General features: G+C 73.0%; 48 protein-coding genes and 1 pseudogene (2 of these 49 running past the window's edge). 18 read left to right on the top strand and 31 right to left on the bottom strand.

Annotated features, from left to right (window positions below; genetic code table 11):
- Positions 1 to 815: the beginning of a protein kinase domain-containing protein gene (locus ACIQKA_RS16570; RefSeq protein WP_386372433.1), read on the bottom strand. Its footprint begins 823 nt before the window's first position; the window shows 815 of its 1,638 coding nt (coding positions 1-815); the start codon lies at positions 813 to 815; its stop codon lies beyond the left edge, outside the window.
- Positions 816 to 1,078: 263 nt separating this feature from the next.
- Here ACIQKA_RS16570 and ACIQKA_RS16565 point away from each other — a divergent pair, with 263 nt between their 5' ends.
- The gene (locus ACIQKA_RS16565) at positions 1,079 to 2,707 is read left to right on the top strand and encodes a protein kinase domain-containing protein (RefSeq protein ID WP_383151639.1); all 1,629 of its coding nucleotides are present in this window, start codon (positions 1,079 to 1,081) and stop codon (positions 2,705 to 2,707) included.
- 93 nt (positions 2,708 to 2,800) lie between these two features.
- Here ACIQKA_RS16565 and ACIQKA_RS16560 read toward each other — a convergent pair whose 3' ends face one another.
- The 3 genes from ACIQKA_RS16560 to ACIQKA_RS16550 form a co-directional block, all read right to left on the bottom strand.
- The gene (locus ACIQKA_RS16560) at positions 2,801 to 3,796 is read right to left on the bottom strand and encodes a phosphotransferase (protein WP_402541485.1); all 996 of its coding nucleotides are present in this window, start codon (positions 3,794 to 3,796) and stop codon (positions 2,801 to 2,803) included.
- A gap of 180 nt (positions 3,797 to 3,976) precedes the next feature.
- A complete protein-coding gene (locus ACIQKA_RS16555; RefSeq protein WP_383151638.1) occupies positions 3,977 to 4,429 on the bottom strand; it encodes a pyridoxamine 5'-phosphate oxidase family protein in 453 nt (150 codons plus the stop codon).
- A gap of 85 nt (positions 4,430 to 4,514) precedes the next feature.
- Complete coding sequence (locus ACIQKA_RS16550; protein ID WP_383151637.1) at positions 4,515 to 5,174, bottom strand: response regulator; 660 nt, start codon at positions 5,172 to 5,174, stop codon at positions 4,515 to 4,517.
- Positions 5,175 to 5,516: 342 nt separating this feature from the next.
- On the opposite strand from ACIQKA_RS16550, the gene pdhA reads away from it, so the two are divergent.
- The 5 genes from pdhA (at position 5,517) to ACIQKA_RS16525 (ending at position 11,235) form a co-directional block, all read left to right on the top strand.
- A complete protein-coding gene (gene pdhA, locus ACIQKA_RS16545; RefSeq protein WP_383151636.1) occupies positions 5,517 to 6,710 on the top strand; it encodes a pyruvate dehydrogenase (acetyl-transferring) E1 component subunit alpha in 1,194 nt (397 codons plus the stop codon).
- A 2-nt stretch (positions 6,711 to 6,712) separates the two neighbouring features.
- A complete protein-coding gene (locus tag ACIQKA_RS16540) occupies positions 6,713 to 7,693 on the top strand; it encodes an alpha-ketoacid dehydrogenase subunit beta (protein WP_383151635.1) in 981 nt (326 codons plus the stop codon).
- A gap of 31 nt (positions 7,694 to 7,724) precedes the next feature.
- On the top strand, positions 7,725 to 9,119 hold the full coding sequence (locus tag ACIQKA_RS16535; protein ID WP_402541484.1) for a dihydrolipoamide acetyltransferase family protein: 1,395 nt from the start codon (positions 7,725 to 7,727) through the stop codon (positions 9,117 to 9,119).
- Positions 9,120 to 9,280: 161 nt separating this feature from the next.
- Positions 9,281 to 9,922, top strand: a complete 642-nt coding sequence (locus ACIQKA_RS16530; RefSeq protein ID WP_383432746.1) for a GntR family transcriptional regulator — start codon at positions 9,281 to 9,283, stop codon at positions 9,920 to 9,922.
- On the top strand, positions 9,919 to 11,235 hold the full coding sequence (locus ACIQKA_RS16525; protein ID WP_383151633.1) for a nitrate/nitrite transporter: 1,317 nt from the start codon (positions 9,919 to 9,921) through the stop codon (positions 11,233 to 11,235). The genes ACIQKA_RS16530 and ACIQKA_RS16525 overlap by 4 nt, the downstream gene beginning before the upstream one ends.
- Positions 11,236 to 11,247: 12 nt before the next feature.
- Here ACIQKA_RS16525 and ACIQKA_RS16520 read toward each other — a convergent pair whose 3' ends face one another.
- Positions 11,248 to 12,075 (bottom strand): maleylpyruvate isomerase family mycothiol-dependent enzyme, encoded by an 828-nt coding sequence (locus ACIQKA_RS16520; protein WP_383151632.1) that lies wholly within the window; start codon positions 12,073 to 12,075, stop codon positions 11,248 to 11,250.
- A gap of 155 nt (positions 12,076 to 12,230) precedes the next feature.
- Here ACIQKA_RS16520 and ACIQKA_RS16515 point away from each other — a divergent pair, with 155 nt between their 5' ends.
- Entirely contained in the window at positions 12,231 to 13,043 is an 813-nt protein-coding gene (locus ACIQKA_RS16515; RefSeq protein ID WP_402541348.1) for a carbon-nitrogen family hydrolase, read from the top strand.
- 43 nt (positions 13,044 to 13,086) lie between these two features.
- Here the strand turns inward: ACIQKA_RS16515 and ACIQKA_RS16510 are convergent, their stop codons facing one another.
- A complete protein-coding gene (locus tag ACIQKA_RS16510; protein ID WP_402541346.1) occupies positions 13,087 to 14,670 on the bottom strand; it encodes a PLP-dependent aminotransferase family protein in 1,584 nt (527 codons plus the stop codon).
- 84 nt (positions 14,671 to 14,754) lie between these two features.
- On the opposite strand from ACIQKA_RS16510, the gene ACIQKA_RS16505 reads away from it, so the two are divergent.
- On the top strand, positions 14,755 to 15,930 hold the full coding sequence (locus tag ACIQKA_RS16505) for a trans-sulfuration enzyme family protein (RefSeq protein ID WP_402541344.1): 1,176 nt from the start codon (positions 14,755 to 14,757) through the stop codon (positions 15,928 to 15,930).
- Positions 15,931 to 15,937: 7 nt separating this feature from the next.
- Here the strand turns inward: ACIQKA_RS16505 and ACIQKA_RS16500 are convergent, their stop codons facing one another.
- The 3 genes from ACIQKA_RS16500 to ACIQKA_RS16490 are packed head-to-tail and all read right to left on the bottom strand — an operon-like array spanning position 15,938 to position 18,571.
- Positions 15,938 to 16,429 carry an LURP-one-related family protein gene (locus ACIQKA_RS16500; protein ID WP_391094823.1) on the bottom strand — a complete coding sequence of 164 codons (492 nt, stop codon included), beginning with the start codon at positions 16,427 to 16,429 and terminating at the stop codon, positions 15,938 to 15,940.
- Positions 16,430 to 16,460: 31 nt separating this feature from the next.
- Positions 16,461 to 17,210 (bottom strand): hypothetical protein, encoded by a 750-nt coding sequence (locus ACIQKA_RS16495; RefSeq protein ID WP_383151626.1) that lies wholly within the window; start codon positions 17,208 to 17,210, stop codon positions 16,461 to 16,463.
- A 2-nt stretch (positions 17,211 to 17,212) separates the two neighbouring features.
- The gene (locus ACIQKA_RS16490) at positions 17,213 to 18,571 is read right to left on the bottom strand and encodes a hypothetical protein (RefSeq protein ID WP_402541343.1); all 1,359 of its coding nucleotides are present in this window, start codon (positions 18,569 to 18,571) and stop codon (positions 17,213 to 17,215) included.
- A gap of 101 nt (positions 18,572 to 18,672) precedes the next feature.
- Here ACIQKA_RS16490 and ACIQKA_RS16485 point away from each other — a divergent pair, with 101 nt between their 5' ends.
- On the top strand, positions 18,673 to 20,472 hold the full coding sequence (locus ACIQKA_RS16485) for an NHL domain-containing thioredoxin family protein (protein ID WP_383432758.1): 1,800 nt from the start codon (positions 18,673 to 18,675) through the stop codon (positions 20,470 to 20,472).
- Here the strand turns inward: ACIQKA_RS16485 and ACIQKA_RS16480 are convergent.
- The 3 genes from ACIQKA_RS16480 to ACIQKA_RS16470 form a co-directional block, all read right to left on the bottom strand.
- Positions 20,469 to 20,813, bottom strand: coding sequence for a hypothetical protein (locus ACIQKA_RS16480; RefSeq protein WP_402541341.1), 345 nt, complete (start codon positions 20,811 to 20,813; stop codon positions 20,469 to 20,471). The genes ACIQKA_RS16485 and ACIQKA_RS16480 overlap by 4 nt on opposite strands.
- Positions 20,814 to 20,880: 67 nt before the next feature.
- Entirely contained in the window at positions 20,881 to 22,188 is a 1,308-nt protein-coding gene (locus ACIQKA_RS16475) for a M18 family aminopeptidase (RefSeq protein WP_402541339.1), read from the bottom strand.
- A gap of 326 nt (positions 22,189 to 22,514) precedes the next feature.
- Positions 22,515 to 24,344, bottom strand: coding sequence for an acyl-CoA dehydrogenase (locus tag ACIQKA_RS16470; RefSeq protein ID WP_376231768.1), 1,830 nt, complete (start codon positions 24,342 to 24,344; stop codon positions 22,515 to 22,517).
- Between the two features lie 257 nt (positions 24,345 to 24,601).
- Here ACIQKA_RS16470 and ACIQKA_RS16465 point away from each other — a divergent pair, with 257 nt between their 5' ends.
- From ACIQKA_RS16465 to ACIQKA_RS16455, 3 genes are all read left to right on the top strand, one after another.
- Positions 24,602 to 25,102, top strand: coding sequence for an SseB family protein (locus ACIQKA_RS16465; RefSeq protein ID WP_366373317.1), 501 nt, complete (start codon positions 24,602 to 24,604; stop codon positions 25,100 to 25,102).
- Between the two features lie 204 nt (positions 25,103 to 25,306).
- The gene (locus ACIQKA_RS16460; protein WP_402541337.1) at positions 25,307 to 26,269 is read left to right on the top strand and encodes a pirin family protein; all 963 of its coding nucleotides are present in this window, start codon (positions 25,307 to 25,309) and stop codon (positions 26,267 to 26,269) included.
- A 121-nt stretch (positions 26,270 to 26,390) separates the two neighbouring features.
- Positions 26,391 to 27,467 carry an AI-2E family transporter gene (locus ACIQKA_RS16455; RefSeq protein WP_383152717.1) on the top strand — a complete coding sequence of 359 codons (1,077 nt, stop codon included), beginning with the start codon at positions 26,391 to 26,393 and terminating at the stop codon, positions 27,465 to 27,467.
- Positions 27,468 to 27,500: 33 nt separating this feature from the next.
- On the opposite strand, the gene ACIQKA_RS16450 is transcribed toward ACIQKA_RS16455, so the two are convergent.
- Positions 27,501 to 29,681 carry a SpoIIE family protein phosphatase gene (locus tag ACIQKA_RS16450; RefSeq protein WP_383432764.1) on the bottom strand — a complete coding sequence of 727 codons (2,181 nt, stop codon included), beginning with the start codon at positions 29,679 to 29,681 and terminating at the stop codon, positions 27,501 to 27,503.
- A 137-nt stretch (positions 29,682 to 29,818) separates the two neighbouring features.
- On the opposite strand from ACIQKA_RS16450, the gene aspS reads away from it, so the two are divergent.
- Positions 29,819 to 31,636 (top strand): aspartate--tRNA ligase, encoded by a 1,818-nt coding sequence (gene aspS, locus ACIQKA_RS16445; RefSeq protein ID WP_383152715.1) that lies wholly within the window; start codon positions 29,819 to 29,821, stop codon positions 31,634 to 31,636.
- An 81-nt stretch (positions 31,637 to 31,717) separates the two neighbouring features.
- Here the strand turns inward: aspS and ACIQKA_RS16440 are convergent, their stop codons facing one another.
- From ACIQKA_RS16440 to ACIQKA_RS16405, 8 genes and pseudogenes are all read right to left on the bottom strand, one after another.
- Positions 31,718 to 32,161, bottom strand: coding sequence for a hypothetical protein (locus ACIQKA_RS16440; RefSeq protein ID WP_402541335.1), 444 nt, complete (start codon positions 32,159 to 32,161; stop codon positions 31,718 to 31,720).
- A gap of 11 nt (positions 32,162 to 32,172) precedes the next feature.
- Complete coding sequence (locus tag ACIQKA_RS16435) at positions 32,173 to 35,355, bottom strand: RHS repeat-associated core domain-containing protein (RefSeq protein ID WP_402541483.1); 3,183 nt, start codon at positions 35,353 to 35,355, stop codon at positions 32,173 to 32,175.
- Positions 35,356 to 35,442: 87 nt separating this feature from the next.
- Positions 35,443 to 36,732: pseudogene (locus ACIQKA_RS16430) on the bottom strand (putative T7SS-secreted protein); the annotation flags it as partial.
- Positions 36,733 to 36,840: 108 nt separating this feature from the next.
- Positions 36,841 to 37,488 carry a hypothetical protein gene (locus ACIQKA_RS16425; RefSeq protein WP_402541334.1) on the bottom strand — a complete coding sequence of 216 codons (648 nt, stop codon included), beginning with the start codon at positions 37,486 to 37,488 and terminating at the stop codon, positions 36,841 to 36,843.
- Entirely contained in the window at positions 37,485 to 37,916 is a 432-nt protein-coding gene (locus tag ACIQKA_RS16420; protein WP_383432809.1) for an SseB family protein, read from the bottom strand. The genes ACIQKA_RS16425 and ACIQKA_RS16420 overlap by 4 nt, the downstream gene beginning before the upstream one ends.
- Positions 37,917 to 38,300: 384 nt before the next feature.
- Positions 38,301 to 39,185, bottom strand: a complete 885-nt coding sequence (locus ACIQKA_RS16415) for a hypothetical protein (protein WP_390109985.1) — start codon at positions 39,183 to 39,185, stop codon at positions 38,301 to 38,303.
- Between the two features lie 34 nt (positions 39,186 to 39,219).
- Complete coding sequence (locus ACIQKA_RS16410; protein ID WP_402541333.1) at positions 39,220 to 40,068, bottom strand: helix-turn-helix domain-containing protein; 849 nt, start codon at positions 40,066 to 40,068, stop codon at positions 39,220 to 39,222.
- A 296-nt stretch (positions 40,069 to 40,364) separates the two neighbouring features.
- Entirely contained in the window at positions 40,365 to 40,796 is a 432-nt protein-coding gene (locus ACIQKA_RS16405) for an ATP-binding protein (RefSeq protein ID WP_391094814.1), read from the bottom strand.
- A 155-nt stretch (positions 40,797 to 40,951) separates the two neighbouring features.
- Here ACIQKA_RS16405 and ACIQKA_RS16400 point away from each other — a divergent pair, with 155 nt between their 5' ends.
- Together ACIQKA_RS16400 and ACIQKA_RS16395 are read left to right on the top strand one after the other, a co-directional pair.
- A complete protein-coding gene (locus ACIQKA_RS16400; RefSeq protein WP_383432776.1) occupies positions 40,952 to 41,827 on the top strand; it encodes a helix-turn-helix transcriptional regulator in 876 nt (291 codons plus the stop codon).
- A complete protein-coding gene (locus ACIQKA_RS16395) occupies positions 41,824 to 42,030 on the top strand; it encodes a DUF397 domain-containing protein (RefSeq protein ID WP_391094812.1) in 207 nt (68 codons plus the stop codon). Before ACIQKA_RS16400 ends, ACIQKA_RS16395 begins: the two co-directional genes overlap by 4 nt.
- A gap of 162 nt (positions 42,031 to 42,192) precedes the next feature.
- Here ACIQKA_RS16395 and metG read toward each other — a convergent pair whose 3' ends face one another.
- A complete protein-coding gene (metG, locus tag ACIQKA_RS16390) occupies positions 42,193 to 43,800 on the bottom strand; it encodes a methionine--tRNA ligase (RefSeq protein WP_402541332.1) in 1,608 nt (535 codons plus the stop codon).
- Positions 43,801 to 43,888: 88 nt separating this feature from the next.
- Between metG and ACIQKA_RS16385 the strand changes: the two genes are divergently transcribed.
- Complete coding sequence (locus ACIQKA_RS16385; RefSeq protein WP_383152698.1) at positions 43,889 to 44,542, top strand: response regulator transcription factor; 654 nt, start codon at positions 43,889 to 43,891, stop codon at positions 44,540 to 44,542.
- Positions 44,539 to 45,624 carry a sensor histidine kinase gene (locus tag ACIQKA_RS16380; protein ID WP_402541331.1) on the top strand — a complete coding sequence of 362 codons (1,086 nt, stop codon included), beginning with the start codon at positions 44,539 to 44,541 and terminating at the stop codon, positions 45,622 to 45,624. The genes ACIQKA_RS16385 and ACIQKA_RS16380 overlap by 4 nt, the downstream gene beginning before the upstream one ends.
- A gap of 3 nt (positions 45,625 to 45,627) precedes the next feature.
- Here the strand turns inward: ACIQKA_RS16380 and ACIQKA_RS16375 are convergent, their stop codons facing one another.
- Positions 45,628 to 47,451, bottom strand: coding sequence for a VWA domain-containing protein (locus ACIQKA_RS16375; RefSeq protein WP_402541329.1), 1,824 nt, complete (start codon positions 47,449 to 47,451; stop codon positions 45,628 to 45,630).
- Between the two features lie 259 nt (positions 47,452 to 47,710).
- Here ACIQKA_RS16375 and ACIQKA_RS16370 point away from each other — a divergent pair, with 259 nt between their 5' ends.
- Positions 47,711 to 49,768 (top strand): PhoX family protein, encoded by a 2,058-nt coding sequence (locus tag ACIQKA_RS16370; protein WP_383152695.1) that lies wholly within the window; start codon positions 47,711 to 47,713, stop codon positions 49,766 to 49,768.
- Between the two features lie 25 nt (positions 49,769 to 49,793).
- On the opposite strand, the gene ACIQKA_RS16365 is transcribed toward ACIQKA_RS16370, so the two are convergent.
- The 8 genes from ACIQKA_RS16365 to ACIQKA_RS16330 form a co-directional block, all read right to left on the bottom strand.
- Entirely contained in the window at positions 49,794 to 50,801 is a 1,008-nt protein-coding gene (locus ACIQKA_RS16365; RefSeq protein ID WP_390110008.1) for a hypothetical protein, read from the bottom strand.
- 67 nt (positions 50,802 to 50,868) lie between these two features.
- Positions 50,869 to 52,350, bottom strand: a complete 1,482-nt coding sequence (locus tag ACIQKA_RS16360) for an APC family permease (RefSeq protein WP_402541328.1) — start codon at positions 52,348 to 52,350, stop codon at positions 50,869 to 50,871.
- Positions 52,351 to 52,545: 195 nt separating this feature from the next.
- Positions 52,546 to 54,504, bottom strand: coding sequence for an FUSC family protein (locus ACIQKA_RS16355; RefSeq protein ID WP_383152692.1), 1,959 nt, complete (start codon positions 54,502 to 54,504; stop codon positions 52,546 to 52,548).
- 106 nt (positions 54,505 to 54,610) lie between these two features.
- Positions 54,611 to 54,988 carry a nuclear transport factor 2 family protein gene (locus ACIQKA_RS16350; RefSeq protein WP_402541326.1) on the bottom strand — a complete coding sequence of 126 codons (378 nt, stop codon included), beginning with the start codon at positions 54,986 to 54,988 and terminating at the stop codon, positions 54,611 to 54,613.
- Between the two features lie 47 nt (positions 54,989 to 55,035).
- Positions 55,036 to 55,272, bottom strand: a complete 237-nt coding sequence (locus ACIQKA_RS16345; protein WP_125663395.1) for a DUF2630 family protein — start codon at positions 55,270 to 55,272, stop codon at positions 55,036 to 55,038.
- Positions 55,273 to 55,427: 155 nt separating this feature from the next.
- Complete coding sequence (locus ACIQKA_RS16340; RefSeq protein ID WP_383441013.1) at positions 55,428 to 55,856, bottom strand: hypothetical protein; 429 nt, start codon at positions 55,854 to 55,856, stop codon at positions 55,428 to 55,430.
- Positions 55,857 to 55,861: 5 nt separating this feature from the next.
- Positions 55,862 to 56,362 (bottom strand): hypothetical protein, encoded by a 501-nt coding sequence (locus tag ACIQKA_RS16335; RefSeq protein WP_383152688.1) that lies wholly within the window; start codon positions 56,360 to 56,362, stop codon positions 55,862 to 55,864.
- Positions 56,363 to 56,399: 37 nt separating this feature from the next.
- Positions 56,400 to 56,959, bottom strand: the 3' portion of a protein-coding gene (locus ACIQKA_RS16330) for an alpha/beta fold hydrolase (RefSeq protein WP_383432787.1). Its footprint extends 238 nt past the window's final position; the window shows 560 of its 798 coding nt (coding positions 239-798); the start codon falls outside the window, past its right edge; the stop codon is at positions 56,400 to 56,402.

The following is a 56,959-nucleotide window of genomic DNA, read 5'->3' as shown; positions in this document are numbered from 1 at the left end:
GGGTTCTTCCGGAGCGCGCGGGCGACGAGCGCGTCCATCGCCGGCGTCACCGAACGGTTGACGGAGGACGGGGCGACCGGCTCCTCCTGCACGTGCGCGTACGCGATGGCGAGCGGGGAGTCGGCGTCGAAGGGGAGCCGGCCCGTCAGGAGCTGGAAGAGCATGATGCCGACCGAGTACAGGTCGGAGCGGGCGTCCACCGCGCGGCCGAGGGCCTGCTCGGGGGAGAGGTACTGCGGGGTGCCGACGACCATGCCGGTCTGGGTCATCGAGGTGACCCCCGACTGCATGGCCCGCGCGATGCCGAAGTCCATGACCTTGACCACGCCGCGCTTGGTCGTCATCACGTTGCCCGGCTTGATGTCCCGGTGGACCAGGCCCATCTCGTGGCTGACCTCCAGGGCGGCGAGCACGTCCGCCGTGACCTTCAGCGCCTTGTCGGCCGGCATCGCGCCGTACTGCCGCACGTCCGCCGCGAGGACCGAGCCGAGCGGCTGTCCCTCCACGTACTCCATGACGATGTACGGCATGACGGCGCCGTCGAGGGTGTCCTCGCCGGTGTCGAAGACCGAGACGATGTTGGTGTGGGAGAGCTTCGCCACGGCCTGCGCCTCGCGCCGGAACCGCTCGCGGAAGGACTGCTCCCGGCCCAGCTCCGTGTGCAGCGTCTTGATGGCGACCTGCCGGTCGAGGGCGCTGTCGTACGCGAGGTACACCGACGCCATGCCGCCCTCGCCGAGAAGATCGCGCAGCTGGTACCGGCCGCCCGCGACCGAACCGCCCGCGTAGCGGCCCTGTCCGCCGTCCTGGCTCATCTGTGCTCCCCCTACACGCGCGCGTGGCGGCGTCGACATGGATTTCCCGGCCAAGTCTGCCCCAGGCCGGTGACACGTCAAGCCGGGTGCCCGTTACGTGACCCTCCGCACAGGAAGCGTTTCCGAACCGGTGCGGGAAAGCGTCGAATTTGCACAGGTGTACGTGAACGGGATTGGATGGCCGGTCCATCTCGGACCGTGATGTCGTACGGAGCCTGTAGCGTGACGACTGGACACGGCACGACAGACGACGGCGAGGACTGATGGCACCCGAATCCGGAGCAGGTGGCGGTGTGCCGGACGCGTCCGCGGAATCCTGGGGCGTCGGCGGAGTCGTCGGCGACGGCCGCTACCGGCTGACGCACCGTCTGGGACGCGGCGGCATGGCCGAGGTGTTCGCGGCGGAGGACGTACGGCTCGGCCGCACCGTGGCCGTCAAGCTGCTGCGCGCCGACCTCGCGGAGGACCCGGTCTCCAAGGCCCGCTTCACGCGCGAGGCGCAGTCCGTCGCGGGCCTCAACCACCACGCGATCGTCGCCGTGTACGACTCCGGCGAGGACCTGGTGGGCGGCCGCCCCGTGCCGTACATCGTGATGGAGCTGGTCGAGGGCCGCACCATCCGCGACCTGCTGCTGAGCGCCGAGGCGCCCGGCCCCGAGCAGGCCCTGATCATCGTCTCCGGGGTCCTGGAGGCGCTGGCCTACTCGCACCAGCACGGCATCGTGCACCGCGACATCAAGCCGGCGAACGTGATCATCACCCACGGCGGCGCCGTCAAGGTCATGGACTTCGGCATCGCCCGCGCCCTGCACGGCGCGCAGTCGACGATGACCCAGACCGGCATGGTCATGGGCACGCCGCAGTACCTCTCCCCCGAGCAGGCGCTCGGCAAGGCCGTCGACCACCGCTCCGACCTGTACGCGACGGGTTGCCTCCTCTACGAACTCCTCGCGCTGCGGCCCCCCTTCACCGGCGAGACCCCGCTGTCCGTCGTCTACCAGCACGTCCAGGACGTGCCGGTCCCGCCGTCCGACGTGACCGGGTCCGTGCCGCCGGAGCTGGACGGCCTGGTGATGCGCTCGCTCGCGAAGGAGCCGGACGACCGGTTCCAGAGCGCCGAGGAGATGCGCGGGCTCATCCAGTACGCCCTCCAGATGCTCCAGCAGCAGGGCGGCTACACCGGCACGTGGAACACCGGCCCGATCGAGGTGCACGACGGCGGGCGGACCCCGGCCGGCGGCGTGGCCGCGACGGCCGCGATGGGCCACCCGACGCACGGGGAGACCGCGCAGGGCCCGATCCTCCCGCCGATGAACCCCGACGACGGCGGTTACGACGGCGGCACGGGCGGCGGGGGCTACGGCCAGGGCGGCTCGTACGGGTCGCAGGGCGGTGGCGGTGGCCGGGGCAAGATGTGGCTGTTCGCCGCGCTCGCGGTGGTCGCTGTGGTCGCCGGAGTCGCGTTCGCCCTCAGCAAGGCGGGCGGGAACGGCGGCGGCGGCACGGAGAACAAGACGCCGACCGTCAGCACCTCGCCGTCGACGAAGGCCTCGGAGGAGCCCACGCCCTCGGAGGAGCCCTCCCAGGACCGGACGCAGGACCCCGGCACGTCCAGCGGCGGTTCGACGCGGGAGCCGTGGACCGAGCAGCCGACGCGGCAGCCGAACTGGCCCACGGGCAGGCCGACCACCGAGACGCCGACCGAGCCGACCACCACGCCGCCGGTCGACCCCACGGACACGCCCACGAAGACGGGCGAGCCGACGACCCGTCCCACGAGCACGGCGACCTCCGAGCCGACCGACGGCAACCCCTCCGGGGGCGGCGACGGCGGCGGCGACGACGGCGGCACGGGCACGCAGCCGACGGCCACCACCGGCACCTCCGGCTGACGGGGCCGGCGGACCGGCACGGACGGGACCGGCGAGAGCGCCGGGCCCACCTCCACGAGGACCTCCGGGGCCCGGTCGGCGCGGGCGCCGGGCTCACCCCGCGAAGGCCTCCCGCACCACCTCGTACTCGCGGGTCCACCAGACAGCCAGGGCCGACACCGCGGGGAACTGCGCGTCGGCCCGCCGGTCGTGCAGCTGGTAGCGCCAGCGCAGGGTCCAGAAGTCGTTGAGCCGCTCCCACCACACCCGGTGCGCCGCCGCCGCCAGCTCGGCGCCGTCGGCGCCCGTCGCCCGCCGGTACGCGCGCGCGTAGGCCCGCACCTTCCCCAGGGCCAGCTCGCCCCCCGGCCGCACGAAGAAGATGGCGGCGGCCCTGACCGCCTCCTCGGCCCTCGGGCGGAGCCCGAGCCGGTCCCAGTCGACGATCGCGGCGTGCTTCGTGCCCCGGTAGAGCAGGTTCAGCGGGTGGAAGTCGCCGTGCACCCAGCCGGCGGCCGAGGCGGCCGGGGGCCGGTGGTGGGCGTGCTGGGCGAGCAGCCCGCGGCGCTCCCTGAGCCGGTGCTCGGCGAGCGCGTCGAAGCTGTCGCGGGGCCGGTGCGCGCGGACGAGCCGGATCAGCTCGTCGATGGCCCGGAAGGTGTCCTGGGGGTCCGCGCTCGCGCACGCCTCCGCGTCCGTCCCGCCGGGGCCCCCGGGCCCCGGCGGGTCCATCACCCGGTCGAGCGCGGTGTGGACCTGCCCGAGGAGGGTGCCGAGACGGCGGCAGCCGCCGGTGGAGAGCTGGCCGCCGTGCCGGTGGCGCCCCTCGACCCAGGGGTGCAGGGCGTAGCAGTGGCCGCCGACGACGGCGACCGTACGGCCCCGGACGTCGGCGAGCGGCGGGGCGACGGGCAGGCCGAGGGCGTGCAGCCGCTGGGTCGCGCGGTGCTGGCGGGCGACCGTGGCCCGGTCGGCGGTGGCGGCGTCCAGATGCTGCTTGAGGAAGTAGGTGCCGCGGGTGGTGGTGAGGCGGAAACCGCGGTTGAGCAGCCCCTCGGTGACCGGCACGCAGGCCAGCGGCTCCCCGGCATGCCGGTGCCGGCGCAGCAGGACGTCGACGGGCGGGGCGCCGACGGGCCGGACGCCGGCCGGCGCGACGCCCGCGGGCCGGAGCGGCCGGACGCCGACGGGCCGGGGCGGCGGTGCGGCGGCCGGGCGGGCGGGCGGTGGCGGCGCGCCGGTCGGCGGGGAGAGGGTTTCAGATGAGCGCGGCACCCGCCAGATGTTAGATCACGCTACGTGGTGAAGGTGTCGCCGTACGGAACGGGCCGTCGGCAGGGTCTCCGGGGCCTCGCTCGCGTAGTCGAGCGCGTGCACCGTCACGAACTGCGGTTCGATCCGCAGGTAGACCGGGACGAAGGGCTCGCCGTCCACCAGCTCCGGTTCCGGACCGAAGGCCGCGCACTCCTCCCCGGTCGGTTCGACGACCCTCGCGGTGCCGCAGAACTGCACGGACCAGACGTGCTCGGCCCCCGTGCCGAAGTTGTCCGCCCCGTACGCGACGACGCCGCCGTTGCAGGCGCGGTGGTAGCCGAGCCCCTCGTGCATCCGGAGCAGGACCCGGCCGTCCACCACGACGTGGCGGGCGGGGGCGACGAAGGGCAACGCCCGCATGCTCGTCGCCACCCGGCCGCACGACACGCGGTTCAGCAGCTCGATGGCGCGGATCTCGTCGGTGGACATGTCTTCCACTCTCCGTCACCACCGGGTGTCCGAAAAGGGGCCCCCGCCCCCTCGGGGCGGGACGTAGGTCCCGAAGCGGACCGGTTCAGCGCCTCTCGGCCTGCCTCCGCGCCACGTACGCCGCCGCCTGCGAACGCCGCTCCATGCCCAGCTTCGACAGCAGGCTGGAGACGTAGTTCTTGATGGTCTTCTCCGCGAGGTGGAGCCGCTCGCCGATGGCCCGGTTGGTCATGCCCTCGCCGATCAGGTCCAGGATCCTGCGCTCCTGGTCCGTCAGGGCGGCGAGCTTGTCGTCGCCCTTGGGGGTGTTCCCGTCGCGCAGCCGCTCCAGGACCCGGGCGGTCGCCACCGGGTCGAGCAGCGACTTGCCGGCCGCCACGTCCCGCACCGCGTTCAGGAGTTCGTTCCCCCGGATGGCCTTGAGGACGTAGCCCGAGGCCCCGGCCATGATCGCGTCGAAGAGGGCCTCGTCGTCCGCGAACGAGGTCAGCATCAGGCACTTGACGTCCTCGTCCCGGGAACGGACCTCCCGGCACACCTCGACGCCGCTGCCGTCCGGGAGCCGCACGTCGAGCACCGCGACGTCCGGACGGGACGCGGGGATCCTGACCAGCGCGTCCGCCGCCGTGCCGGCCTCGCCGACCACCTCGATGTCGTCCTCCACGGAGAGCAGCTCGTGGACGCCGCGCCGGACGACTTCGTGGTCGTCCAGCAGAAATACCCGGATTTTTCCTTCTTCGCGCACCCGGTCAGTCTCACATATTGGCTCTTCCCGCGCCCGGGGTGCGCGGGATAACGTGCCGCTTGTTCCGGTAGCCCTCCAGGCCGTTGCCGACGCGCTGACCAGCCGCTGTTCCCACTTTTCTCGATTTACTTGGAAATCCAAGCAAAATCGCAGGTCAAGAAGGGTTTCGCGGGAATGCGGCGCTGTGGGTAACGTGCCTATGACAGGGCGCTCGCCGGGGCACTTGTCACGCCCGACCCCGGCCGCGTCGCACCCACCCCGTGCGAAGGGTACGGATAAGGCGGAGAGCCGCACTGGCCTCACCGGCGAACCCGGGGGCCGGACCGACGGAGGAGCACGCACGTGACCGTGGAGAGCACTGCCGCGCGCAAGACGACGCGACGCAGCAGCGGCACCAAGCGCACCGCAAGCGCGAGCCAGAGCACCACCGAGAAGACGAGCACGCGCGCCGCGGCGGGAGCGACGGAGCCCGAGCTCGTCCAACTCCTGACGCCCGCGGGGGAGCGCGTCCAGCACCCCGACTACGACATCGACCTGAGCGCCGAGGAGCTGCGCGGCCTCTACCGCGACATGGTCCTCACCCGTCGCTTCGACTCCGAGGCCACCTCCCTCCAGCGCCAGGGCGAGCTGGGCCTGTGGGCCTCGCTGCTCGGCCAGGAGGCCGCCCAGATCGGTTCGGGCCGCGCCCTGCGGGACGACGACTACGTCTTCCCGACCTACCGCGAGCACGGCGTCGCCTGGTGCCGCGGGGTCGACCCGACGAACCTCCTCGGCATGTTCCGCGGCGTGAACAACGGCGGCTGGGACCCCAACAGCAACAACTTCCACCTGTACACGATCGTCCTCGGCTCGCAGACCCTGCACGCCACCGGCTACGCGATGGGCATCACCAAGGACGGCGCGGACTCCGCCGTGATCGCCTACTTCGGCGACGGCGCCTCCAGCCAGGGCGACGTCAACGAGTCGTTCGTCTTCTCCGCGGTCTACAACGCCCCGGTCGTCTTCTTCTGCCAGAACAACCAGTGGGCCATCTCCGAGCCCATCGAGAAGCAGACCCGCGTCCCGCTCTACCAGCGCGCCCAGGGCTTCGGCTTCCCCGGCGTCCGGGTCGACGGCAACGACGTCCTGGCCTGCCTCGCGGTCACCCGCTCCGCCCTGGAGCGCGCCCGCCGCGGCGAGGGCCCGACGCTCGTCGAGGCGTTCACCTACCGGATGGCCGCCCACACCACCTCCGACGACCCGACCCGCTACCGCCGCGACGCGGAGCGCGAGGAGTGGGAGGCCAAGGACCCGATCCTGCGCCTCAAGGTCTACCTGGAGAACGAGGGCCACGCCGACGCGGCCTTCTTCGAGGAGCTGGAGGCGGAGAGCGAGACCCTCGGCAAGCACGTCCGCGAGGTCGTCCGCGCCATGCCCGTGCCGGAGCACATGGCGATGTTCGACAACGTGTACGCGGACGGGCACGCGCTCGTCGACGAGGAGCGCGCGCAGTTCGCCGCCTACCAGGCGTCCTTCGCGAACGGAGAGGCCGAGTAATCATGGCTGTTCAGAAGCTTCCCCTCGCGAAGGCGCTCAACGAGTCGCTGCGCACGGCCCTGGAGACCGACCCCAAGGTCGTCGTCATGGGTCTGGACGTCGGCAAGCTCGGCGGCGTCTTCCGGATCACCGACGGCCTCCAGAAGGACTTCGGCGAGGACCGGGTCGTCGACACCCCGCTCGCCGAGTCCGGCATCGTGGGCACCGCGATCGGCCTCGCGCTGCGCGGCTACCGGCCGGTCGTGGAGATCCAGTTCGACGGCTTCGTCTTCCCCGCGTACGACCAGATCGTCACGCAGCTCGCGAAGATGCGGGCCCGCTCGCTCGGCGCGGTGAAGGTGCCGGTCGTCATCCGCATCCCGTACGGCGGCGGCATCGGTGCCGTCGAGCACCACTCCGAGTCCCCCGAGTCGCTCTTCGCGCACGTCGCGGGCCTCAAGGTGGTCACCCCGGCGACCCCCTCCGACGCCTACTGGATGCTCCAGCAGGCGATCCAGAGCGACGACCCGGTCGTCTTCTTCGAGCCCAAGCGCCGCTACTGGGACAAGGGCGAGGTCGACACCGAGGCCATCCCCGGCGAGCTGCACAAGGCCCGGGTCGCCCGAGAGGGCACGGACCTCACCCTCCTCGCCTACGGCCCGATGGTGAAGACCTGTCTGGAGGCGGCCGCGGCCGCCGCCGAGGAGGGCCGGTCGATCGAGGTCGTGGACCTGCGCTCGATCTCCCCGATCGACTTCGACACCGTCCAGGCCTCGGTCGAGAAGACCCGCCGCCTGGTCGTCGTCCACGAGGCCCCGGTGTTCTTCGGCGCGGGCGCGGAGATCGCCGCCCGCATCACCGAGCGCTGCTTCTACCACCTGGAGGCCCCCGTCCTGCGGGTCGGCGGCTACCACGCGCCGTACCCGCCGGCGCGCTTGGAGGAGGAGTACCTGCCGGGTCTCGACCGCGTGCTCGACGCCGTCGACCGCTCGCTGGCGTACTGAGGAGAGCACCGTGACGATCCGCGAATTCAAGATGCCCGACGTGGGCGAGGGCCTCACCGAGGCCGAGATCCTCAAGTGGTACGTCCAGCCCGGTGACACCGTCACCGACGGACAGGTCGTGTGCGAGGTCGAGACGGCGAAGGCGGCCGTCGAGCTGCCGAGCCCGTTCGACGGCACGGTCCACGAGCTGTGCTTCCCCGAGGGCACGACGGTCGACGTCGGCCAGGTCATCATCTCGGTGAACGTCGGCGGCGACGCGCCCCCCGCCCCGGCGGCCCCGGTGACCGAGTCCGTCGCGGCCCAGGCCGTACCGGCGGAGCCGGTGGCCGAGGAGGAGGAGCCGCAGGGCCGCCAGCCGGTCCTCGTCGGCTACGGCGTGGCCGCCAGCTCCACCAAGCGCCGCCCCCGCAAGGCGGCCGGGGACGCGGCCCCGGCCGCTCCCGCGCGGCAGGCGCCCGCCGTCTCCGTGCCCGAGCAGCTCAACGGGCACGCGTCGGGGGCCGGCCGGCCGCTGGCCAAGCCGCCGGTCCGGAAGCTCGCCAAGGACCTCGGCGTCGACCTGACGACGGTCGTCCCGACCGGTCCGGACGGCATCATCACCCGCGAGGACGTCCACGCGGCCGCCGCCCCGGCGCCCGCGCCGGCCGTCGAGGCCCCGGCCGCGGCTCCGGCCCCGGCTCCCGCCGCGGTCCCGGCCGCAGCGCCCGCCGCGGAGACGTCCGGCGCCCGGGAGACCCGCGTCCCGATCAAGGGCGTGCGGAAGGCCACGGCGGCGGCGATGGTCGGCTCGGCCTTCACCGCCCCGCACGTCACCGAGTTCGTGACCTTCGACATCACGCGCACGATGAAGCTGGTCGAGGAGCTCAAGACCGACAAGGACATGGCGGGCCTGCGGGTCAACCCGCTGCTCCTCATCGCCAAGGCGGTCCTGGTCGCGGTCCGGCGCAACCCGGAGATCAACGCGGCCTGGGACGAGGCGGCGCAGGAGATCGTCCTCAAGCACTACGTGAACCTGGGCATCGCCGCGGCCACTCCGCGTGGTCTGATCGTGCCGAACATCAAGGACGCGCACGCCCAGACCCTGCCCGAGCTCTCGAAGTCCCTGAGCGAGCTGGTCGCCACGGCCCGCGAGGGGAAGACGACCCCGGCGGCGATGCAGGGCGGCACCTTCACCATCACCAACGTCGGCGTCTTCGGCGTCGACACCGGTACGCCCATCCTCAACCCCGGCGAGTCCGCGATCCTCGCGGTCGGCGCGATCAAGCTCCAGCCGTGGGTCCACAAGGGCAAGGTGAAGCCGCGTCAGGTCACCACCCTGGCCCTCTCCTTCGACCACCGCCTGGTCGACGGCGAGCTGGGCTCCAGGTTCCTGGCGGACGTCGCCGCGGTCCTGGAGCAGCCGAAGCGGTTGATCACCTGGGCGTGACGCCCGGCGGGATGGGCCGGGCCCGACTCCCGGCGTGATCGCCCGGGCGCAACGCCCGAGCCGCGTGGTTTCACGTGAAACCGGCGAAAACGCCCACAAGGCCCCGTCCACGATGTGGACGGGGCCCTCTGTTGCACCCCTGTTGTATCTATGCTGTACGCATGCCTTCAGCTCCCCCCGCCGCCGACCGCGTCTACATGCACGTCAAGCAGGCCGTACTCGACCGGCGCTACGAAGGGGGCACCCTCCTGACCGAGGGCGAACTCGCCACGGCCGTGGGGGTGTCGCGGACCCCCGTCCGCGAGGCGCTGCTCAAACTGGAGATGGAAGGGCTGCTCAAGCTCTACCCGAAGAAGGGCGCCCTCGTCCTCGCCGTCTCCGCGCAGGAGATCGCCGACGTCGTCGAGACCCGGCTCCTCGTCGAGGAGTTCGCCGTCCGCCGGGCCGTGCCCGCCCCCGCCGCCCTGATCGCCCGCCTCGAAGAGCTCCTGGAGGAGCAGAAGCGGCGGGCCCACGCCGGGGACCTCGCGGAGGTCGCCGTCACCGACCGCTGCTTCCACGCCGAGATCGTCCAGCACGCCGGCAACCAGATCCTCGCCCGGCTCTACGACCAGCTCCGCGACCGCCAACTGCGCATGGGCGTCGCCGTGATGCAGTCCCAGCCCGACCGCGTCGCCAAGAACATCACCGAACACGCCGAGATCCTCGACCGCATCAAGGCCGGCGACGCCGAGGGCGCCGCGCACTGCGTCCGCCAGCACCTCAGCTGGGTCAAGGTCCTGGTCCGGGGTGAGGACCGGTGAGCAACCGCAACGGATACGGCTCCGCCGTCACCCTGCCCGGAGACCCGCCCGGCGGCCGCCGCGCCGCCCTCGTCTGGGGCGTCGGCGTCGCCGTCTACTTCGTCGCCGTCATCTTCCGCACCTCGCTCGGCGTCGCCGGACTCGACGCCGCCGACCGCTTCGACATCAACGCCTCCGCGCTCTCCACCTTCTCCATACTCCAACTGCTCGTCTACGCCGGCATGCAGATACCCGTCGGCCTCATGGTCGACCGGCTCGGCACCAAGAAGGTCCTGGTCCTCGGCGTCGTCCTCTTCACCGCCGGCCAGCTCGGCTTCGCCCTCTCCCCGTCGTACGGCACGGCCCTCGCCTCCCGCGCGCTCCTGGGCTGCGGCGACGCCATGACCTTCATCAGCGTCCTGCGGCTCGGCAGCCGCTGGTTCCCCGCCCGGCGCGGCCCGCTCATCGGCCAGGTCGCCGCCCTCTTCGGCATGGCCGGGAACCTGGTCTCCACCGTCTTCGTCGCCCGCGCCCTGCACGGCCTCGGCTGGACCACCACCTTCGTCGGCAGCTCCTTCGCCGGCGTCCTCGTCCTCGTCCTGCTGCTGCTCTTCCTCAAGGACCACCCCGAGGGCCACGAGCCCCGGCCCGCCGCACACGCGGGCGCGGCCTACGTCCGCCGCCAGATCGCCGAGTCCTGGCGCGAGCCCGGCACCCGGCTCGGCATGTGGGTGCACTTCACCACCCAGTTCCCGGCCATGGTGTTCCTGCTCCTGTGGGGACTGCCGTACCTCGTCGAGGCGCAGGGCCTGTCGCGCTCCACCGCCGGGACGCTGCTCACCCTGGTCGTGCTCTCGAACATGGTCGTCGGCCTCGCGTACGGGCAGATCATCGCCCGCCACCACGCGGCCCGGGCCCCGCTCGCCCTCGGCACGGTCGCGGCCACCGCCCTGCTGTGGGGGACCACCCTCGCGTACCCCGGCGACCACGCCCCGATGTGGCTGCTCGTCACCCTCTGCCTGGTCCTCGGGGCCTGCGGGCCCGCCTCGATGATCGGCTTCGACTTCGCCCGCCCCGCGAACCCGCCGGAGCGTCAGGGAACCGCCTCCGGCATCGTCAACATGGGTGGTTTCGTCGCCTCGATGACGACGCTCCTCGCCGTCGGCGTGCTGCTCGACGCGACCGGCGACGACTACCGGATCGCGTTCTCCTCGGTCTTCGTCCTCGAAGCCCTCGGCGTCGTGCAGATCCTGCGCCTCAAGGCCCGCACCCACCGCAGGGAACGCGAACGGCTCGTCGCCAGCCGCGTGGAGGCCGTGCACGTACCCGCCTGACCCGGAGGGGGACTACCGGGGCGTCACCGCGAAGTTGTCGAGGATCGCCCGCGCCAGCCGCTCGTCGCCCTCCACCTTGACCCGGTCGGCCACGTCGGCCGCCCGGACCCGGCCGCAGGCCAGCCGCACGTACGTCTCCCAGTCCGTCGCGAGCGACACCGCCGGGCCGAGCGAGGGCGCGCCGTCGATCGAACCGCGCCCCTCCGCGTCCACCCGCACCGTCCGCAGGAACTCCACCGGACCGGTCACGTCGAGCACCACCGCCGAGGGGGCCGGCGCGCCCGCGTCCTTGGCGACCACCTTCGGCAGCGCCTCCAGGAGCACGTCCCGCGCCACCTGCGCCCCGGGCGAGTCCAGGTTCCCCGGCACCCCGAGCGCCGCCCGCAGGTCCTGCTCGTGCACCCACACGTCGAAGGCCCGCTCCCGGTAGGCCGCTTCGAGGGTCTGCTCGGCGCCCAGCGGGGCGCGGATCAGGTGCTCGGGGGAGCGGTTCTCGTTGCGGAGCCGCCGGGCCCGGCGGATCAGGACGTACTCCAGCTCCGACGTCATCTCCGGCGCCGTGTGGTGGCGCCGCACGTCGACCTGGACCTCCATGTAGCGCGCGAAGTCGCTGCGCACGTGGTAGAGGTCGCGCGGCAGCGAGTGGATCGGCCGCGGGTCGCCGAGCATCTCCGTCTCCATGCCGATGACGTGCGACACGATGTCCCGCACCGACCAGCCGGGGCACGGAGTCGGCCGGTTCCACTCGCCCTCCACGAGCGGCTGCACCAGCTCGGCTATCGCCTCGACGGAGTGCGTCCAGGCGTCGGCGTGGTTCTGGAGGCTGGGATGGACGGTCACGGGACCCCTCGGCGGTTCTTCGGTGCGCGGGCTGAAAACACGACTGGGTGGGAGGCTCGGACGCTAAGTTACGCTGCCCGAAGGCACCCCGGCAGTGCTTTCGTGTGACGATCGTAGGCCGGTGTTGACGGCTCGAATGCCAGGACGGTGGTACTGTGCGCGCCTCGCTGATCCAGATCGCGGTAGACCCGGACGAACCGGTCGACGCCCGCCGCGCCCGCGCGGCACGTCTCGTACGGGAGGAATCCGGCCGCGCCGACCTGGTCGTCCTCCCCGAGCTGTGGACCGTCGGCGCCTTCGCGTCCGACCTCTTCGCCGCCGGGTCCGAGCCGCTGAACGGCCCCACGCACCGGGCGATGGCCGGGGCCGCCCGGGACGCCGGGGTCTGGCTGCACGCCGGCTCCTTCGTCGAGACGGAGGCCGGCGCCCTCTACAACACCTCGCTCGTCCTCTCCCCCGACGGCGAACTCGCCGCCTCCTACCGGAAGATCCACCGCTTCGGCTTCGACCAGGGCGAGGCGGTCCTCATGGCCGCCGGGGAGGACCTGGTCACCGTCGACCTGCCGCACCTCACCGTCGGCGTCGGCACCTGCTACGACCTGCGCTTCCCCGAACTCTTCCGCGGCCTGGTCGACGCGGGCGCCCAGGCCTTCGTCGTCCCGGCCGGCTGGCCCGCCCGCCGCCGCTCCCACTGGACCCTCCTCGCCCGGGCCCGCGCGGTCGAGAACCAGGCGTACGTCCTGGCCTGCGGCACCGCCGGCACCCACGCGGGCGTCGAGCAGGCCGGGCACTCGATCGTCGTCGACCCCTGGGGCGAGGTCCTGGCGGAGGCCGGGCCCGGCGAGGAGGTCCTGCGCGTCGAGCTCGACCCCGGCCGGGTCGCCACGACCCGCGAGGACTTCCCGGCCCTCAAGGACCGGGTCCTGGGCGTCGGGGCGCCGAAGCGGTCGGCGCCGACGCGACCCTAGGGGGTGTCTCCCCGAGGCCCCGGCAGGGCCCGCACCCCGCCCGTCACAGCGTGATCGCGTGCAGGGCCGCCCGCGCCGGCTCCGGCCCCGGGGCGTACTCCGCCCAGGCCGCCGCCAGCCTCCGCACCGCCTCCGTCAGCACCTCCGGGGACGCCAGGAAGTGCAGCCGCAGACGGCGGACGCTGCCGCCGAGGGCGTCGGCGGTGGCGCCGGGCAGGACGGCGACCCCGTGCCGGAGGGCGAGCTGCGCGAAGGAGACGCCGTCGCCGTGGGGGAGCAGCACCCACAGGGTCTGGCCGCCCGTCGCCGGGACGGAGGACCAGGACGGCAGCAGCCGCGCCAGCTCGGCCCGCAGATGGGCGTGGCCCGCCCGGACCGTCCGCGTCCGCGCCGCCAGGACCGGCCCGAAACCGTCCAGGAGCCGGGCCGCCGCCAGCTGGGCCGGAACGTCGCTGCCCAGGTCGTGCAGGGCCTTCAGCCGGGCGAGCCGGGCGATCAGCGGGGCCGGGCCGCGCACCCAGCCGATGCGGATCCCGCCCCACACCACCTTGCTGAGCGATCCGACCGCGACCACCTCCCCGTACGCCGACAGCGGCGTCCACGGCGCCCCGGCGTCGAAGGCCAGGTCGGCGAGGGCCTCGTCGTCGACGAGCGGCACCCCGAGCGCGTTCGCCGCCTCGACGAGCCGCCGCCCGGCGAGCGGCGGGAGCACGGTCCCGGTCGGGTTCTGGAAGCGGGGCACCAGATACGCCAGGGCCGGGCGGTGACGCTCCATCACCCGCACCGCCTCCGCCACGTCGACCCCGTCCGGGCCCACCGCCACCGGCAGCGGCACGGCCGCCGCCTCCCGGAACAGGTCGAGCGCCCCCGGATACGTCGGCGCCTCCACCAGCACCCCGTCCCCGGGCGCGAGCAGCAGCCGCGCGAGCAGCGCCAGCGCCTGCTGGGCGCCGGTGGTCACCAGGACCTGGTCCGGCCCGGTCGGCACGCCCCGCTCCGCGTACCGCGCGGCGACCGCCTCGCGCAGCACCCCGAGCCCGGCCGGGTGGTAGCCGAGGTCCCCGACGGGCAGTTCGAGCGAGCGGTACGCCTCCGCCAGCTCGTCCGGCGCCCGGTCGGGGGCCGCGCAGCTCAGCAGGATCACGTCGTCGGGCGCCTCCAGGAGGTGCAGGAAGAGCGGGTTCGACGTCTCCCGCACCCGGGGCGTCCCCAGGCCCGCCCCCGCCCCCGCCCCCGCCGGCCGGAGCCGCTCCGCCGGCAGCGCGGCCGGAGCCACCCGCGTACCGCTGCCCTGCCGCCGTACGAGCCGCCCCTCCTGCCGCAGCGTGTCGTAGGCCGCGACCACCGTCGTACGGCCCACGGCCAGGGCCGTCGCGAAGCGCCGGTCCGGCGGCAGGAGCGTGCCCGGCGGCAGCACCCCCTCGTCGATCAGCCGCCGCAGCCGGGCGGCGAGCAGCAGGTACAGCGGCCCGCGCCCGGCGGACCAGCGCCCGAGCCGGGCGACCAGGACGTCGGGGGAGGGCGGGGGAAGGGGCCCGGGCGGGAGGGGGAGGCCGGAAGAGGGGGAAGGGGGGAGGGGGAGACCGGAAGAGGAGGAAGGGGGGAGGGAAGGGGGCTCGGCAGGCACGAGCGGATCAATTGGCTCCATCGCCGGACCAATCTCCCGGGATTGGCCCTGGGAAGGCAAGCCGCCCCTTCCCAGACTGGCTCCATGACCCGCCCCGAGACCCTCACCGTCCACCCGCCCCACGTCGAGCCGACCGGCAGCAGGCCCCTCGGCGTCCCCCTCCACCAGGGCCACGTCTTCGCGTTCGACTCCGCCGACGCCCTCGCCGAGGGCTTCACCTCCCCGGACGCCTTCCTCTACGCCCGTCTCGGCAACCCCACCGTCCGCACCCTGGAGGACGCCGTCGCCCGCCTCGAAGGCGGTGCCGCCGGCCTCTCCTTCGCCTCCGGCATGGGCGCCGTCAACGCCGTCCTCCTCTCCCTCCTCGGCTCCGGCGCCCACGTCGTCGCCCAGACCTGCCTGTACGGCGGCACGTACGCGGTCCTCGCCGACCTCGCCGCCCGCTGGGGCGTCGACGTCACGTACGTCTCCGGCACGGACCCGGAGGAGGTGCGGGCGGCCCTGCGCCCCGAGACCCGCCTCCTCCACCTGGAGACCATCGCCAACCCCACCACCCGCGTCTCCGACCTGCCCGCCCTCGCCGCCGTCGCCGCCGAGGCGGGCGTCCCGGTCGCCGTCGACAACACCTTCGCCTCCCCGCTGCTCTGCCGTCCCCTCGACCACGGCGCCGACGTCGTGATCCACTCCGCCACCAAGTACCTCGCCGGACACGCGGACGTCCTCGGCGGGATCGCCGTCTTCAAGGACCGCGAGCTGTACGGGCGGGTCCGCCGCCACGCCGTCGAACAGGGCGCCTCCACCGACCCGTTCGCCGCCTGGCTCACCCTGCGCGGCCTCCAGACCCTCTCCCTGCGCATGGAACGCCAGTGCGCGAACGCCGCCGGGCTCGCGGCCCGGCTCGCCGCGCACCCGGCGATCGCCGCCGTCCGCCACCCGTCCCTCGCGAGCCACCCGGACCGGGAGGTCGCCGCCCGCCTGCTGCCCGCCGGGGGCGGCGGGGTCGTCTCGATCGACCTCGCGGGCGGCCGGGAGGCGGGCCGGGCCTTCGTCGAGGCGGTCCGGCTCGTCTCGCTCAGCGTCTCCCTGGGGGACGTGAAGACGCTGGTGATGCACCCGGCCTCCACCTCCCACCACCAGCTCGACGACGCGGCCCTCGCGGCGGCGGGCATCGGCGCCGGAACGGTCAGGATCTCGGTCGGCATCGAGCACGTCGAGGACCTGTGGGCGGACCTGGAGCAGGCGCTGGACAAGGCGGCCTGACGAGTTCTCAGTCCTCCCGTTCCCGCTCCGCCATCCGGATCACGCACACCGCCACCGCGACCATGAGGGCGGCGTCGGCGTCCTCCCGGACCACGTTCACCGCGTACGTGTCGCGGACGCGGAACCACTGCCGGGAGACGTGGACCAGGAGCTCGCCCTCGTACTCGACGGTGAACTCCCGGTCCAGGATCCGGCCGCTGACGTCCAGCTCCGTGCCCTCGACCAGCGTCACCCGGTAGTGGTTGCGCAGCAGCGAGAGCCGTTTGCGGCGGACGGTCGCCAGCGTCCGGTCGTCCCGCTCGATCGTCATCGCGTCCCGCAGGCTGAACATCTTCTGCCGCAGGGTGATCAGGACCCGCCCTTCGGGGTCCTTCAGCTCCAGGGTGTCGCGCAGCCGCATGGCCTTGCCGTCGGCGAGGAAGGCGTGGCGGCCGTCCTCGTCCTCGATCCAGTAGTCGTCGCCGATCGCGAAGATCTTGTCCCGTACGAGATATTTCACCCGGTTACTCCTGCCCGGCCGGAGCCGCTTCTCACCCGAAGTAGCGGGTGAACGCGTCGGGACCCGCCCCAAGCATCTCCCCGAACGGCGAGTCGAGCTGATGGATCAGCAGCACCGTGAAGGCGATGAACCCGGACAGGCCCATCACCATCACCACGTGGGTCGTGCTCCGCTTGATCCCGAAGAGGAACATGAACGCGAGCGTCAGCACGCCGCCGATCAGCAGCCCCGTCCACAGCACGGGCGAGAGGCGCTCCTGCGCCGCCGCCTCCCGGCCGCGCCGCGCGTCGTCCACGTAACCGAGCTGGGCCAGCAGCTCCTGGGCCGCGATCTGCTCGGACACCCGGTCCGAGCGGGTCACCTCGCCCGCCCGCCGCAGCTGGTCGAGCAGCGTCCAGCCCGAGGCGTCGAGCGGTTCGCGGCCGACCATCGCGGGCCACTCGACGTCCACGACGTGGCTCGCGTACGTCCGGGCCGCGTCGCGCACCGGCTGCCGCTGGGCGAGCGGGAGCGCGTCCGCGAGCAGGTACGTCTGGTGCAGGGCGCTCGCCTCGGCCTGCACGTGGTCGGAGGCCGCCGAACGCGTCTCCCACACGGAGACCAGACAGAGGCCGAGGACGACGGCGTAGAGGACCGACACCATCATGGCGATGTACTCGGCCACGTCCTCGCGCGGCTCCTCGTCCTCCCCGACCGGGAAGAGCCTGGTCTTGGCGAACACGGAGAGGGCGGCGACGAGCGCGACCCCGAGGACGACGACGAGGGTTTCGAGCAGGGCCACGGTCACTTCCTCCTACTGCCGAGGAGCGCGGCGGCGACGGCCGCCGGGATCAGGAGCAACAGCAAGGTCGTCGCCACCCCGAACTCCCGCGCCTCGCGCGCCCGCCGCCGCACCCGCCCGAGGAACCCCTCGTCGTCGAGTCCGTCGGCCCGCCGGAGACCGGGAGGGGGAACGGGAGGCGGCACGGCCGTTCCGGGAGAGACGGCGGAGGGCGGTACGGCTCCGGGGGGCACGCCGTCCGGGGGCGCGGCCCCCGGGGGTACGGCTCCGGGAACGGCGCCCGCGCCGGGAACGGCGGGAGCCGCGGGGGGCGCGGGCCGCCCGGCCGCTCCCGGAGCCGTACCCGTACCCGCTCCCGTTCCCGCGAGGGCCCCCGGGGACCCCGGGGCCCCACCGCTCCCCGCCCCGGCCCCGGCCGCCCCCGGAGCGGGGGTCCTCGGAGCCGGCGCCCTGGGGGCCGGAGGCTCCCTCACCACGAAGACGGCCGAGGTCCCCGCCGTGAGCACCGGTGCCGAGACCCGTTCGCCGCCCGCCCCGAACGTGGTCGCCCGGTCGCTCCCGGAGGCGCGGCCGGTGCTCCGGTAGGTCCCCGGGCGGAGCCGTAGGGCCGCCCGGCAGAGGGCGGAGGTGTCCGGGGCGAGGACGGCCACGGTCCCGCCCTGTCCCCCGCAGTCGGGCGCGCCGGGCGCGAGGGCGAGCCCGGGGTCCTCGATCCGCACGGCGTAGAGGGGAAGGTTCCCCCGGTTGGCGACGGTGTACGTCACGGTGGCCACGCCCCCGACCCCGCCCGGCCCCGCACTCGTCCCCGGCCCCGCACCCGAAGGCGTGCCCGGCCCCGACCCCGCACCCGGAGTCGCAATCACCACCTCTTCGGTGAGTCGGAGAACCCCGGCGACCCCGACGTACCCGGCGCGGGCGGTCGCGGTGAGCCGCGTGCGCAGGGAGGGGACGTCGCCCTCGGCCCGTACGGGACGCACATGGTTCCCCGCCGCGGCCCGGAACCGGGCCGTGCACTCCACCTCCTCGGCCGCGGGGAGCGGCCCCGCCGGGCACCGCACGGACCCGGCGGGGGCGCCGGGGTCGAGGACCCGTACCCGGTGCAGGTCCGTCTCGCTCAGGTTCAGGAGCCGGTACCGCTTCACGACCCACGTCCCGACCCGCACCTCGGGGGGCCGGCGGTCGCTGTCGGCGCGGCCGTTCACGGTCACGGTCAGCCGCAGGTTGCCGTCCCCGACCCCGCCGGCCCACCCGGAGCCCTCGGAGAGGACCGCGCAGGGCAGGACGAGCAGGGCCACCGCGAGTAATCCGCCGATCACCCGACGGCAGGAATAGTCCGATGATCTGCCTACGTACTCCGACATGCTCGCCATGCTGACCGGCCCCCGCCCCGGAACCCGCACCCGGACACGCCCCGCGCCCCCGCCCGACCCCCACTTTCCACCCGTACGGCACCCTTGGAACCATGAACGATCCCGCGCCCACCCCCGCGCCCCGACGTGCCCGTGTCCGCGCCCCCGAGCTGATCGGCAAGGGCGGCTGGCTGAACACCGGCGGAGAGCAACCGACCCTCGCGGACCTGCGGGGCAAGGTCGTCCTTCTCGACTTCTGGACCTTCTGCTGCGTGAACTGCCTGCACGTCCTCGACGAGCTGCGGGACCTGGAGGAGAAGCACCGCGACACCCTGGTGATCGTCGGGGTGCACTCGCCGAAGTTCGTGCACGAGGCCGAGCACCAGGCCGTGGTGGACGCCGTCGAGCGGTACGAGGTGCACCACCCCGTACTGGACGACCCGGAGCTCGCGACCTGGAAGCAGTACGCCGTGCGCGCCTGGCCGACGCTCGTGGTGATCGACCCCGAGGGGTACGTCGTCGCCCAGCACGCGGGCGAGGGCCACGCCAACGCCATCCGGACCCTCGTGGAGGAGCTGGAGGCCGAGCACGAGGCCAAGGGGACGCTGCGGCGCGGCGACGGGCCGTACGTGGCGCCCGAGCCCGTCGCCACCGACCTGCGCTTCCCCGGCAAGGCGATCATCCTCCCCTCCGGGAACTTCCTGGTCTCCGACACCACCCGGCACCAGCTCGTCGAGCTGGCGGCGGACGGCGAGACCGTGGTGCGCCGCATCGGCGAGGGCGTCTTCCGCGAGCCGCAGGGCCTCGCGCCGCTGCCCGACGGCAAGGTCGTCGTCGCCGACACGGTGAACCACGCCTTGCGCACGTACGACCCGGAGAGCGGCGCGATCGAGCGGATCGCCGGCACCGGCAAGCAGTGGTGGCAGGGGTCCCCGACCTCGGGACCCGCCCTGGAGGTCGACCTGTCCTCGCCGTGGGACGTCGCCTGGTGGCAGGGCAAGGTGTGGATCGCCATGGCCGGCGTCCACCAGCTGTGGACGTACGACCCGGAGACGAGGACCGTCGAGGTCGCGGCCGGGACCACCAACGAGGGGCTCGTCGACGGCCCCGCCGCCGAGGCCTGGTTCGCGCAGCCCTCCGGCCTCGCGGCCACCGACGACCGGCTGTGGATCGCGGACTCCGAGACCAGCGCCCTGCGCTGGATCGACGCGGACGGCGTCGTGCGCACCGCCGTCGGCACCGGGCTCTTCGACTTCGGGCACCGCGACGGCGACGCCGGCCAGGCGCTCTTCCAGCACCCGCTGGGCGTGACCGCCCTGCCCGACGGCTCGGTCGCCGTCAGCGACACGTACAACCACGCCCTGCGCCGCTACGACCCCGCCACCGGCGAGGTCACCACGCTCGCCACCGATCTGCGCGAGCCGAGCGACGCGGTCCTGGTGGACGGGGACATCGTGGTCGTCGAGTCCGCCCGCCACCGGCTGACCCGGCTGCGGCTGCCCGAGGAGGCCGTCCGGGTCGAGGCGGTCGCCCACCGCACCCGGCGCGAGGCCACCGAGGTCGCCCCCGGCCGCCTCCGCCTCGACGTCGTCTTCCGCGCCCCGACCGGCCAGAAGCTGGACGAGCGCTACGGCCCCTCGACCCGGCTCCTGGTCTCCTCGACCCCGCCGGAGCTGCTGCTCGGCGGCGAGGGCACGGGCACGGACCTCTTCCGCGAGCTCGACCTGAACCCGGAGGTCACCGAGGGCGTCCTGCACGTCTCCGCGATGGCCGCGTCCTGCGACGACGACCCCGCCAACGAGTACCCGGCCTGCCACGTCCACCAGCAGGACTGGGGCGTCCCGGTGAAGGTCACGGACGCGGGCGCCTCCCGCCTGCCGCTGATCCTGGCGGGCATGGACGAGGCCGTCTAGCGCACGAGCCCCTGGTTCCTGGACGGGCGCCCCGCGGCCCCGTCCAGGCAGCCCGCCACCCAGGCGGCCGGGTCGTGGACGGCCCGGTCGCCGCCCTGCCCCTCCCGCTCCAGGCGCGCGCAGCCCCCGGCGACCAGCGCCCTCGTCCGCGAGCCGTCCACGTCGTAGCCGCGGACCCGGGAGGCCAGGACGTACCCGCCCTCGTACGCGATGTCCGTGCCCCACGGGGGCCGGTCGTCGTACGCCCCGATCAGCAGCCCGGCCCCGGTCAGGGCGGCGAGCACGCCGACGACGGCGAACGGGACGAACTTCCGCGGCGGCGGACCCTCATGACGGTGCATGGGGACGAGCCTGCCGGGCGGGACCTTTCGCGGATGTTTCGCCGCCGGTCCCGCCCCCGCCCGGGGCTCAGCCCTCCAGGAACGCCACCAGCGCGTTCGCGAGGAGGTACGGGTCCTCCGCGCCGCACAGTTCGCGGGCGCTGTGCATGGAGAGGATCGCGACGCCGATGTCCACGGTGCCGATGCCGTGGCGGGCGGCCGTGATCGGGCCGATCGTGGTGCCGCAGGGCATGTCGTTGTTGGAGACGAAGGACTGCCAGGGCACGCCCGCCCGCTCGCAGGCGGCGGCGAAGACGGCCCGGCCGCTGCCGTCGGTGGCGTAGCGCTGGTTGACGTTCACCTTGAGGATCGGGCCGCCGTTGACGCGCGGGTGGTGCGTCGGGTCGTGCCGCTCCGCGTAGTTGGGGTGGACGGCGTGGCCGGTGTCGGAGGAGAGGCAGACGGTGCCGGCGAAGGCGCGCGCCCGGTCCTCGTAGGAGCCGCCCCGGGCGTAGACCGAGCGCTCCAGGACGTTGCCGAGCAGCGGGCCCTGGGCGCCGGTGTCGGCCTCGGAGCCGTTCTCCTCGTGGTCGAAGGCGGCGAGGACCGGGATGTACGGCAGGTCGTCGCGGTCCGCGAGGGAGGCGAGCGCGGCGGTGCCGGCGTGCACGGAGAGCAGGTTGTCCATGCGCGGACCGGCGAGCAGCTCGCGGTCGCGGCCCAGGTAGGCGGGGGCCTCCACGGCGTGGACCATCAGGTCCCAGCCGGTGACGTCCTCGGCGTCGACGCCGGCCTCGCCGGCGACGAAGGAGATCAGGTCGCCCTCGTGGACGTCGCCGATGCCCCAGACGGGCTGCATGTGGCGCTGGCGGTCGAGCTTGAGGCCGTCGTTGGCCTGCCGGTCGAGGTGGATGGCGAGCTGCGGGACGCGCAGCAGCGGCCGGTCGACGTTCACCAGGCGGTGGCTGCCGTCGCGGAGGGTGAGGCGTCCCGCGAGACCGAGGTCGCGGTCGAGCCAGGTGTTGAGGAGCGTGCCGCCGTAGACCTCGACGGCGACCTGCCGCCAGCCCTGCGACCCCATGTCGGGGCGCGGCTTCACGCGCAGGTTGGGGGAGTCGGTGTGGGCGCCGACGATCCGGTACGGGGTGTGGGCGGCGGCGCCCTCCGGCACGTACCAGGCGATGATCGCGCCGCCGCGGACCACGTACTTCCCGCCGCTGGTCGCGTTCCAGGCCGCGGTCTCCTCGACCCGCCGGAATCCGACCTTCTCCAGGCGTGCGGCCGCGTTCGCGACCGCGTGGTACGGCGAGGGGGAGGCCGAGAGGAAGGCCATGAGGTCGTCGGTGTGCCCGCGGTCGAAGTGGCCCGCGGCGGTACGGGAGGCTGCGCTGCTCATGGGTTCACCTTACGCAGGGGTACACGGGGGCCGGTGGGGAGGCGGAGGCGCCCGGGGACACGGAGGCCGGTGGGGAGGTGGGGACGCCCGGGGAAGTGGAGGCCGGTGGGGAGGTGGGGATGCCCGGGGATGTGGAGGCGCCCGGGGACGCGGAGGCCGATAGGGAGGCGGAGGCGCCCGGGGACACGGGGGCGCCCGGGGGCGTACGGGGAGGGCCGGGGCGCCGGGCGGGTGTCCGCCAAGGCGGAACGGCCCGCCCCCCTCCCCGGGGACGAGCCGTTCCTGTGGTGGACGAGAGGCGCTCTCGGCCGCTGCGGACAGCGGTCCTAGAACGCGGCCTCGTCCAGGTCCATCAGCGAGCCCTCGACGGCCTCGGCGAGCGCGCGCTCGGCGGAGACGCCCGGCAGGACGTTGGCGGCGAAGAACTTCGCGGCCGCGATCTTGCCCTGGTAGAAGGGCACGTCCTTGCCGGAGGCGCCGGCGGCCAGCTTCTCGGCGGCGACGGCCGCGCTCTTGAGGAGCAGGTAGCCGACGACGACGTCGCCGGAGGCGAGCAGCAGGCGGGTGGTGTTCAGGCCGACCTTGTAGATGTTCTTGACGTCCTCGCCGGTGGCGGTGAGGTCGGTGATCATCGTGCCGACGATGGCCTCCAGGTCGACGGCCGCCTTGGCGAGCGCGTCGCGGGCGCCGGCCAGCTCCTCGCCGCCGGTGCCGACCGCGAGGAACTTCTTGATCTCCTCGGACAGCGTGTTCAGGGCCGCGCCCTGGTCGCGCACGATCTTCCGGAAGAAGAAGTCCTGGCCCTGGATGGCCGTGGTGCCCTCGTAGAGGGTGTCGATCTTGGCGTCCCGGATGTACTGCTCGATCGGGTACTCCTGGAGGAAGCCGGAGCCGCCGAAGGTCTGGAGCGACTGCGCGAGCTGCTCGTAGCCCTTCTCGGAGCCGTAGCCCTTCACGATCGGGAGCAGCAGGTCGTTCAGGCCGTGCAGCGCCTTGGCGTCCTCGCCGGCCGCCTCCTTGATCGCGATCTCGTCCTGCACGGAGGCCGTGTAGAGGACGAGGGAGCGCATGCCCTCGGCGTACGCCTTCTGCGTCATCAGCGAGCGGCGGACGTCGGGGTGGTGCGTGATGGTGACCTTGGGCGCGGCCTTGTCCATGAAGTTGGCCAGGTCGGTGCCCTGGACGCGCTCCTTGGCGTACTCCAGGGCGTTGAGGTAGCCCGTGGAGAGGGTGGAGATCGCCTTCGTGCCGACCATCATGCGGGCGAACTCGATGATGAGGAACATCTGGCGGATGCCGTCGTGCTTGTCGCCGATCAGCCAGCCCTTGGCGGGGTGCTGGTCGCCGAAGGTCATCTCGCACGTGTTGGAGGCCTTGAGGCCCATCTTGTGCTCGACGTTGGTGGCGTAGACGCCGTTGCGGGCGCCCAGCTCGCCGGTCTCCCAGTCGAACTCGTACTTGGGGACGAGGAAGAGGGAGAGGCCCTTGGTGCCGGGGCCGGCGCCCTCGGGGCGGGCGAGGACGTAGTGGAGGATGTTCTCCTCCATGTCGTGCTCGCCGGAGGTGATGAAGCGCTTGACGCCCTCGATGTGCCAGGAGCCGTCCTCCTGCTGGACCGCCTTGGTGCGGCCGGCGCCGACGTCCGAGCCCGCGTCGGGCTCGGTGAGGACCATGGTGGAGCCCCAGCGCTTCTCGACGGCGATCCGCGCGACCTTCTTCTGCGCCTCGTTGCCCTCGTTGTAGAGGATGCCGGCGAACGCCGGGCCGGAGGAGTACATCCAGATGGCCGGGTTCGAGCCGAGCAGCAGCTCCGCGTAGGCCCAGATCAGGGAGCGCGGGGAGACGGTGCCGCCGATCTCCTCCGGGATGCCCAGACGCCAGTACTCGGACTCCATGAAGGCGTCGTACGACTTCTTGAAGGTGGCCGGGACCGGGGCGGTGTTGGTCTCGGGGTCGAAGACCGGCGGGTTGCGGTCGGCGTCGGCGAAGGACTCCGCGAGCTCGTTCTCGGCGAGGCGGCGGATCTCGTCGAGGATGCTCTTGGCGGTCTCGACGTCCATCTCCTCGAACGGACCGGTGCCGTACACCTTGTCGCGGCCGAGGACCTCGAAGAGGTTGAACTCGATGTCGCGGAGATTCGACTTGTAGTGCCCCATGGCGACGGCTCCGTAAGGCTCGGGGAGGGAGGTTCCTCGTACACGTACCAGCGAGTAGCAAAACGCTCTCCACCATGATGCTACCCGTCAGTAATAAGGGCAACCCCTGGCGCGCATCTGTGACGCGCCTCGCGCTTCTCCCGTGCCCCACGGGCCTCGCGGGCCCCTCCCGCCCCACCCGTCCCGCGCCTCGGGCGTACCGGCGGGTAAGGGGCGCGGGCCCCCGGCGGCCCCCCGCCGCTCGATAGGCTGCCCCCATGTACGGATACGGCCAGCACGCGGACGGTAGTGCCGCCCAGCAGCAGTACATCCCGCCCCAGCAGGGCGGGATGCAGGCCGGCATGCCGGGGGGCGCGCAGGGCGGTTACGGGCAGCAGGCCCCGCTCTACCCCGAGCCCTCGCCGCCCTCCCTCGCGGACGCCGTGCGCGCCTTCACCACCGGCACCCTGGCCGCCGAGGACTTCCAGCAGATCTTCGCGACCTCCAAGGTCTACTGCCCGCGCGGCGACAACCCCGGCTTCCTGGCCCTGCACAACACCCAGCAGCCGGTCATCCCCATGTTCACCTCGCTCAAGGAGCTGCGGCGGTACGCGGGCAAGGAGTCGAAGTACTTCGTAATCACCGGCGCCGAGGTGATCGACCTGCTCCCGACCGGCTACGGCTTCGTGCTCGACATGGAGGGCGACCACCGCATGGTCTTCGACGCGAAGGCCGTGGAGCAGATGGTCGACTTCGCGATGCGGCGGATGTACGGCTGACGCGCGTCCGGTGCGCGTCCGGTGCGCGTCCGACGTGCGGCCGGGATGCGTCCGACGTGCGGCCGGGATGCGTCCGGCGGATCGGGGCCGGACGCGTCCGGGGGCGCCCGGGGGAATTCCTCCCGGGCGTTCCGCGTTCCGGGTGGCAGAAAGTTCAGCGTTCAACTAAAGTGGACGTGCAAGGTCGCCCAAGGAGGTCCCGCCATGCCCGCCGTGACTGTCGAGAACCCGCTCACCCTGCCGCGCGTCGCCGCCCCCGCCGACGCCCCGGCCCGTCCCGTGCTCGCCGTGACCACCGCCCCCTCCGGCTTCGAGGGGGAGGGCTTCCCGGTCCGCCGGGCGTTCGCGGGGATCAACCACCAGTACCTCGACCCGTTCATCATGATGGACCAGATGGGCGAGGTGGAGTACGCGCCCGGAGAGCCCAAGGGCACGCCCTGGCACCCCCACCGAGGCTTCGAGACCGTCACCTACATCATCGACGGGACCTTCGACCACCAGGACTCCCAGGGCGGTGGCGGAACCATCACCAACGGCGACACCCAGTGGATGACCGCCGGCGCCGGCCTCCTCCACATCGAGGCCCCGCCGGAGTCCCTCGTCGTCAGCGGCGGCCTCTTCCACGGCCTCCAGCTCTGGGTGAACCTGCCGGCCGCCGACAAGATGATGGCCCCCCGCTACCAGGACATCCGCGGCGGTCAGGTCCAGCTGCTCACCTCCCCCGACGGCGGCGCGCTGCTCCGCGTCATCGCGGGCGAACTCGACGGCCACGAGGGCCCCGGCATCACCCACACCCCGATCACCATGATCCACGCCACCCTGCGCCCCGGCGCCGAGGTCTCCCTGCCCTGGCGGGAGGACTTCAACGGCCTCGCGTACGTGCTCGCCGGCCGCGGCACCGTCGGCGCCGAGCGGCGCCCGGTCCACACCGGCCAGACCGCCGTCTTCGGCAAGGGCGGCGCCCTGACCGTCCGCGCCGACGAGAAGCAGGACGGCAACACCCCGGACCTGGAGGTCGTCCTCCTCGGCGGACGCCCGATCCGCGAGCCCATGGCCCACTACGGCCCGTTCGTCATGAACACCCAGGCCGAACTGCGCCAGGCCTTCGAGGACTTCCAGGCGGGCCGCCTCGGCACCATCCCGGCGGTCCACGGGATGGGCGAGTAGGGAACGGGGCGCACGGGGCCGGGGCGCGCGCCCCGGCCCCGCACCGCTCCCCTGACGAGCCGTCACCCGTACGGACCGTCAGCGCGCGACGGCGCGCCGGGCGGCGTGGTCCGGTGGTCGGGTGCAGACGCCCACCGCCGGAACGCTCCTTCCCGAACCCGCCCGCCGGGTCGCCGCCTGGTGCGCCGTCCTGCTGCTCGTCGCCGGGGTCGCCGCCGTCGGCGTCTGGCTGTGCGTCGTCCTCAAGGCGGCCGTCACGCCCGTCCTGCTCGCCGTCCTCGGCACCGCCCTCCTCGGCCCCCTCTACCGCCGCCTGCTGCGGATGAGGGTCCAGAAGTCCCTCGCCGCCGGGCTCACCGTCGTCGCCGTCCTCGCGGTCGTCGGCGGCGCCACGTACATCGTCGTCGCCGCCCTCGTCGACACCGGCGACCAGATCGTCGCCTCGCTCCGGCAGGCCGCCGAGGACATCGCGAAGCACTTCGGCGCGGCCGGGACCTCCCTCGACGACCTCAGCAGGAACGCCGAGAGCCTCCTCAAGCGGTTCGGCGGCACCGCCGCCTCCGGGGTGATCTCCGGCATCAGCGTCGTCGGACAGCTCATCGCCACCGCCGTCCTCGCGCTGCTCCTCATCTTCTTCTTCCTGCGCGACTCCGACCGGGCCGCCGGGGCCCTGCGCTCCCTCGTCCCCCGCACGACCGGCGACACCGTCGAGGCCATGGCGCGCCGCGCCTTCGAGGCCGTCGAGGGCTTCATGCGCGGCACGACCTTCATCGCCCTCGTCGACGCCACCCTCATCGGCATCGGGCTGCTCGTCCTGCGCGTGCCCGGGGCGGTCGGGCTCGCGGCGCTCGTCTTCGTCACCGCCTACATCCCCTACCTCGGCGCCTTCCTCTCCGGCGCGGTCGCGGTCCTCGTCGCCCTCGCGGACCGCGGCTTCGTCATCGCCCTGTGGGCGCTCGGCGTCGTCCTCGCCGTCCAGGTCATCGAGGGGCACCTGCTCCAGCCCGTGGTGCAGAGCAGGACCGTCCACATGCACCCGGCGGCCGTCATGCTCGCGATCACGGCCGGCGCCTCCGTCGCGGGCATCCTCGGCATGCTCCTGGCCGTCCCCCTGACGGCCGCGGCCACGGGGGTGCTGGGGGAGCTGCGGAGCCGGTACGGGGCGGGGGACGGCCCCGACGCGCCGGACACGCCCTAGGGCGTGTGTCGCGCTCCCCGGGGGCCCGGCGGATCAGGGCCGGGCGGCGCCCGGGGCGGGCCCGGCGGGCCGTGGCCGGACACGTCCCGGGCCCTCCCCGCAGCAGCCCTCCGCCGCCCCCGGCTCGTTCAGCTCGAACCAGATCGACTTGCCCTCGCCGCGCGGGTCGACGCCCCACGCGTGCGCCAGCATCTCCATCAGGACCAGGCCGCGCCCGCTCGACGCCATCTCGCCCGGCCGGCGCCGGTGCGGCAGCTCGTCGCTGGTGTCGGAGACCTCCACGCGCAGCCGGCGGGCCTTCCCGTCGCAGGCGACCTCCGCGACCAGGAGCGCGTCGCCGTCCGTGTGGACGAGGACGTTGGTGACCATCTCGGAGACCATCAGGACCGCCGAGTCGAGCTGGTCCTCGTCCGCCCAGTCGTGCAGCAGCTGCCGCACCTGCTCCCGCGCCTCCGCGATCCGCTCCGGCTCCGCCTGGGCGATCGTCATCAGGGTGCGGCGCGGGGCCTCCCGCACGGCCCCCGCGGGGCGGCGGGAGAGCAGCAGGACGGCGATGTCGTCCTCGCGCCGGTCCGCGAGCGGGCCCGTGGTGTGGTGCGAGCCGGGGCCGTGGACGGCCTCCACGAGGGTGTCGGCCAGCTCCTCCAGGTCCTCGCCGTCGTGGGACTCCAGGATCTTCCGGACCCGCTCCCAGCCGGTGTCCAGGTCGTGCCCGCCGGTCTCCAGGAGGCCGTCGGTGCAGATCATCAGGGTCTCGCCGGCGTCGAGCGCGATCCGGGTGGTGGGGTAGTCGGCGTCGGGTTCGACGCCGAGGGGCAGACCGCCGGCCGTGGGCCGCAGCAGCACCGTCCCGTCGGTCGTCCGCACCGCCGGGTCCGGGTGCCCCGCCCGCGCGACGTCCACCGTCCCCGTCTCCAGGTCGACCTCCAGGTACAGGCAGGTCGCGAACCGGGGGCCGCTCTCGCTCTCCCCGTCGTCGCCGTCCGTGATCCCGTACAGGAAGCGCGAGGCCCGGGAGAGGACCGCGTCCGGCCGGTGCCCCTCGGAGGCGTACGCGCGCAGGGCGATCCGCAGCTGCCCCATCAGGCCCGCCGCCCGCACGTCGTGCCCCTGCACGTCCCCGATGACCAGGGCGATCCGTCCCGCGCCGCCCCCGTCGGGGCGCGAGGCGCCGCCGGGCAGCCGGATCACGTCGTACCAGTCGCCGCCGACCTGGAGCCCGCCGCCGGTCGGCACGTACCGCGCGGCCACCCGGATCCCGGGGATCCCCGGCCCCAGGACCGGCATCATCGTCCGCTGGAGGCCGAGCGACAGCTCGCGCTCCGACTCGGCCACGCCCGCGCGTGCGAGGGCCTGCGCCAGCATCCGCGCCACCGTGGCCAGCACCGACCGCTCGTCGGGCGTGAAGGCCACCGGGTGCTTGAAGGCCGCCATCCACGCCCCCATCGTGCGCCCGGCCACGATCAGCGGCACGAAGGCCCAGGAGCGGCGCCCGAAGCGCTGGGCGAGCGGCCAGGTGACGGGAAAGCGGCGCAGGTACTCCTCGGGCGACGGCAGGTAGATCGCCCGGCCCGTGCGGACCACCTCGGCCGCCGGGTAGTCGGTGTCGAGCGCCATCGACGCGAAGGGCCCCTCGTCGTCGTGGCTCTGCCCGTGGTGCCCGATGATCGTCAGCCGGTCGCCCGCGACCCCGAAGACCGCGAGCCCGTCCGGCGAGAAGCCCGGCATGGACAGGGAGGCGGCCACCCGCAGCACCTCGGCCGTCGACCGCGCCTCGGCGAGCGCCCGGCCCGCGTCGAGCAGGAAGGCCTCGCGGGAGCGGCGCCAGTCGCCGGTGACCGGGGTCCGGGAGGCGGCGCCGGGCGCCTGCCCGGCGACCTCCTGGAGGGTGCCGACGAGCTGGTGGTCGCCCCCCTCCAGCAGGGGCTTGGACCGGCTCCGTACCGTACGGACCACCCGTCCGTGCTCGTCCATGATCCGCAGCCGGGACTCGGCGAGGGTGCCCTCGGCGACGGCGAGGTTCACCACCCCGTCGATCTCGTTCCAGTCGACCGGATGGAAACGGGAGCGCACGGCCGCCTCGGTGAGCCGCACGGGCTCGGCGGGCAGCCCGAGCAGCCGGGCCGCCTCGGCGTCGAGCGACACGGTTCCGGACGCGTTGTCCCAGCGCCACAGGCCGGTCGCGATCGCGGCCAGGACGTCCTCGGTGCGCATTGCCCCACTTTATGAATATCGGACCGGGGGCCGCCACCGACGGTGTCCGGGGAGCGATCGCGGCCCGGCCGGTAGGCTGGGAAACCTTGACACCGTCAAGCCCTTCACCATCGATCCCGAAGACTGGATGAACGACGATGCATCGGTACAGGTCCCACACCTGCGGCGAGCTCCGCGCCTCTGACGTCGGTGCCGACGTCCGGCTGAGCGGCTGGCTGCACAATCGGCGCGACCTGGGCGGCATCCTCTTCATCGATCTGCGCGACCACTACGGCATCACGCAGCTCGTCGCCCGGCCCGGCACCGCCGCGTACGAGGCGCTCGACAAGCTGACCAAGGAGTCCGTCGTCCGCGTCGACGGCAAGGTCGTCTCGCGCGGCGCGGAGAACGTCAACGCCGAGCTGCCCACCGGCGAGGTCGAGGTCGAGGTGGCGGAGGTCGAGATCCTGGGCGCCGCCCAGCAGATCCCCTTCACCATCAACGCCGACGACGGCGTCAACGAGGAGCGGCGCCTGGAGTACCGCTTCCTCGACCTGCGCCGCGAGCGCATGCACCGCAACATCATGCTGCGCTCGGCCGTCATCGCCGCCATCCGCTCCAAGATGGTGGCCCTCGGCTTCAACGAGATGGCGACCCCGATCCTCACCGCGACCTCCCCCGAGGGCGCCCGCGACTTCGTCGTCCCGTCCCGTCTGAACCCGGGCAAGTTCTACGCGCTGCCGCAGGCCCCGCAGCAGTTCAAGCAGCTGCTCATGATCTCGGGCTTCGACCGCTACTTCCAGATCGCGCCCTGCTTCCGCGACGAGGACGCCCGCGCCGACCGCTCGCCGGGCGAGTTCTACCAGCTCGACGTCGAGATGAGCTTCGTCGAGCAGGAGGACGTCTTCCAGCCGATCGAGAAGCTCATGACGGAGCTCTTCGAGGAGTTCGGCGGCGGCCGCCACGTCACCTCGCCGTTCCCACGGATCCCGTTCCGCGAGTCGATGCTGAAGTACGGCAACGACAAGCCGGACCTGCGCACCTCGCTCGAACTGGTCGACCTCACCGACGTGTTCGCGCACTCCGAGTTCAAGGCGTTCGCGGGCAAGCACGTCCGCGCGCTCGCCGTCCCGGACACCGGCGACCAGCCGCGCAAGTTCTTCGACGGCCTCGGCGACTACGCGATCTCGCTCGGCGCGAAGGGCCTGGCCTGGATCCGCGTCGGCGAGGGCAACGCCCTGACCGGCCCGATCGCCAAGTTCCTCACCGAGGAGAACGTCAAGGTCCTCACCGAGCGCCTGGGCCTGGAGCCCGGCCACGCCGTCTTCTTCGGCGCCGGCGAGTTCGACGAGGTCTCCAAGATCATGGGCCCGGTCCGGGTCGAGGCCGCCAAGCGGGCCGGCCGGTTCGAGGAGAACGTCTTCCGCTTCGCGTGGATCGTGGACTTCCCGATGTACGAGAAGGACGAGGAGACCGGGAAGATCGACTTCTCGCACAACCCGTTCTCGATGCCGCAGGGCGGTCTGGAGGCCCTGGAGACGCAGGACCCGCTGGACGTCCTCGGCTGGCAGTACGACATCGTCTGCAACGGCATCGAGCTCTCCTCCGGCGCGATCCGGAACCACGAGCCCGACATCATGTTCAAGGCCTTCGAGATCGCGGGCTACTCCCGCGAGACCGTCGAGACCGAGTTCGCGGGCATGCTCCGCGCCTTCCAGTTCGGCGCCCCGCCGCACGGCGGCATCGCCCCGGGCGTGGACCGCATCGTCATGCTCCTCGCGGACGAGCCCAACATCCGCGAGACCATCGCCTTCCCGCTCAACGGCAACGCCCAGGACCTCATGATGGGCGCCCCCACGGAACTGGAGGAGGCCCGCCTGCGCGAGCTGAACATCCAGCTCCGCAAGCCGGTGGAGCCGAAGGTGGTGGAGGGGCGTCCGGTGACGGAGGCCGTGCATCCGGATGCGGCGCGGTAAGCGGTAGGCCGTACTGAGGAGGGGCCGGGATCTTCGGATCCCGGCCCCTCGTGCGTTCCGATCGTCACCGTCCGGCCCCATCTATCGAAGGTGCTGCACGACGATCCAGTACTCGTATTCCTCTTCTGTCACGGCACACACCACTCGCCCGTCCACTGACATCGCGACAAAGTCCAGCCCTTCCTCGGCCCTCGCGAGCCGTGGTGCCAGCTCCGCTCCGGGAGACCACTTCACCATGGCCCACCCGAATTTCCTTGAGCCAGCCCCGGAGACGCTCAGGAGAAAGGAGCCGTCATTGCCGAAAAGCCCGTTCCGTGCAGCGTGCGCGTGCCAATTTTGGTCCACCTCTTGAAGAGCGTTTGCGTGGTCCAAGGGCACTGTGGAGGTAGGTTCGACCTCCCAGTTCGAAACGCTCAGCATTGCTTCGCGAACGGGGGGCACGTCGCTGGGTGCCGGATCGCTGGAGATTGTAAGGCCGGTGCTTGCGATGCGGCTCAGCCATTCTTCCTTTGCTGAATCAGTCATTCGGTCCAACCTCATTCATTATAGAAAAGATGGTGATCCCCTTCTGGCTTGTTGATCTTTCCATACCTTTCCATCGCCCTGTAGTTACTGTTGTCCCAGCCGAAGTTCACGAATGTGTTGTTTTGGCTGTCCTTAGCCTTTCCGGCATGGAAATGAGGTCCGGCCGGATCATGTGTGTGTTCTACCACGACGCGCGAACCCTGAGGTGTCTCGTACTGCCTGAAAGTCCCCCAATGCGTCTCGTTGGATGAATACACGTAACCCGGACTGTGCTTTCTGGTGATGTCTGGGCCGACCTCCCATTCGGCCCAAAATTCTGCCTCACCCGGCTTGATTCCGGCCAGTTCGTAAGCTGCTTTCCTGGCTTCGTCGCGAGTTTCAAACGGGTTGGATTTCTCTCCCTTGGGCGGGCAAGGTTTCAGCCCGAGGGGATCGCTCCACGTATGCGGGTTGTGGACATACGTCACCGGATTCGGTGCCGGCTCCAACCCCAACGGATCCTGGCTCAGATAACGCGCCGACTCCGGGTCGTAATACCGGAAGTAGTTGTAGTGCAGCCCCGACTCCGGGTCGAAGTACTGGCCCGGGAAGCGGAGCGGGGTGTATGCCGTGGCGTCTCGGGTCCAGGTCGTCGTGCCCCAGAGGGTGGAGCGGGTGCGCCAGGCCAGCTCTCCGGACTCGTCGACGAGTTCGGTCGGGGTGCCGATCAGGTCGGTGACGACGGCGAAGAAGCGTTCGTCGTCCGTGTCCGTGCGGCGCTCGGTCTGGGAGAGGGGGCGCAGGCCCGCGTGGTCCCAGGTCAGGACCACGTTCGCGGTGGTCTGCTCGCAGAGGTTCGTGCCGTCCCAGGTGAAGTGGGTCGTTTCCAGAGCTGATCGCTTGGATATGCGACGGCCCAGCGGATCGTACGCATAGCTCCAGACCGTGCCGTCCGGCGTCGTCACCGACCTCAGCCGGTCCTCCGCGTCCCACGCGTACCGCCAGGTGTCCGGCTTCCGGGAGAGGCGGGTCTTCCGGCGCAGGACGATCCGGCCCTGCTCGTCGTGCTCGTAGCGGACCGCCCCCGCCCGGGTGATCCGCGTGCCCTCGTACGCGCGCGGACCCGTCGCCGAGTGGGCCGGGTGCCCCGACGGCCACTCCGCCTCCGTCTGGTTGCCGGCCTCGTCGTACGCGTACCGCTCCGTCCACCGGTCCGCCCGCACCGCCGTGACCCGCCCGGCCCCGTCCAGGTCGAAGCGGCGCGTCCCCGAGAGGCCGTCCGTGACGGCGACCAGGCCGCCGTCCGGGCGGTAGTCGTAGGAGCGGTGCTGGAGACGGCCGCCGCCCCGGGCCGACGCGACCTCCTGCGCCGTCAGCCGGCTCATCACGTCGTACGACGACGTCAGCGACACAAAGTCCGCGACCGTGCGCTCGACCTCACGCCCCAACGCGTCGAAGGAGAAGGCCAGTTCGCGCCCGGACGCCGTGAGCCCCGTCCTGCGGCCCGCCGCGTCGTACGCCCACGTGCTGACCGAACCGCCCGGCGTCGTCCTCCCCACCCGGCGGCCCGCCTTGTCGTACGCATACGACAGCGTCCGCCCGTTGACCGTCTCGGACACCAGCCGGCCGTAGCGGTCCCGGAGGCGTTCGAGCCGCGCGTCCGGGTTCGTCGCCACCGCCAGCTCGTCGAAGACGTCGTACTCGTACGTGCTGACCGCGCCCTCGGCGTCCTTGCGGACGATCCGGCCGAGCACGTCGCGCTCGAAGCGCACCGTCTGGCCGAGACCGTTCGTACGCGCCACCAGCCGGCCCGCCGCGTCGTACGCGTACCCCAGCGTCCGTCCGTCGAAGTCCGTCTCGGACAGGGTCCGGCCCGCCGGATCGTAGGCGTAGTCCCAGGTCAGACCCTGCGGATTCGTCACCCGCGTCAGCCGCAGGTCCGTGTCGTGCGCGAACGCGTACCGCACCCCGTCCGGATCCGTGCGGGAGGTCAGCAGGTCGAAGTCGGTGTAAGTGAAGCGGGTCGTGCCGCCCATCGGGTCCGTGTGGCTCAGGCAGTTGCCCTCGCCGTCGTACGTCCAGGACTCCACCGTCCCGTCGGGCGCGACGCGCCGGGACGGCAGGCCCTCCACCGTCCACTCCAGGCGCGTGACCGCGCCGAGGGGGTCGGTGATCCGGACCGTGCGGCCGAAGGCGTCGTGCTCGTACCGGGTCGTGGCGCCCAGCGGGTCGGTGACCTCGACGGGCAGGCCCCGGGCGTCCAGGACGAGCCGGGTGGTCGCGCCGAGCGGGTCCGTCACCGAAGCGAGCCGCCCCGACCCGTCGTACGCGAACTCCGTCCGGGCGCCCGAGGGAGCCGTCACCGAGGTGCGGTTGCCGCGCGCGTCGAAGGTCTGGCGCACGGCGTTGCCGTCGGCGCCGACGATCCGTACGGGGAAGCCGTCCTCGTCGTACTCGGCCCGCGTCCGCCGCCCGTCCGGACGCTCCACGGACGTCGGGCGGCCCCGCTCGTCGTAGGTGGTGCTGCTGACGTGCCCCAGCGGGTCGGTGCGGGACAGTAGGCGGCCCAGGCGGTCGTAGGCGAAGCGGGTGACCGCGCCGAGGGGGGCGATCTCGGCGACGACCTTGGCGCGCCCGTCGACGACGAACCTCTTCGTGTGTCCCAGGCCGTTGGTGATGGACGTCGTCCTGAGGCCCGTCTCCGGGTCGGTGTCGCCCCAGGTGAAGCGGGATTCGACGTGGCCGTTGGCACCGGTCTGGTAGGTGCAGCGGTCCCGGTCGTCGTAGACGTAGTCGAAGCGGCTGCCGTTCGTGTCGGTCCACGACGTGATGCGGCCGTGCTCGTCGCAGCCGAAGCGCAGCGGGCGCCCGGAGGAGTTGACGACCTCGGTCAGGTGCCCGTCGGTGTAGCCGTAGCGCAGGATCTCCTGGTCGGAGCCGTCCGGGGCCGCGCCCGCGAGGTGGAGGGCGGTCACGCGGCCCTCGTCCGTGGTCAGCTTCAGGTGGTAGCCGCCGTGGTGGACGACCGCCGTCGGGGCGCCCGACCCGTCGTACTCGAAGGCGATCCGGTTCCCGTTGCGGTCGTCGATCTGGACCAGGAGCGCGAGCCCGTCGCCGTGGTCGGCGAAGTGTCGGACCGTGCGGGTGTCGGGATCGGTGACCGTGTAGCCGTCCCCGACCCGGTCCAGCGGCCATCGCCGGCCGTGGGTGGGCATGACCGGGACCCCGGGGGCCGGGTGCGGGTAGGCGAGGACGCTGCCCTCGTCGCAGCTGAGGACGACGCCCTCCGCGTCGATCTCCAGGCGCTGGTCCACCGTCGACGACCACGTCGGGCCGAACCAGCGGCCGGAGCGGTGCGAGGAGTCGAAGACGCGCTGGAAGACGAGGGGCAGCGCGCCGGGGAGGGCGATGTCCGTCTGCGGCAGCAGGACGCGGCCGGACGCCATGTCCACCGGGTCGCCGTCGCACACGTTCTCGCGGCACTTGTTGCTCTGGTTGTCCGGATCCTTCTCGTGGTCGCCCCGGCTGCCGCCCGGCTTCTCCGGTCCGCCGGGCTTCTTCCCGTCGGGTAGGTGCTTCGCGCCGTTCAGGCCGAGCCGCAGGCCGCCGCGTGCGAGCCCCGCGCCCTTGGTGCCGATCAGCTCCGGCACCAGCCGGCCGAGGAACTCCGACGGGTCGCCCTTCGCCGCGTCCCAGGCGTTCTTCAGGGCCCGGTCCGGGTTCGCCGCCGAGGACGCCAGGCCGGCGAGCGTCATGTTGACGCCCTTGTAGTACTCCGCGGGGTGGGTGATGTTGTACACGTCCATCGGGTTCACCGAGCGGACGAAGTTGACCAGACCGGCCGTGCCCTTCACGACGCCGCCGCCGAAGTGGGCCAGTTCGAAGCCCTGGGCCATGCCGTGGTCCATCAGTTCCAGCTCGGCCCGCTCGCGGCCCGTCGGCTCCTTCGGAGCGTGGGCGAGCGCGGCGCGGACCGCCGCCTTCGCCGTCTCCCCGGCCTCGTTGCGGGCCGTGCGCGCGTCGTTCAGGACCTCTTGGGCACGCTGCCGCTTGGCCGCGCCGGGATCGGAGTACGCCCCGGGGTGGGGCAGCGGGCTGTCCCCCTCGCGGGCCGCCTCGTAGGCGGCGGTCTTCTTCTGGTGGGCCTCCTCGGCCTCCTTGGTCTCCCTCTCGCCCTCCTTGTACAGGGCGATCGCCTCGCGCGCCTTGCCCTGCGCGCCCACGATCGCCCGGGAGTACGTTTCGAGCGCCTCGGCCGCGTTCTCCATCGCGTCCGCCGCGTGGAGCCAGTCCGTCGGCAGGGTCTGGAACCTCTCCCGGAACGCGTCGGCCGCCGCGCCCTTCCAGTGGCTGGGGTCCAGCTTCTTCATCCCGCCGCCGACCAGGTCGAACGCGCGCTGGAAGTCCCGGAGGTTCTTCACCGCCGCGGCGATCTTCTCCGGCTTGCCGTGGACGAGCTCGTCCGCCTCCTCGGTCTGCCCGAGCTGCTTCTCCCCGACCTGCGCGCCGAGCGAGGAGGCGGTCTCGTCGCCCCAGTCCTCGACCGAGTCGGCCCAGTCGTGCGCGCCCGCCCCGTCCAGGAGCCGACCGGTCTGGTCGGTCGCGAAGTCGACGCCCTCGCCGACGAGTTCCTTGCCCTTGTCGACGCCTTCGCCGGAACTTGTCGATGCCCTTGTCGACCAGGCCGCCCCAGTCCACCATCAGCGGTTCTCCCCCCACCGGGGCTGCTCGGCCTGCTCGATCGTCGCCCGGTCGGGACCGAGCGTCTCCTTGAGCTCCTCGTCCATCGCGTCCCGCAGCTCCGGGTCAAGGGCGCCCGAGCGCTCCATCGAGTCGAGGAGCGAGTCCTCAACGTCGTACGCGGTGTTCTTCCAGGTCTGCTCCACCTCCTGGTGGGCGCCGGTGAACGACTCCGGGCTCCAGTCGGCGCCGTCCCACGTGTGCTGGTCGCGGACGGTCTCCCAGCTCATCTTCCGGACGTCGTCCTCGGAGAGGTGGGGGTTGCCGTTGAGCGAGTTCACCCCGATCTTGAACGAGTCCTTGACGTACCGCTCCTGCTCGGCGAACGAGCCGGCCGACAGACCGACGGCCTGGGCGAAGCCGTTCCCCCGCGCGGTCAGGCCGCGCACGCCCCACTCCCACCGGTCGCAGAAGGTCTCGAACTCCGACGTCAGTCCGCCGTGCCCCAACTCGAGTCCCGAAAGGGCGAGGTCGGAGAACCCCCGGCCCACCGACGCCCGGCCGATCATGCCGAGTTCCTTCAGCTCGGCGTGCGCCAGGTCGATGCCCTTCACGATCTCCGCGAGCGCCGCCGTCGGCGCCGCGAGCTCGGGCTCGTCGCCGCTCACTGTGTCCCCGCCCCCCTGTCGGTCTCCCCGAGGTCCACCACGGACCCGTCCGGAACGATCCCCGCCACCGGCGGGAACAGCACCCCGTCCGCACTTCCCGCGTCCAGCGCGACCCCGCCCGGACCGGGCAGCATCGGCACCATCACGTCGAGGAGCCGAGCGCCGAGGACGGTCCGGTACGTCCACGCGCGCCCGGCCTCCCCGCGCGCGACCGCGAACCGCGCCAGCGCCTCCTCGTCCGAGAACGCGCAGATCCACCGCACCCCGTTGAAGTCCGCGGTCCACAGACTCTCCCGGTCGTCGAACGGCACGAGGACGGCGGTGCGCCGGAACTCCCCGAGCAAACGCGCAAATTCACGCCGTGCCGTCGCGATGAGGCTGTCCGGACCGTTGTGCGCGAACGTCGGCGGTACGACCGGTTCCGGTATGCCCACCGACTTGGTCGGCTTCACTGGATGAACCGGATCCGCCAACTCCGACAGCCTCGAAACTCGTCGAGGTTTCGATATGTCGTCCTCGTTCCGGTCCCCGTTGTCCCTCACGTCGGCATGCTGCCACGTGCTCGTTCACACGAGCAACGAACAGAAAAACGAGCTTGTCATGTCCGTCGGTCGGGCGGCGGTGACAGGGACCGTCCAGGAGGTTCGGGAGGCGGGACGGGAGAGTGTCGTTCCGGTGACCGCCGCACCGGCGGTGGCGCGCGGTGTGCGGGAGCTCGTGCCCGGTCCGGAGTGGGGCCCGCAGGGGCGGCCGTATGGAAAAGGGCCCGGGGAGGGCGTGCCTCCCCGGGCCCTTCCGTCCGCCCGACCGGACTACTCCTCCGCGAAGATCTCCTCCGCCGTGACGGCCGTGACGGCGCGGGCCAGCCAGCCGCGCAGCGTCTCGGGGTCGTCGCAGCCGGTGACACGGGCGCGGACGTCGTCGGACACGTCGAGGCCGCGCTGCTCCAGGACCAGCAGTATGGCGTCGGCGCTCGCCCGGGCGCTGCCCTCGGCTCGGCCTTCGTCCCGGATCTCTTCGGCGAGGTACGACTTGTAGAAGGAGAGGTCCACGGCCACCAGGGTCCTCCAGAGGTCCTGGGCTGGGCGCTTGCTCAGCCCTTGTGCGGTGAATTCGATGATCGGGTCGGCGACGTTCTCGGGAACGTCCCGCAGCGCGGTGGACAGTGCCTTCAGTATGGCACCGATGTCCGGATCACCCGCGTGCGTGACGGCCGACAGGGTGGCCAGCGCCAGGTCCTCGGCGGCCTTGGCCGGGTCGGTGATGACGGGCATGTTGTGCGGGCCCACGACGATCGGCCGGACGCTGAGGGTGGGCATGTAGGCGGGCCCGCTGGAGACCGGCAGACCGGCCCATTCCGCCGTGGCCCGGTCCTGGCAGACGACCAGCAGGACGGTCGGCAGCCCGTACTTCGTCCACAGGTAGGAGACGTAGTAGGCCCAGCTCGCCGGCTTGGACGGGTCCTTCCTGCCCTGCGCCTCGATGGCCAGGAGGAGGGAGCCGTCCCGGGCGCTGTCGAGTCGCAGGAGGGTGTCGACGCGGCGCTCGACCGGCCGCGTCTCGGTGAGGTCGTTCGGCAGGACGACCGCCTCGACGGCGTCCGGGAGGGGGAGGCCCAGCACGTCCTTCAGACGGCTGAAGAGGTGGAGGTCGTGCCGGAAGATGTGGTGCATCGCTTCGTGCGGTGGGTTGACCATGAAGTTCCTCGGGGTGTGGTGTCGCGGAGGACCGTCAGGTGCGGCAGGCGCCGCAGGCGCCGGGTTCGGGAGCGCGGTGGGCCCGGTCGCAGACGTCGCAGTTCTGGAGCGGGTGGAGGACGGAGAGGGCCCCGGGCACGCGGAAGGGCGGCAGGGGCGGGAGCCGGTCGGCGAGGCGGTGGGCCAGGAGGGCGGCCGGGCGGTGGAGGGGCTCCGACGGGAGGCCGGTGGTCAGGGCGCGGTGGACGGCCTCGGGGGCGAGGTCCCGCTCCAGCCAGGCGGCGACGCCCGGGACGAGGTGTTCGGCGTCCGTCGCGGAGATCAGGAGTCGGGGGTCGGTGCGGCGGAGGCCCGAGAGGACCCCGAGGGCGGTCGCGAGCAGGTCGGGGGCGGGGTACGCGGGCTGCGGGACGGCGGGCAGGAGCCGGGGCCCGGGCGCGCTCTTCCGGCGGGCGGGGCGCCGGGGCTTCGGCTCCTCCGGGGCGTCGGCCCGGCCTGGCTGGTTGCAGGACACCGTGCGGGTGACGACGCGCCCGTCCTTCGTGCGCTCGCGGGTGCGGCGCAGGTAGCCGTGGGCCTCCAGTTCGCGCAGGGCGCCGGCGATCCGGGTCGTCCCCTCGGGGAACCGGGCGGCCAGGCTCCTGATGTCGACGGACGCGCCGCCGGGGAGCGACTGGATGTGCACGCCGAGGCCGATGGCCAGCAGCGACAGCTCGGGGTGCTGGGCGAGGTGGTTGCCGATCACCGTGAAGCGGGTGGTGTGGCGGGTGTTGTCGTGAACGACCCCACCGCAGACCGCGGCCGTACGGGGACGCGAGGAGCGCTTTTTCCAGTCGTTACGGGACGGGGCGTGCGGGCGCGCGTTAGTGTGCTGGGTATCCATCGGGAAGCCTTACTTCCTCGGTGGTCAGGCCCTCGCCTTGGGATTGCCCTCCCGGCGGGGGCCGACGCATGTCTGAAGGGGGCAGTCATATGCCAGTCGGGCAGAGCGTAAGACAGGCAACCGGGCTCAAATCCAGCTCTGTTGGTGTTTTTCACCCGAGCGAGTGAGTGTCTGCCTGAGCGGGGAGTGGGGTGGGGCTTGGTGGGTTTCTTTCTCTCTCGTCGTTCCTTGAGGAGACGGTCCGCCCCACCGAGGGCCGGGTTCCTGGACGCCGGTGTCTGTGTCGTTGGAGCAGGTCAGGGGCGCGGGAGATCGAGTTCGGCCCATACGGTCTTCCGGGGTGCCGGGCCGGGCTCGACGCCCCACCGGTCGGACAGCGCCTCGACCAGGAGCAGTCCGCGTCCCGAGTCGCCCTCGGGGAAGGCCGGTCGGACACACGGCAGTTCCTCGCTCCGGGTGTCCGTCACCTCGATCCGCAGGACGCTCCCGTGGTCGAGGAGCCCGAGCCGGAAGCTGCGGCCGGCGACCCGGCCGTGCGCGGCGGCGTTCGCGGCGAGTTCGGCGACGACGTGGGTGGCGGACTCGGTCACGCCGTACGGGATCTCGTGGTCCCGCATCCACTCGACGGCGAGCAGCCGGGCGAGCCGGGCCCCACGGGGTGTGGGGGACAGGAGGACGCCGAAGTGTCGCGCGGGCGCATGGACTTGGGTGGTGTTCTGCTGGTTCACGTCACCGAGCGTGGCGGCCCCGGGCTACCGTGAACAGTGACGGCGCCGATGCGTAGAGTCACTGTCCGGAGCTTGTCCACTGCTGTCCGGGCTGTCCGGACCTTCCGCAGGGGTAGGGGCATCGCGCCACGAAGGGGCGAGGGAAGGGTGCGGGTATGTCGGTGGACGGTGGGGCCCAGCGGCTCAGGACCGAGGCGGACGAGCCGGGGTGGGAGGTCGATCCCGACGATGACTGGGGAGTGGCCGTCGTCGCCACCGTGGGGCGGCAGCTGAGGCTGCGGCGGGAGGCGTTGGGCATGCGGGCCGCCGAACTCGGTGAGGTCACCGGGTACGGCGAGGACATGATCTACAAGATCGAGGGCGGGAAGCGGATCCCCCGCCCCGAGTTCCTGGACAAGGCGGACGAGGTACTGGCGGCGGGCGGGCTGCTGTCGGCCATGAAGGAGGACGTGGCGAAGGTTCGATACCCGAAGAAGGTGCGGGCCTTGGCGAAGATGGAGGAGAGGGCGGTCGAGATCCAGCTCTACGACCCGCTCAACATTCACGGCCTCTTGCAGACGCCGGAGTACGCGCGTGGGCTGCTGTCGATGCGACGGCCGGCGTACACGCAGGGCGAGGTGGAGCGGATGGCCGCTGGTCGTATCGCCCGGCAGAGCATCTTCCTGCGGGACCCTGCCCCGGAGATCAGTTTCGTCCTGGAGGAGTGGACGCTTCGTCGCCCGCTCGGTGGGTGGGCGTTGCGACGGGCACAGTTGGAGCGTCTGCTGGAGGTGGGACGATTGCGGAACGTCGAGCTTCAGGTGATGCCGATGGACCGTGAGGAGCACGCCGGTGTGGACGGCGGCATCGAGGTGCTGAAGTTCAGTGACGGATCGGCGGTGGGGCGCTCTCCGGTAGTGGCCAACGGGCGACCCGTGACCGAGCGGAAGCAGCTCCATATCCTGGAGTTGCGGTATGGCATCATCCGGGCTCAGGCACTCGCTCCGCGTGAGTCGACCGCCCTCATCGAGCAACTGCTGGGAGAGACATGATCCGCAACACCTCGGCCGGGGACGCCTCCGAACTGGCCTGGTTCAAGAGCAGCTACAGCAGCGGCAGCGAGGGGGACTCCTGCGTCGAGGTCGCGGCCGCCCCCGGCGCGGTCCACGTCCGCGACTCCAAGTGCGCCGACGGCCCGCAGCTCGCGCTGACGCCGGGAGCGTGGGCGGGCTTCGTGTCGTACGCGTCCGACTGAGACCGCGCCGTGTGCGCCCCGCGCCGGGTGTTCGAGGAGGCGGAGCCGCGCCGGTGCCGCGTTGCACGGCGGGCCTCCTGTGCGGTCGCGGGGAGACGGGTACACCGAAGGCCGCCGCCCCGTGCGTAAGGGGGTGGCGGCCTTCGGTACGTCATCGGACCGTCAGTCCTTCTTCGGCTCCTCCAGGCGCGGGAACAGCACCGCGCCCTTCGTCACCGTCGCGCCCGCCGGGAGCTGACCCCACGTGGCGGAGGACTGGACCGGCTGCGCGGCCAGGGCGCCCAGCGACGCCTCGGCGCCCAGGGAGTCCCAGAGGGCCTGCGAGGTCTCCGGCATGATCGGGTTGAGCAGGACGGCGACGGCGCGGAGGGACTCGGCGGCCGTGTAGAGGATCGTCGCCAGGCGGGCGCGGCCCTCCTCCGACTCGTCCTTGGCGACCTTCCACGGCTCCTGCTCCGTGATGTAGCCGTTGACCTGCTTCACGAAGTCGAAGATCGCCAGGATGCCGGCCTGGAAGTCCAGTTCCTCGCCGATCTTCAGGTCGGCCGTGGCGACCGCTGCCGCCAGGCCGTCCTGGACCGCCTTCTCCGCGTCGCCGTCCGCCGCCGACGCCGGCAGCTCGCCGCCGAAGTACTTGCCGACCATCGCCGCCACGCGCGAGGCGAGGTTGCCGTAGTCGTTCGCCAGCTCGCTCGTGTAGCGGGCGGTGAAGTCCTCCCACGAGAACGAGCCGTCCTGGCCGAACGCGATCGCCCGCAGGAAGTACCAGCGGTACGCGTCCACGCCGAAGTGCGAGGTCAGGTCCTGCGGCTTGATGCCGGTCAGGTTCGACTTCGACATCTTCTCGCCGCCGACCATCAGCCAGCCGTTGGCCGCCACCCGGCCCGGGACCGGCAGGCCCTGCGCCATCAGCATCGCCGGCCAGATCACCGCGTGGAACCGCAGGATGTCCTTGCCGATCAGGTGCACGTCCGCCGGGAACGTCTCGTCGAACTTCGCCGGGTTCTCGTTGTAGCCGACGGCCGTCGCGTAGTTCAGGAGCGCGTCGATCCACACGTAGATGACGTGCTTCTCGTCCCACGGCACCGGGATGCCCCAGTCGAACGTCGAGCGCGAGATGGAGAGGTCCTCCAGGCCCTGCTTGACGAAGTTCACGACCTCGTTGCGGGCCGACTCCGGCTGGATGAAGCCCGGGTTCGCCTCGTAGAACTCAAGGAGCTTCGGGCCGTACGCGCTCAGCTTGAAGAAGTAGTTCTCCTCCTTGAGGATCTCCACCGGCCTCTTGTGGACGGCGCACAGCTTCGTGCCGTCCTCCGCCTCGACGAGGTCGCCGGGGAGCTTGAACTCCTCGCAGCCCACGCAGTACGGGCCCTCGTACCCGCCCTTGTAGATCTCGTCCTTGTCGTACAGGTCCTGCACGAACTCCTGGACGCGGTCCGTGTGACGCTTCTGCGTGGTGCGGATGAAGTCGTCGTTCGCGATGTTCAGGTGCTCCCAGAGGGGCTTCCACGCCTCTTCCACGAGCTTGTCGCACCAGGCCTGCGGCGAGACGTCGTTCGCCTCGGCCGTGCGCATGATCTTCTGACCGTGCTCGTCCGTGCCGGTGAGGAACCACACCTTCTCGCCGCGCTGACGGTGCCAGCGCGTGAGCACGTCGCCTGCGACGGTCGTGTAGGCGTGGCCCAGGTGAGGAGCGTCGTTGACGTAGTAAATGGGGGTCGTGACGTAGTACGCCTTCGCCCCCTGCTTCTCGGATCCAGTGGCCGCCATGGTCGAAATCCTAACGGCCCCGCGAAGATCCACTCACATCCTTAAACCCGGGGAGGGGGTGGGGCGGGGGCTTCGGGAAGATGGGGGGATGCGTGTACTGGTAGCCGAGGACGAGCGCGTCCTCGCCGGGTTCGTCGCCACCGGCCTGCGGCGGGCCGGATTCGCCGTCGACACCGTCCACGACGGCGAGGACGCCCTGGAGCGGCTGGACCTCCACGCGTACGACGTGCTCGTCCTCGACCGCGACCTGCCCCGCGTCCACGGCGACGACGTCGCCCGCCGCCTCGTCGCCGGCGGATCCCGCACCCGGATCCTGATGCTGACCGCCGCCACGGCCGTCGAGGACCGGGTGGAGGGGCTCGACCTCGGAGCCGACGACTACCTCGGCAAGCCCTTCGAGTTCCCCGAGCTGGTCTCCCGCGTCCGCGCCCTGCGCCGCCGCTCCGCCCGGCCCCTGCCGCCGCTCCTCGAACGGGACGGGCTGCGGATGGACACCGTCCGGCGGACCGCCGACCGCGACGGGCGCGACCTCGACCTCTCCCCCAAGGAGTTCTCCGTCCTCCAGATCCTCCTGGAGGCCGACGGCGCCGCCGTCTCCGCCGAGGAACTCCTCGAACGCGCCTGGGACGCCCACGCCGACCCCTTCACCGGAGCCGTCCGCGTCTGCATGAGCAAGCTGCGGGCCAAGCTGGGGGAGCCGGGCATGATCCGGACCGTGCAGGGCGTGGGGTACGTGCTGTGAGCGCCTCCGGGACCGGATGCCTCGGGGCCGGGTCCACCATCAGGACCCGGATCGCCCTCGTGTACGGAGGGGTCTTCCTGGTCCTCGGCGCCCTGCTGCTGCTCGTGGTGAACCTGCTGGTCAGGGCCGGTACGGACGGGGAGACGGAGGCGATCGTGGCGCGGGCCGACGAGGTCGCCGTCGTGGAGGCGTACCGGATCGGGGACGACGTCGGCCGGGCCGCGCACCAGCAGATGCTCATGTGGTCCTGCATGTCCCTGCTCGTGATCGCCTGCGGCGCCGTGGCCGTGGGCTGGTGGACGGCGGGGCGCGTGCTGCGGCCCGTCCACGAGATGACCGCCCGCGCCCGGCGCCTCTCCGAGCGGGACCTCGGCGGGCGGCTCGCGGTGCGCGGGCCCGACGACGAGCTGAAGGAGCTCGGCGACACGATCGACGCGCTGCTCGGGCGCCTGGAGACCGCCTTCGACAGCCAGCGGCGGTTCATCGCCAACGCCTCGCACGAGCTGCGCACCCCGCTCGCCACCCAGCGCGCGGCCCTCCAGGTCGGTCTGGACGAGGACTGCGAGGTCCGGCAGGTCCTCCTCGACACCAACCGGCACAGCGAACGCCTCCTCGACGGCCTGCTCCTCCTCGCCCGCAGCGAGCGCGGGCTCGCCGAACGCGAGGACGTGCCCTTCGCCGAGATCGTCGCGGAGGAGTACGCGGACGCGGCCGTCGCGGAGGGCGGTGTCGTACGGGGGAGCCGGGTGCTGCTCCGGCAGCTCGTGCGGAACCTCGTCGCGAACGCGGTCGTCCACAACGTACCGGGGGGCTTCGTGGACGTGCGGGTGGCGGGCGGCGTGCTGACCGTGGTCAACACCGGGCCCGTCGTTCCGCCCGGCGAGGTCGAGGCCCTCTTCCAGCCCTTCCGGCGCGGCGAGGGGCGCGACCGCACGGGGCCCGGCGCCGGGCTCGGACTCTCCATCGTGCGGTCGATCGCCGTCGCCCACGGCGGGAACGTGGCGGCGGTGGCGCGGGGCGCGGGGGAGGGCGGCGGACTCGTGGTGACGGTGACCCTGCCGGTCACCGCCACCCGGCTCTAGGACCTACAGCTCCAGGCCTTCGAGCAGACCCCGGTAGAAGGCGGCGTGCGCCGTCCCGGCCGGGGCCGCGCCCGGGAAGTACGCGGCGGTACGGGGCGTGCCGCCGAGCTTCCTGAGGTAGTCGAAGGCCTTGTTGTCCGGCTCGCCCCAGGCCACGAACCGCCAGTGCAGCGGGCGGTCCGCCGCCCCGGCGAGCGCCTGCGTGGCGGCCGTCTTCGCGTCCGGAGCGCCGTCGGTCTGGAAGACGACCAGGGCCGGGCGGGCGGGGTCGGTCTTCTCGTGGTGGGCGAGGACCTCCTCCACGGCGCGGTGGTAGTGGGTGCGGCCCAGGCGGCCCAGACCGGCGTTGATCTCCTCGACGCCGGTGGGGGAGAGCGTGGCGGGGGTCAGCTCGGCGGTGCCGTCGATGTCCGTGGAGAAGAACACGGCCGTGACGGCGGCGTCCTCGGCGAGGTGCGCCGCGAGCGCCACCGTCTGCTCGGCGAGCCGCTGCACGGAGCCGTCCTTGAAGTACCCGCGCATCGAGCCGGACCGGTCGACGACCAGGTACACGGCGGCCCGCGCCCCGTCGAGCCCTTGCTTCTTGAGCACGGTCCCGGCGGCCTTGTACGCGTCGACGAGGTGCGGGGCGACGGCCTTGACCCTGGCGAGGGAGAGGGCGGGACCGGCGGTCGCCGGGGCGGGAACCCCGGGGGTCTCGGAAGCCTCGTGCGTCGCCGGAACCTCGGGCTCCAGGGCGGTGATCACGGGGGCTTCCGGGGTGGGCACGGGGGCGGTGGCCTCCGGCACGGGGGTGGTGGCGGGGGCCTCCGGCTCCGGCTCCGGGGCGGGGGCGGGGGCGGCCTCGGGGGCGGTGGCTTCGGCGGGCTCGGGCTCGGCCGGGGTCTCGGAGGCGGCGGGCTCGGGCCGGGCCTCCGGCTCGGCCGGGGTCTCGGGCTCGGCCGGAGTCTCGGACTCCGCCAGGGTCGCGGGCTCCGCCGGGGCGGCTTCCCGCGCCCGGGGCTCGTCGGTGTTGTCCGTCGGCTGCGCCGCCACCTGCTCCTCCGGAGCGGGAGCGGCGGCGGGCTCGGCCGGGGCCTCCGCCTCCGCCTGCGGCTCGGCGTCCGGGGCCTTCTCCTCGGCGGTGGTGGCGGTGGTGGCGGTGGCGGTGGTGGTGGTCGGCTCGGCCTGAGGCTCCGCCTCCGGAGCCTCGGCCTCGGTGGTGGCCTCCGGCTCGGCCGGGGTCTCGACCGCCGTTCCGGCCGGCTCGGCCGGAGCCTCGACGGCGCTCGCCCCGTGCTCCTCCGCCACCTGCTCCTCCGGAGCCTCGGAAGCCGTCCCGGCGCCGGCCGCCTCGGGCTCCTCCGGAGCCGGAGCCGTCGCGGGGGCGTTCTCGGTCGTGGCAGCCGTCTCCGGCTCCTCCTGCCCGGCCGACTCGGCCGGAGCACCGGCAGCCGTCCCGGGCTCCCCCTGAACGGGGGCCGTCCCGGTGGCCGGTTCCGTCACCGCCTCCGGCTCCGCGGGAGCGACCGGCGCCGGCTCCTCCACGACGACCGGTTCCGGCTCCGCCTTCCGGGCCTTCGGGACCTGCGGGTTGTCGAAGGACGCCGCCACCAGGTCGTCCGCCGCCCGGCGGGCCTCCTCCTCGGTGGCCTCGGGAGCCGCGGAGGCCTCCGGGGTCACCGGAGCCGTCGGGGCGGCCGACGTGACCGGATCCGACGTCTCCGGGGCCTTCACGGCCTCCGCCGTCTCCACCGTCTCCTCACGCGACTGGGGCGGGACGGAGGTTGCCGGGGAGTCCTCGCGGTCCCGGCCGAACACCTTGCGCAGCATGCTCCGAATACCCATGGGCGAACCCTTTCGCATGAGTGGGGGTGCAGTGTGAATGTCCGTACTGGGTGTTTCGGGACTTTCATCCCTGGCCAGGGCGGATACGTAAGGTTAGCGGCCACTTCCCGCCACCTCCGTGCCCCGGTCGCCCTCGGACGCCCCGCATTCATCCGGCGTTCATTCCGCCGCCGCTCCCGTGCAGGGACCCGCACCTAGCGTCACCGCCGAAGACATCCCGACACCATGTCGGCGCAGTGCTGCGCCGGAGGAGGACGAAGTGCGCAAACTGCTGCCGCTCCTGAGCACGAACCCGCACGGAGGCGGCCGTTCCGCTCTCACCTGCCGCTACCGCTGCGGAGACGCCTGCTTCCACGAGGTGCCCAACACCAGCGACAACGAGTACGCCGGCGACCTCATAGCCGGTGTCCTCTCCCGCCGTTCCGCCCTGCGCGCCGCCGCCGTCGTCACCGTCGCCTCCGCCGTCGGCGGCGCCGCCGTGCTCGGCGAGGCCCCGGCGGCCGAGGCCCACGGCGGTCACGGCCACGGGCACCCGCCCGTCAAGGCCGACGGCGCCCGCGGCCTCCGCTTCGCCCCCGTCGCGCCCAACACCGCCGACAAGGTCACCGTCCCCTCCGGCTACTCCCAGAACGTGGTCGTCCGCTGGGGCGAGCCCATCCTCCGCGGCGCCCCGGCCTTCGACGCCGAGAAGCAGACCGCGAAGGCCCAGGCCGGCCAGTTCGGCTACAACAACGACTTCCTCTCCCTGCTGCCGCTGTCCGGGGAGCGCGACCGCCAGGTCCTCGTCGCCAACCACGAGTACACCGACGAAGTCCTGATGTTCCGCGGCTACGACCCCGAGAACCCGACCCGCGAGCAGGTCGAGATCGCCTGGGCCGCGCACGGCCTGTCCGTCGTCGTGGTCGAGGAGGAGCGCCGTACGGGCAGGCTGACGCCGGTCTCCCGCCACCACCTCAACCGGCGGCTGCACACGACCAGCGAGTTCCGGGTCACCGGCCCCGCCGCGGGCGGCGACCTGCTGAAGACCTCCGCCGACCCGACCGGCCGCAAGGTCCTCGGCACGCTCAACAACTGCGCCGGCGGCACCACCCCGTGGGGCACCACCCTCCACGGCGAGGAGAACTTCAACCAGTACTTCGCCAACGGCTCCAGCGCCACCGACAAGCGCTACGGCGTCGGCTCCGGCGCCACCGAGCGCAAGTGGGAGCGGTTCGACAAGCGCTTCGACCTGAAGCAGGAGCCCAACGAGGTCCACCGCTTCGGCTGGGTCGTCGAGCTCGACCCGTACGACCCCGACTCCACGCCCCGCAAGCGCACCGCCCTCGGCCGCTTCAAGCACGAGGCCGCGCAGCCCCGCCTCACCGCCGACGGGCGCCCGGTCGTCTACATGGGCGACGACGAGCGCTTCGACTACTTCTACAAGTTCGTCTCCTCGAAGCGGATGAGGAAGGGGAGTTCGCGGGCCGCCCGCGAGCACAACCTCACCCTCCTCGACGAGGGCACGCTGTACGTCGCCAGGCTGACCGGCGACTCCCCGGCCGCCGAGGTCGACGGCACCGGAAAGCTCCCGAACGACGGCGAGTTCGACGGCTCCGGCGTGTGGATCCCGCTCGCCACCGGGAACGTCTCGCACGTCCCCGGCATGACCGCCGAGGAGGTGTACGTCTTCACCCGCCTCGCCGGCGACAAGGTCGGGGCGACGAAGATGGACCGCCCCGAGGACGTCGAGCCGAGCCCCCGCACCGGCCGCGTGTACGTCGCGCTCACCAACAACACCGACCGCGGCAAGGCCGGCAAGGCGGGCGCGGACGAGGCCAACCCGCGCAACCTCAACAAGCACGGGCAGATCCTCGAGCTGGCCGAGCACTGGGACGACCCGTCCTCGGACGGCTTCGCCTGGCGCCTCTTCCTCGTCGCGGGCGACCCGAACGACCCGGCGACCTACTTCGCCGGCTTCCCCAAGGAGAAGGTCTCCCCGATCTCCTGCCCGGACAACGTCGCCTTCGACCCGCACGGCAACCTGTGGATCTCCACCGACGGCGCCCAGCTCGGCTCGCACGACGGCCTGTTCGGCGTCGCGGTGCAGGGCGAGCGGCGCGGTGAGCTGAAGCAGTTCCTGACCGTGCCGAAGGGCGCCGAGACCTGCGGCCCGATCGTCCAGGACCGGCGCGTGCTCGTCGCCGTGCAGCACCCGGGCGAGGTCGACGGGGCGTCGGTCGAGAAGCCCGCGTCGACCTGGCCCGACGGTCCCGGGAAGATCGTCCGGCCGTCGGTCGTCGCCGTCTGGCGCACGGACGGGCGCGACATCGGCGTCTGACCGGAGCCGTACGGCGGAACCGGTCTCAGTCGCGGACCTGGGGGCACTCCACCCCCAGGCCCTCCCTGAACCGGGTGAACTGCTCCTCCGGGTCCCCCGTGTACGCCCACGGCACCCACGCCGCCCGCCGCCCCAGCATCCCGAGCAGCTCCCTGGCGATGTCCACCTGGCCCGCGTAACAGGCCGCGTGCGCGAGGAAGTTGAGGTCTCCGACCTCCTCGGGCGCCACCGGGAGCGCCGGGTCCCGGCCGCCGACCCAGCGGGCGTGCGTGCGGCGCAGCTCGGTCACCGCCAGCTCGTGCTTCCAGTGCTGGTCGAAGCCGCGCACCGGGCCCCGGCCCAGGGCGCCGTCCGCGATGTAGCGGTACTCCTCGACCCGGGCCACCTGCACCAGGACCGGCAGCGGGGAGCCGGGCGGCGCCACGCCCGCCGCGTCGCGGGCGAAGTCGTACATGCTGCCGTGGGTGCCGTGCCACCGCGCCGACCAGTACCGCAGCACCTGGATGTGCCCCTCGGTGTTGTACGGGTCGCGCCGCCGCAACTCGTCGAACCAGTGGCGCAGTTCGCGGCGCGGCACCCCGCCCTCGTACAGCCTGGCCACCGACAGGAGCGACACCCACGGCATCGGGTCGGCGGGCGCCGCCTCGGCCGCGCCGCGGCAGGCGTCGACGGCCGCGTCGATCCGGCCCCGGTCGACGGCCGCGCCCCGGCCGGCCGCGATGGCCGCGTCGAAGACCCGCACCACCTCGGTCGCGGCCCGCAGCACGGCGGCGTCCGGGTTGCCCGGCTCGGCGCCCCGCCAGGTCTCGGCGGTGGAGCTGCCCGCGGCGGCGTGCGAGAGGAGCCGGACGCGGTGGGTGCGGCGCGCCCAGTCGTCGCCGGTGGCGGCGAGCAGGTCGCGCACGCCCTGCCAGCGGCCGATGACGATGTCGTGGCGCGCCTCGGTCAGGGCCCGGTCCCCGAAGTCCGGGTCGAAGTCGGGCACGAAGCGCTCCGGGCGCGGCGGCCGCGCGGAGCGGCGGCGTACGGCCATGCCTGGTCCTCCCTCGGGTTCGCCCGCCGCCGTCCGGTGTCCGGCCGTCCGGCGGCTGCCGGACGGTTCAGAAGTCTGTCGCGTAGCTCTTGTCCCGGTCGCCCGTGCGGGCGCCCGGGGTGGCCGCCCCGGCGGCGGCCGAGGCGGCGAGGGCGCGGACGGCGTCGAGGCGGGCCGGGCGGCGGTAGTAGTCGCTGCCCCTCCTGGCGTACACGGTCAGCGGGACCACGCCGAGGAGCAGGCCGCCGAGGCCGATGGCGAGGGCGGTGGTGGAGAGTTCGCCCAGCGACTCGACGAAGGCCCACAGCATGAACGCCGAGCCGAGCAGCGGCCAGAGGCCGCCGACGACCAGGTTCCTCACGGAGCGCAGCAGCAGGCCCTTGTAGGCGACGACGGCGGCGATGCCCGCCAGGCCGTAGTAGAAGGCGATCTGGAGGCCGATCGCGGAGACGGCGTCCCGGAGGATCTGCTGCACGGAGCCGGCCACCGCCGCGGCGGCGAACAGCAGCAGCGCCGCCCCGCCGACCGCCGCGATCGCGATCCACGGGGTGTTCCAGCGCGGGTGGACGGTGCCGAGCGCGGCCGGCAGGGTCCGGTCGCGGCCCATCGCGAAGAGCGAGCGGGTGACCTGGATGAGGGTGGTCTCCAGGGTGGCGACGGTCGACAGGAGGACGGCCGCGACGAGCAGCTTGCCGCCGACGCCGGGCCACACCTCCTGGCCGACGACGGCGAGGACGTTGGGCCCGGCGCGGTGGATCTCCTCGGAGCTCAGCAGCACGTTGACGGCGACGGTGATGGCCTCGAAGAGGACGAAGACGAAGCCGACGCCGACGAGGGCGGCGACCCCGGCGGTCCGGCGGCTGTTCCGGGTCTCCTCGCTGAGGTTGCTGGTGACGTCCCAGCCCCAGTAGTAGAACGCGGCGATCAGGGCGCCGGCGGCGAAGCCCCCGGGCCCGTCGAACTGGGCGAGGCCGAACCAGGACCAGTCGAAGGCGGTGGCGTGGCCCCGGTGGGCCACGGCGGCGAGGACGAAGCCGGTCAGGATCAGCATCTCGATCCCGGACATGATCAGTTGCGCCCGTACGGTGAGCCGGGCGCCGCCCAGGACGACGAGCAGCATCACCAGGAACCAGCAGGCGCCGACGGCCGCCGCGAGCGCGGTGTGGTCGGCGAGGCCCGGGGCGACCAGGGAGAGGGTGAGGGAACCGGCGGGCAGCGAACCGGCCACCATGAAGACCGTGGTGGAGAAGACGAGCGCCCAGCCGGAGAGGAAGCCGAGGAAGGGGTGGAGCGTGCGGCCCACCCAGGAGTACGCGGCACCGGCGTTGACGTCGATCCGGCCGAGCCGGGCGTACGCGAGGACGATGCCGAGCATGGGTATCGCGCAGTACAGCAGGGCGGCGGGGCCGCCGACGCCGACCGCGCCGAAGAGGACGGCGGTGGTCGCGGCGAGCGAGTAGGCGGGGGCGCTGCCGGCGACGGCCATCACGATCGTGTCGAAGGTGCCGAGGACATTGGGCTGGAGCCCTCTGCTGGTGGTGGTGCGCATGGTGGATCCTCGGGGCGCGGGGGGTGAGGCAGGGCGAAGTGGCCCGCCCGCCGAGCCGGTTGCCGACGGCGGCGGGCGCGGATCACGGTGAATCGAGCGCATCGTAGTCGCCGGGACGGCTTCCGGTAACGGCGGCGGGGAGGGTTCCGTTCCGTGACCGCCGGTAAGTTCTCCCGTGCGCCCCTCGGAGGGGGGTTACCGCAGGTCGGGACCGGCGATGGCACGGGCCGCGCGGACCTCCTGGCGGAGCGGTTCGAGCACTCCGTTCTCGTCCCCGGGCAGCTCGGTGCGGACCTCCGCGAGGGTGTCGTCCGCGCGCAGCCCGTCGGCGAGTTCGCGCAGTTCCCGCTCCACCTCGGCGGCCTCCTCGGGCGCGGGCGCGGGGGCGCCGTGGTCGACCCGGATGCGGGCGGCGGTGGTGGCGTCCACGATCCGCTCGACGGCGACGACCAGCGGCCACCAGGCGGCGGCGCGGGTGCCGGTCGGCGGGGGCTCGGTCAGGGCCCGCTGGAACTCGGTGCGGACGGTCGACAGGTCCCGGTAGAGCGCCCGGCGGGCCCGCAGCCGGGCGTGCTGGTCGGTCCGCCCGCCGTCCGCGAACGCGCGGGCCACGTAGTCGGCGGCGTCGGAGACGGCGTCCGCGAGCCGGTCCCCGATCCGGGTGTGCCAGGACTCGGGCCAGAGCAGGTAGCCGGCGACGAGGGCGATGCCGCAGCCGATGAGCGAGTCGTAGAGGCGGGGCAGGACGAGGCCGAAGCCCTGGTGGTTGAGGGTGTCGGAGAGCAGCAGGATCACCGGGGTGATGGCCGCCGTCTGGAAGGCGTACCCCTTCGCGGAGAACGCCGGGATCAGGGCCGCGAGCACCGCCAGCACGGGCACGTCCCACCAGCCCCGGGGCACCTCGGCGAGGACGAGGGCGGCCAGCAGGATGCCGAGGGCGGTGCCGAAGGCGCGGAGCACGGCCCGGGAGAAGACCGAGCCGAAGTCGGGCTTCATGACGAAGGTGACGGTGAGGGCGACCCAGTACGAGCGGGGCACGGCGATCAGCGACACCAGGGCCTGCGCGAGGCCGATGCAGAGCGCGAGCCGCAGGCCGTAGCGCCAGGAGGCCCCGGAGAGGAGGACGGCGCGGGTGGAGCGGCGGATCCGGACGCGGAGGGCGGCGGGGCGGCCGAGCCGGTCGTCGACGTTGTACCCGTCGGGGTCCGTCTCGTGGACGACGTGCGCCGCGTGCCGCAGCGCGTGGTCGACGGCCTTCTCGGAGGGCCGCTCGGGAGTGGGCAGGTCGAGGCCGGGGGCGCCGGTGCGGCCCTCCTCGACGGCGTCCGCGAGCTCCCGGACGGCGGCCGGGACCTCGGCGGGCGGCGGGCCGGCGATCCGGGCGCGCAGGTGGGCGGCGGGCGCGGCCTCGACGAGCGGGACGACGACGTTGAGCCGGGCGAGCAGCCGGACCGGGGCGGCGGCGCGGCCGTGCTGCCGGGCCCGGCGGGCCAGGACCAGGTCGTACGCGTGGTTCAGGGCGGCGGTGACGGCCTGCCGCCGCTCGTCGTACGCGGAGGTCCCCGCGGCCTCGTAGAGGTCGGCCACCGCGCGGTAGGTGGCGGCGACGGCGGCCTTCTCGGGCGCGTCGCGCCGCAGCGGCCAGCCGAGCAGGGTGAGGACGAGGACGACGAGCCCGCCCAGGGTGAGCAGCAGCGGCGCCGTCCACCACGGGTCGGGCATGGGCAGACCCGCGCCGACGACGGCGTTGAGCAGCAGCAGGAGGCCGGAGACGGAGGCGACCGCGCCGATCGAGGAGATCATCCCGGAGACGAGCGCGACGCAGGTGAGGACGGCGACGGCGGCCCAGCCGTACCCGAAGACGAGGGTGCCGAGGGTGACGCCGACGGCTCCGAAGAGCTGCGGCACGGCGATGTTGAAGACCCGCATCCGGTAGGCGTCGGCGGTGTCCCCGATGACTCCGGACAGGGCGCCCATCGACACCAGCGCCCCGTACGCGGGCCGGTCGACGGCCAGGCCGACGGCGAGCGGCGCGGACAGGGCGACGGCGGCGCGCAGGACGGCGGCCCACGGGACCGGCGCGGGGGCGGGCCGCATTCCTGCGGTCAGCCAGGCGGGCGGGGTGAGCCGTCCGGCTCCTTCGGATCGCGCCATGCCCACCAACGTACTGGCGGGGCGCCCGCGCCGCCGCGTCCGCGCCCGGCCCCGGGCCGTCGCGCGGGCGCGCCGGGGCGCGTCGCACGGGCTCGCCGCGGGCGCCTCACACGGGCTCGACGAACGCGGCCCGCCACGCGGGGCTCGGGTCGGAGCCGGGGCTCGCCCAGTACTCCGTGCCCCGGACGATCCGGCCGTCGCGGACGGTCCGGAACGACACCGCGCGGAACACCCCGACGCCCTCGTGCGGGACCTCGACCCCGGAGACGGCCCCGCCGTCCCCGGCCACGATCCGCGGCACCCGGATCGACCGGCCCTCCGGGTACGCGCGGTTCACCGCGACGTGGTCGTCCCGGCCCGTGATCCGCTCGCCGCTGACCGGCCACTCGACGACGGCGTCCTCCGCGAACAGGGCGGCCGGGCCGTCCCGGTCCCGCGCCTCCATCCGGTCCCACAGCGACTCGACCACGCCCGACGGCTCCATGGCGCGCACTCTGCCGGAGGGGTCCGACAACGGGCCCGAGAGCGGGCTCAGTTGCGGTACGACTCCACCTCGGCCGCCGGGCGGAGGGTCGCCGTGTCCGGGTCCTCGCCGAACTCGGCCTTGGCGCGGCGCTGGCGCAGCAGGTCCCAGCACTGGTCGAGGCGCACCTCCAGTTCGGTCAGGCGGGCGCGCTCCTCGGGCAGGAGGCCGCCGGTGCGCTGCCGCAGGGCGCGCTCCTCCTCGACGAGGGCGCCGATGTCGTCCAGGATCTCCTCGTTGTCCATGCTTTCCAGCGTGGCCGATCAGCGCTCTCCCCGCAGGTCGAGATCGGCGAGGACGGCGGCGGTGAACGCGAGGCCCCGGGGGCGGCGGCGAGGGCGGGGCCGGAGTCCACGCCGTCCGGTGTCGCGGGATCCGCCCCGGTCCGGCCGGGTCCGGCTCAGTGCCGCAGGGCCCGTCCGATCTCCGCCTTCGTCACGCCCGAGAGCTGCCGATTGCTGCGCGCCGTGCCGGACTTGGACTTCCCCGGTGCCACGGCGTCGATGTTCAGGACGACGGAGTCGAGCAGTCTCCCCTCGCCGTCGCGGAAGTTCACCAGGACCGTGTAGTCGGCGTTCGCGTCCTCCGGGTTGGTCGCGGTGACCTCCGTGACCGTCCGGTCGCCGTCGGCGCGGGGCTCCCCGGCCCTCACGTCGCCCTTCGCGTCCACACCGTCCCGGACCTCGTTCATCTCCCGCTCGGCGGCCGAGGCGACCGCCGCCGTCGCGGACGAGACGGCACCGCCGGCCGCGTCCTTGGCGGCGTCGCAGCCGGTGGTGAGGGCGAGAGCCGCCGCGAGGACCGCGGCGGCTCCGGCGGTGCGTCCCACGTCCCTCAGTACCTCTCGTCCGGGCCGTACGCCTCGTCCGTGGCCAGCGCCCAGATCACGAAGATCGAGACGGCCATGGAGAAGAGCGCCCACCAGGGCTGGTAGGGCAGGGAGAGGAAGTGGAAGAGCACGTTGAGCGAGGCCAGCGTGATGCCGGCGACCCGGCCCCACTCGGCGCCCTTGAGGATGCCGGAGCCGGCGATGACGAGGATCACGCCGAGGATCAGGTGGATCCAGCCCCAGGTGGTGAGGTCGAACTTGAAGACGTAGTCGCCGACCCGGGTGTAGACGTCGTCCTCGGCGATGCCGGCGATGCCCTGGAAGACGTCCATGAAGCCGATGACCAGCATGAGGACGCCGGCGAAGAGGGTGCCGCCGGAGGCCCAGGCACCGGCGGTGCTCTGCTTGCGGGGCGGCGCTGCGTTCGGGTTGCGGGGCGGCGCTGCGTGCTGGCCCTGGCTCTGGCCCTGGCCCGGACGCGCGGTCCCGTCGTCGTTCTGGCTCATGGACCCATCGTGGGAGCGTTCGCCCGCCGGCGAACCCTCAAGCGGTCCGTTCGAGTGAACGCAGGAACGCCTCCAGGGCCGCGTCGAACTCCTCGGGCCGCTCCAGGTTGGGCAGGTGCGCGGCCCGTTCGACCACGGCGAGCGTGGAGCCGGGGATCAGCGCGTGCGTCTCCTCCGCGTCGGAGACCGGGGTGTACGCGTCGTCCCGGCCGACCACGACGAGCACGGGCACGGTGGCGGCGGCGAGCGACTCCCGGTAGTCGGGCCGCTCGGCCCGGCCGCGCAGCGCGGCTGCCGCCGCCACGGGGTCGGTGTCGCGCATCATGCGGTGGACGTGGGGCGCGGCGTGCGTGTTGTACGGGGCGACCATCAGGTCGAGGACCTCGTCGGCGTACCCCCGCATGCCCTCGGCGAGGAGCCGGTCGGCCATGGTGTTCCGGGCGGCCCTGCCCTCCTCGGTCTCGGCGGCGGGGAAGGTGTCCGCGAGGACCAGGCCCCGGACGCGGCCGGGGTGGCGGCGGTGGAACTCCATGGCGATCTGGCCGCCCATGGAGAGCCCGGCGAGGACGCAGTCCTCGACGCCGAGGCCGTCGAGGA

The sequence above is a fragment of the Streptomyces sp. NPDC092045 genome (genome assembly GCF_044756005.1).
Classification (GTDB): Bacteria; Actinomycetota; Actinomycetes; order Streptomycetales; family Streptomycetaceae; genus Streptomyces.
The sequence above is the reverse complement of the archived record's forward strand: the minus strand, read 5'-3'. Positions and strand labels throughout refer to the sequence as shown.

Bases quoted from the DNA above. Each gene is read 5' to 3' on its own strand.
- ACIQKA_RS16565 (WP_383151639.1), top strand. From the start codon at position 1,079: ATGGCACCCGAATCCGGAGCAGGTGGCGGTGTGCCGGACGCGTCCGCG.
- ACIQKA_RS16555 (WP_383151638.1), bottom strand. From the start codon at position 4,429: ATGTCCACCGACGAGATCCGCGCCATCGAGCTGCTGAACCGCGTGTCG.
- ACIQKA_RS16540 (WP_383151635.1), top strand. From the start codon at position 6,713: ATGGCTGTTCAGAAGCTTCCCCTCGCGAAGGCGCTCAACGAGTCGCTG.
- ACIQKA_RS16535 (WP_402541484.1), top strand. From the start codon at position 7,725: ATGCCCGACGTGGGCGAGGGCCTCACCGAGGCCGAGATCCTCAAGTGG.
- ACIQKA_RS16530 (WP_383432746.1), top strand. From the start codon at position 9,281: ATGCCTTCAGCTCCCCCCGCCGCCGACCGCGTCTACATGCACGTCAAG.
- ACIQKA_RS16505 (WP_402541344.1), top strand. From the start codon at position 14,755: ATGACCCGCCCCGAGACCCTCACCGTCCACCCGCCCCACGTCGAGCCG.
- ACIQKA_RS16490 (WP_402541343.1), bottom strand. From the start codon at position 18,571: ATGTCGGAGTACGTAGGCAGATCATCGGACTATTCCTGCCGTCGGGTG.
- ACIQKA_RS16485 (WP_383432758.1), top strand. From the start codon at position 18,673: ATGAACGATCCCGCGCCCACCCCCGCGCCCCGACGTGCCCGTGTCCGC.
- ACIQKA_RS16480 (WP_402541341.1), bottom strand. From the start codon at position 20,813: ATGCACCGTCATGAGGGTCCGCCGCCGCGGAAGTTCGTCCCGTTCGCC.
- ACIQKA_RS16475 (WP_402541339.1), bottom strand. From the start codon at position 22,188: ATGAGCAGCGCAGCCTCCCGTACCGCCGCGGGCCACTTCGACCGCGGG.
- ACIQKA_RS16470 (WP_376231768.1), bottom strand. From the start codon at position 24,344: ATGGGGCACTACAAGTCGAATCTCCGCGACATCGAGTTCAACCTCTTC.
- ACIQKA_RS16465 (WP_366373317.1), top strand. From the start codon at position 24,602: ATGTACGGATACGGCCAGCACGCGGACGGTAGTGCCGCCCAGCAGCAG.
- ACIQKA_RS16460 (WP_402541337.1), top strand. From the start codon at position 25,307: ATGCCCGCCGTGACTGTCGAGAACCCGCTCACCCTGCCGCGCGTCGCC.
- ACIQKA_RS16450 (WP_383432764.1), bottom strand. From the start codon at position 29,681: ATGCGCACCGAGGACGTCCTGGCCGCGATCGCGACCGGCCTGTGGCGC.
- aspS (WP_383152715.1), top strand. From the start codon at position 29,819: ATGCATCGGTACAGGTCCCACACCTGCGGCGAGCTCCGCGCCTCTGAC.
- ACIQKA_RS16440 (WP_402541335.1), bottom strand. From the start codon at position 32,161: ATGACTGATTCAGCAAAGGAAGAATGGCTGAGCCGCATCGCAAGCACC.
- ACIQKA_RS16435 (WP_402541483.1), bottom strand. From the start codon at position 35,355: ATGCCCACCCACGGCCGGCGATGGCCGCTGGACCGGGTCGGGGACGGC.
- ACIQKA_RS16415 (WP_390109985.1), bottom strand. From the start codon at position 39,185: ATGGTCAACCCACCGCACGAAGCGATGCACCACATCTTCCGGCACGAC.
- ACIQKA_RS16410 (WP_402541333.1), bottom strand. From the start codon at position 40,068: ATGGATACCCAGCACACTAACGCGCGCCCGCACGCCCCGTCCCGTAAC.
- ACIQKA_RS16400 (WP_383432776.1), top strand. From the start codon at position 40,952: ATGTCGGTGGACGGTGGGGCCCAGCGGCTCAGGACCGAGGCGGACGAG.
- ACIQKA_RS16395 (WP_391094812.1), top strand. From the start codon at position 41,824: ATGATCCGCAACACCTCGGCCGGGGACGCCTCCGAACTGGCCTGGTTC.
- metG (WP_402541332.1), bottom strand. From the start codon at position 43,800: ATGGCGGCCACTGGATCCGAGAAGCAGGGGGCGAAGGCGTACTACGTC.
- ACIQKA_RS16385 (WP_383152698.1), top strand. From the start codon at position 43,889: ATGCGTGTACTGGTAGCCGAGGACGAGCGCGTCCTCGCCGGGTTCGTC.
- ACIQKA_RS16375 (WP_402541329.1), bottom strand. From the start codon at position 47,451: ATGGGTATTCGGAGCATGCTGCGCAAGGTGTTCGGCCGGGACCGCGAG.
- ACIQKA_RS16365 (WP_390110008.1), bottom strand. From the start codon at position 50,801: ATGGCCGTACGCCGCCGCTCCGCGCGGCCGCCGCGCCCGGAGCGCTTC.
- ACIQKA_RS16360 (WP_402541328.1), bottom strand. From the start codon at position 52,350: ATGCGCACCACCACCAGCAGAGGGCTCCAGCCCAATGTCCTCGGCACC.
- ACIQKA_RS16355 (WP_383152692.1), bottom strand. From the start codon at position 54,504: ATGGCGCGATCCGAAGGAGCCGGACGGCTCACCCCGCCCGCCTGGCTG.
- ACIQKA_RS16350 (WP_402541326.1), bottom strand. From the start codon at position 54,988: ATGGAGCCGTCGGGCGTGGTCGAGTCGCTGTGGGACCGGATGGAGGCG.
- ACIQKA_RS16345 (WP_125663395.1), bottom strand. From the start codon at position 55,272: ATGGACAACGAGGAGATCCTGGACGACATCGGCGCCCTCGTCGAGGAG.
- ACIQKA_RS16335 (WP_383152688.1), bottom strand. From the start codon at position 56,362: ATGAGCCAGAACGACGACGGGACCGCGCGTCCGGGCCAGGGCCAGAGC.